This is a genomic window from Arthrobacter sp. Sr24 (genome assembly GCF_054511175.1).
The window spans coordinates 115,343-167,739 of the sequence record NZ_JBTNDB010000007.1; the positions used below are offsets into that span (position 1 = coordinate 115,343).

The window sequence follows — 52,397 nt, forward strand, 5'->3', positions numbered from 1 at the left end:
CAGCGACTGCAATGGTCGACGGCGCTGAGCCGAGACGGTCGCGCAGGTCCAGTGCCAGCCCACGCAGGTCATCAGCGCTGCTGACTTCACCGGCGTCGTGGGCAATAACGCGCACACCGTTGGCGTCCACTGCGGTGCCCACCAGCGTGGCCGCTGCGGCGCTGAGCTGCTCCTTGCGGAGCTGCTCCAATTGCTTCTCCGCGTTCTTGAGCTTGGCCAAAGTTGCAGCTACTCGCTCCGGCAACAGGTTCGAGGGAACCTTGAGCATGTCAGAAAGTGAGTTGACCAGCGCACGTTCGCCAGCCAAGTGGCGGAAAGCGTCCATGCCGACAAAAGCTTCGACACGGCGGTTTCCCGAACCAACGGACTGCTCGCCCAACAGCGTGAGCGAGCCGATGCGGGAGGTGCTGTCCACATGGGTGCCACCACACAGCTCGCGCGACCAGGCGCCGTCGATCTCTACAACACGCACCTCGGAACCGTAGTTCTCGCCGAACAGTGCCATGGCGCCCAGCGACTTGGCCGCGTCAAGGTCCATGACCTTGGTATCGACTCGGAAATTATTGCGGATAGCAATGTTAGCCACTTCTTCAATTTCTGAGCGGGTGGCCGTGCTCAGACCCTCGCCCCAGGCAAAGTCGAAGCGCAGGTAGCCGGCCTTGTTGTAGGAGCCGCGCTGGAGGGCTTCCGGGCCGAGGATCTGATGCAGTGCAGCGTGCACAATGTGCGTACCGGTGTGCGCTTGTTCAGCGGCGTGACGGCGTTCACGGTCGACGGCGGCACGCACCAATGCGTCCGCGGGCAGTTCGCCTTCGCGCACGATTGCCTGGTGGACGCTCAGTCCCTTGATGGGCTTTTGTACATCCAGGACCTCGACCACGAAGCCGTCGCCGGTGATCAGGCCGGTGTCGGCGCTCTGGCCACCTGCTTCAGCGTAAAACGGGGTGGCATCCAGAACGAGGGAGATCTCATCGCCAGTGGAGGCGTGCTGCACCTGGACTCCGTTGGCCAAGATGGAGCGTACCCGGCCTTCGCCTTCAAGCTCGGTGTAGCCGGTGAAGATCGTTTCGCCCTGTGCGAGCAACTCATGGAAGACAGACAGATCGGCATGCCCGCTCTTTTTGGACTTGGCATCCTTCTGGGCGCGTTGGCGCTGCTCGAGCATGAGTGTACGGAACCCGGCCTCATCAACAGCTAGACCGGCTTCGCCAGCCATTTCCAGTGTCAGATCGATCGGGAACCCGTAGGTGTCATGCAGCGCGAACGCTTCAGTGGCCGAAAGGAAAGTGTTGGCGGCCTTGGAGTCCTTGACGGCCTCTTCCAAACGGGCGGTGCCGCTGGCAATGGTACGCAGGAAGGACTTCTCTTCGGCATAAGCAATACGTGAGATGCGGGCGAAGTCAGTCTCAACTTCCGGGTAGGCGCCCTTCATGGCGTCACGCGACACCGGCAGCAACTCCGGCAACACGGCGGTTTCCACACCGAGCAGGCGCATGGAACGCACGGCACGGCGGATCAGGCGGCGCAGCACATAGCCGCGGCCTTCGTTGGAGGGGGTGACGCCGTCGGAAATCAACATCAGTGAGGAGCGGATGTGGTCGGCAACAACGCGCATGCGGACATCGTCAATGTGATGCGGATCGGCAGGGTCCTCGGTGGAGGTGTAGGCCTTACCCGACAGTTCGGCGGCCTTATCCAGGACGGGGCGCAATTGGTCGGTTTCGTACATGTTCTCCACACCCTGGAGAATCATGGCCAATCGCTCAAGGCCCAAACCGGTGTCGATGTTCTTGTTGGGCAGCTCCCCTACAACATCGAAGTCAACCTTGGAGGTGACGTTATCAATCTGGTACTGCATGAACACGAGGTTCCAGATTTCAATGTAACGAGTTTCATCGGCGATGGGGCCGCCGTCAATGCCGTATTCGGGGCCGCGGTCGTAGAAGATTTCCGAGCAGGGGCCGGCCGGGCCGGGCTGGCCGGTGGACCAGTAGTTATCTTCCTTGCCAATGCGCTGGATGCGGTCGGCGGGGACGCCCACCACATCCCGCCAGATGCCGTAGGCTTCGTCGTCTTCGGTGTACACCGTGACCCACAGCCGGTCCGCTGGGAGGTCGAATCCGCCGTCGGCAAGGGAACTGGTGAGTAGTTCCCAGGCGTAGGGAATGGCGGTTTCCTTGAAGTAATCGCCAAAGGAGAAATTGCCGCACATCTGGAAGAAGGTGCCGTGCCTGACGGTCTTGCCCACTTCTTCAATGTCACCGGTACGGATGCACTTTTGCACGCTGGTGGCGCGCTTATACGGCGGCACCTCGCGGGCGGTCAGGTAGGGAATGAAGGGAACCATGCCGGCCACGGTGAAGAGCAGCGACGGGTCGGAGGACACCAGTGAGGCCGAGGGCACGGGGGTGTGTGACTTGCTGGCGAAAAAATCTACCCAGCGGCGTGCAATGTCGTGCGATTTCATTAGCCTGGTGGCTCCTTCATAGTTCTATCGGGCAAAAACTTTACGTCGCTGGCGTCTTGCGCGCAGCGTGGTGTGGCAGCGGTAGCCGTGGCAGCGTGTGGCCAGGCACTTACCTAGCCGGGGTGGAACAGGCTCAGATCAGCGTCGGGTGGCGGAGGGGTCCTGGTCCACACCTAAAGCGATCCGCAGGTCACTTTCTCGTTGATTCATGTTCTCACGGAGAGCGTCGGCGAAGTCGTGAACGGCGTCGCTCATTTGGCCCACGGCACGGTTAAGTCCGTCAGGTCCTATGGCGCCTTTAGCCGCGGTAATTTTGCGGGCTGCTATGACGCCAACGGTTATGCCGACGCCGAGCCAAAAGATTTTCTTCATGGTGTTGTCCTTGAGGAGGTTCGGTTAGCGGCTGCGCCGTGCGCGTGTGGGTTTCCCGCGGCCAGCGAATGCTTGGCGGACACCATAGGAGAACGCGGCAACCTTGATCAGCGGGGAGCCAATGGTGGCAGCCACGAGGGCGGAGAGCGCCGAGATGTTGGCAGTGGCATCGGAGACGTTATTGGAAATGCCGTCCACCTTGCCCAGCTGGGTGTTGGTGGTGGCAACTGTGGCGGTGACTTCATCAATGAGCGGCGTGGTGCCGTCACCAATCTGTTTGATGGTCCCGCGAATCTCGTCGAAAACCTTTCCCAGTTTGAGAATGGGCACTGCCAACAGTGCCACTAGGACGGCAAAGACTCCTGCCGCTATCAGTCCTGCAATGTCGCCACCGCTCATATGCGTGCCGCCTCAATTCGTTAACTAGTCTGTGACTCGTCTGGCTGATGCGCTCTGGCCGGGGCCGGAAACAACATCTTTCCCCAAAGTACCTTAGTCCAAAAGTACCGGCGGGTGGGTACAAAACAGCCCGCGGCGGATGCCACGGGCTGTTTTGTGTTTCAAGCTGCGAATGAATCGAGCTCTACGTCCATGCTAAGAAAATTTAGCGTGAGTAGAATTCAACAACCAGCTGCTCTTCACAGGTTACGGGAACCTCAGAGCGCTTGGGGCGGCGAACCAGGCGAGCCTGAAGGCTCTCCAGCTTGACGTCCAAGTAAGCCGGAACGGCGGGAAGCACGTCGCGGTGTGCGCCGGCTGCAGCGAGCTGCAACGGAGCCATGGTTTCGCTGCGCGGGTGCACGTGGATCAGCTGACCCTCGGCAACGCGGAACGACGGGCGGTCCACGCGGGCGCCGTCAACCATGATGTGGCGGTGAACAACCAGCTGGCGTGCCTGGGCGGTGGTGCGGGCGAAGCCTGCACGCAGAACCAAGGCGTCCAAGCGGGTTTCCAAGAGCTCAACCAGGTTTTCACCGGTCATGCCCTTGGTGCGCTTGGCTTCTTCGAAGGCACGCGTCAGCTGTGCTTCGCGGATGCCGTACTGGGCGCGCAGACGCTGCTTTTCGCGCAAGCGTACGGCGTAGTCGCTGTCCTGCTTCTTGCGGGCACGGCCATGCTCACCGGGGCCGTACGGGCGGCGCTCCAGGTACTTGGCGGCCTTGGGAGTCAGGGCAATGCCGAGGGACCGCGAAAGGCGGGCCTGACGGCGGGCACGTGTGTTGTTAGCCACTTGTGTCCTTCCAATATGTGCAATACGTAGTTGTCTGGCCTCCATTATGGAGAGTTGGGGCTATTGCAACCCATCGCTACAGCACCTGGGCATAGACAACAGATCCTTGAAAACACGGTAAATGAGCGGCCAAAAGCCGGTAGAACCGTACGTGGATGTTGTGCATGGAGCCAGAGCTTGCCAGTGCGGAGTCAACTCTACCACTTGCAGACTGTCAGGGCGTCTGGCGCTCGAAGAGTCACTGGGTTGGGTGGCTCCAGTGAAGCGGCTCAGCCCTTCTTGGGCGGCGTGCCGTTTGACGTGCTACTTGATGTGCCGCGAATGATCTCCCGCAACCTCGTGAGCCGAGGTCCCAGTTCACGTTCATGTCCATTGGCTGTGGGCGTGTAGTAGTTGGTGCCCACGAGGTCATCCGGCGGATATTGCTGCACGGCAATGGAGTGCGGGGTATCGTGAGCGTAAATGTAGCCTTTGCCATGCCCCAACCCGGCCGACCCCGCATAATGGGCATCGCGCAACGGTGCAGGAACGGTGGTTCCCTTGCCGGCCCGAACATCGGCCACTGCCGCATTAATGCCGTTGTAGGCGGCATTGGATTTTGGTGCGGTCGCCACATGAACCACAGCTTGGGCCAGAATAAGCCGGGCCTCCGGCATTCCAATCAAGGCCACGGCTTGGGCTGCTGCCACTGCTGTTTGCAGTGCCGTGGGATCTGCCATGCCAACGTCTTCTGAGGCAGAAATCATAATACGGCGGCTGATAAAGCGAGGGTCCTCCCCCGCCTCCAACATCCGGGCCAGATAATGCAGCGCGGCGTCCACGTCCGAGCCACGTACGGATTTAATGAAGGCACTGATGATGTCATAGTGCTGATCGCCGGCCCGGTCGTAGCGGACAGCGGCAGCGTCAATGGCTCGCTCGGCAACGGCCAGATCAACTACCACCGGCCCCTCCACAGCTTCCGGCGACACGCCGGTCAAGGACCCATCGGTCTGTGAAGCGCCGGTCTTTGACGGATCACTCTGTGACAGTTCGGAGAGCGCCACACCAGCGGCCGCCTCCAATGTGGTCAGGGCGCGGCGAGCATCGCCGCTGGCTAGCCTGACCAGGTGGTCCATAGCGTCATCAGTGACCGTGACCAGCCCGTCCAAGCCGCGCGGATCAGTGATGGCCCGCTCCAACAACCCTTGAATATCGGCATTGGTCAACGGTTGCAGGGTCAGCAAAATAGATCGTGACAGTAACGGCGCCACCACGGAGAATGACGGGTTTTCGGTGGTGGCGGCAATCAGCACCACCCAGCGATTCTCCACGCCTGGCAACAACGCATCCTGCTGGGCTTTGTTGAAGCGGTGAATCTCATCCAGGAACAGCACAGTGGTTCGCCCGTGCAGGTCTCTGTCGGTCAGCGCTTGATCCATGACCCGGCGCACGTCCTTGACCCCGGCCGTGATGGCGGAAAGCTCGACGAACTTTCGCCCTGGGCCGCGCGCAATCACATGGGCCAGTGTGGTTTTTCCCGTTCCTGGAGGTCCCCAGAGCATGACCGAGGCAGGCCCTGCCGCTCCTCCGCTACTGCCGCCAGCGGCGAGCATTTGCAAGGGTGAGCCTTGACCCAGCAGATGCTGTTGGCCCACTACTTCATCCAGACTGCGCGGGCGCATGCGCACGGCCAAGGGGCTGCGCGGACGCGACCCCGGCTCGGCACTGCCACCGCCGAAGGACCCGCCGCCCAAGGCGAGGGTGCCGTCGTCGTCCGCGTCGTCGTCCCCATGCAGGGCGCTAAAGAGGTCACTCACCCCTCTAGGCTATCGCCCGGTAGTCTGGCAGCGTGAACTCAGCCCAGCGCACCGCCCTCGTTCCGCCCGCACGCCTGCTCGGTTGGGCGGAACGCTTCGCCGCCTCCCACCGGGGTGTGGCCGCCACAACCGACACCGACGACGGCGTCATGCTGACTATGTGCGACGGTGCCACCGCACTCCTCACCGCGCCGTGGCCCGACGACGGGCGTCCTGGCCGAGGTGCCGGGTTGGTAGACCGGCTTGTGAGCTTGGCTGCCCAAGAGCGTCGCCTTGGGCTGGTATTGGTGCGCCGGGGCGGCTTTGCTGTGGGTGTAGCTGTCGGTTCGAAGTTGCTGGCGCACAAGGTGGGGAACTCCGGCTCCCGTTCTCGCGGCGGCGATTCTGGTGCGGCCATTGTGCAGCGCGCTGCTGCCGAGGCTGCAAAGGTCTTTTCGGGTCAAAGCTTTGAATACGTGGCCACAGGAGGCGACAAGCCACTGGTGGAATCGGTCCTAGCAGTACCCGCACTCCGTTCCGTAGCCCAGCGGCCACGTCTGGACCCGCTGGCCGTAACCGATCCGAATATGGCAGTACTTACCAAGTCGGCACAGGATTTTTGCTCCGTCCGGATCACCATCACCGATCCTGCGGGCAGCTGAACGGCCGGCGAGGAGGCTGCGAGATCTTTTGAGCAGTATCCTGGGGCGATTACGCCTAACAGGCTCCCAAGGCGCGTCGCAAAGGTGCTTGGCGGTAGTGATAGCGGGCCTGTTCGGTGAAGCCAGCAAGGCTGTACAGCTTCTGGGCTCCTGCGTTGGCAACAGTCACCATGAGCCAATAGTTGTGCACCCCCCTGTCAGCTCCAGCCCTGGTCAGGGCGTTGAGGACGTGGGTGGCGATGCCGCGTCGCCGCGCTTCAGGATGGACTGCCATGGAGTAAATCCCACCCCAACCGCCTAGTTCTGATGAGTGTACTGGGCTTGATTGGTCTGCCGAGCTTGCTGATTCTCCTACGTTCAGCATGGCCAGACGTCCGGTACCTACGGCAACACCTTGATCGTCATGAGCCGTGGCATACAGCGCCGGCGACGCCTGGAGAATACGCTTCGCCATCTCCATTTCCACTGGCCCGCCGCGGCCATCAATGCTCCACCACAATTCAAGCCAGTCCTGACTTGGTTCACTACTGATAGTCAACGTAACGCCAGCGAGCTGTGATGATGCCGCCTCGGTAACCGTGGTGGCGTCCGCTTCGGCAATTCCTGCCGTGGCAGTCATGATGATCGTCTCGGACTGCTTGCTATAGGAGCGCTGATCGAGCACCTCTTCCAGAGCCGCATGTTCCGGACGACGGGTTAGCTGGAAGATCACCGGTTGGCGCCGATCCGCGTACCAGTGCTCAGCGGCTCGCAGGTTCGCCGTGAGATCCCTCGGCGCTGAGACCGGCCACACTGAATTGGCTCGTTGCGTGACGCCGCCTGCAGAGCGTAAAAGCCAACCATCCACGAGTTCAGCCTCCGTGGCAGGCCATGCGGCATTCATCAGCTGCTCTAGATGCCCGAGAGTTCCCGCTAGCGTAGTTCTCATCGGATCAGCTTAACGGCAGATTAGTGCGAACAAAGCAGAAGCAGCAGATGCGAGACGGCGTGCAATCCAGCCTTCAGCTAACCCCTGACTTGAGTCAGCTCTTCCACACTCTACTGTCGGTCTACTGTCGGTCCGCATAAACGAGCCGAAGCCACGTTATGTTCCAGCAGATAAGCCACAACAGAAAGCTCGGGACATTTCAGCTTCGCAGCTCTAATCGCTGGGACCCTTGCCAATCCAGGGGACAAACTCATCACCGTCCCAGGCTGCAATGAACTTTCCCAACATCGCCCGGGTCTGTTCCGCCTCGGTATTCCACAGACTGGATAAATGGGTCCAGCCCGTGGATCGCTCCAGATCTGGGACAAGCCATCGGCATCCTCGCTGCGGGGCGTTCAAGGATCAGGGGTTTCGTCTCTGACAGCTTTCAGCGATTCTAGTTTTGATTTCTTCTAACAATCTCGCTGAAGATGCCCGCCGTCGAACACTAAAAATGCCCGCCTTCCCACGAGGGGAAGACGGGCACATTAGAAACGCAAACTACTACTTGGCTTCGGGGTCAGCCTTCTTGGCCTCCGGCTTGAAGTCAACGCCGGCTTCCTTGCGCTGTTGAGCCGTGATCGGAGCCGGAGCTTCGGTCATGGGATCGTAACCGCCACCTGACTTCGGGAAGGCGATGACGTCGCGGATGGAGTCAACACCGGCCAACAGTGAGACGGCGCGGTCCCAGCCAATGGCAATACCGCCATGCGGCGGGGCGCCGAACTTGAAGCCGTCCAGCAAGAAGCCGAACTTCTCGTCAGCCTCGGCCTCGGAGATGCCCATGACGCCGAAGACGCGCTCTTGGATGTCGCGGCGGTGGATACGGATGGATCCGCCACCAATTTCGTTACCGTTGCAGACGATGTCGTAGGCGTACGCCAGTGCCTCGCCCGGATCGGTGTCGAAGGTGTCCATGAACTCCGGCTTGGGTGAGGTGAATGCGTGGTGCACGGCCGTCCATGCGCTGTGACCCAGGGCCACATCGCCGGAACCAACGGCAACGCTGGTGGGCTCGAACATGGGAGCGTCAACAACCCACACAAAAGCCCAGTCCTTCGGGTTGATCAGGCCGGTGCGGTGACCGATCTCAACACGAGCGGCACCGAGCAGTGCGCGGGAGGGGGAAACCTCACCGGCGGCGAAGAAGATGCAGTCGCCGGTCTTCGCGCCAACAGCGTCAGCCAGGCCAGCGCGCTCGGTCTCGGTGAGGTTCTTGGCTACCGGTCCGGTGAGCTCGCCCTCTTCCTTGATCAGAACGTAGGCAAGGCCCTTGGCACCGCGCTGCTTGGCCCATTCCTGCCAAGCATCGAGCTGGCGGCGAGGCTGTGAAGCACCACCGGGCATCACAACTGCGCCCACGTAAGGAGCCTTGAAGACGCCAAATTCGGTGTCATTGAAGAACTCGGTGAGGTCAGTCAGCTCCAGGCCGAAGCGCAGGTCCGGCTTGTCCGAGCCGAAGCGAGCCATGGCATCGCGGTAGGTCATGCGCTGGATCGGCATCGGAATTTCGACGTCGATCAGCTTCCACAACTCGCCGACAATCTTCTCACCCAAGGCGATGATGTCATCCTGGTCAACGAAGCTGGCCTCGATGTCCAGCTGTGTGAACTCCGGCTGGCGATCCGCACGGAAATCTTCGTCACGGTAGCAACGGGCAATCTGGTAGTACTTCTCGAAGCCACCCACCTGCAGGAGCTGCTTGAACAGCTGCGGTGACTGCGGCAGCGCATACCAGGAACCGGGAGCCAGACGTGCCGGCACTACGAAGTCGCGAGCACCCTCAGGGGTGGAACGCGTCAGCGTGGGGGTTTCAATTTCGATGTAACCCTGATCGTGCAGCAGGTTGCGAGCAACCCGGTTGGCTTCGGAACGTAGGCGCATGTTGCGCTGCATGACCGGGCGGCGCAGATCCAGGTAGCGGTGCTTCAGACGCGCTTCCTCACCAACCTCGGTGTGATCATCAACCTGGAACGGCAGCGGGGCTGCTTCATTAAGCACCACGACGGCATCAGCCATGACTTCGATCTCACCTGTGGCGAGGGTCGGGTTTTCGTTACCTTCCGGGCGGCGTGAAACCGTTCCGGTGATCTGCAGAACGAATTCGTTACGCAGCGCGTGGAAGACTTCTTCCTCACGCACCACAATCTGTGCCACGCCAGATGCGTCACGCAGGTCCAAGAAAGCCACTCCGCCGTGATCACGGCGACGGGCTACCCAGCCCGAAAGAGTGACGGTTTGGCCAATATGTTCAGCCCGCAAGGAGCCTAGGTCATGTGTGCGCAGCACAGCATTCCTTTCAATGGTGGTGTTCGGCCCGCGTTCTCGGGCCCTAAAGAGACGTTGGTACGAGTTTACCGGTGATTGCTCACCCCCGTGGTCGAGCCCTGAGGATGGAGCACTGCTCGAGCCTTTCGAGACCCCGCTACTCCATCGACCCGGCATCGACCCGTGAGGAAAGGTCGCTTACCGCAATCGACCCGTGAGGAAAGGTCGCTTACACGTGGCAAAGCGACCATTCCTCACGGATCAACGCGGGAGGCGAAGCGGATCAACGCGGGAGCCGGAGCAAAGTCCCCAAAAAGGATCAACGCGGGAGCCGAAGCGAAGTCCCCAAAAAAGGATCAACGCGGGAGCCGAAGCAGATTCGCCGAAGGTAGCAGTTAGGCGACCACGATCTGCGGGGTCAAGTCAACGGCTGGGGGCATCCAGCTGGCGGGGTCCGCTGCGACCTGCTCCCCGGAGCGGATGTCCTTGACCTGGTGGGCCCCGCTCTCGTCAGTGAACCAGACGTACGGGATGCCGCGCTTGTCGGCGTACTTGATCTGCTTGCCGAACTTGTCCGCCTTGGCGGCCACTTCGCTGGAGATGCCGCGGGCGCGCAGGGCAGTTGCCACGTCCTGGGCCTCGCTCCAGCTTTCCTCATCAACCAAGGTGACCAACACGACTGTGGGAACGGAACGCGTCGCCTTGGCAAATTCCTGGCTCAGGATGCGCGCCACGAGACGGGTGACGCCAATTGACAGCCCAACGCCGGGGAATTTACGATTGCCCTTGGACGCCAGCGCGTCATAGCGGCCACCTGAGCAAATGGAACCCAGCTGCTCGTGACCCACCAGCACAGTCTCGTACACAGTTCCGGTGTAGTAGTCCAAACCTCGGGCAATGGAGAGATCCGCCACAACGGAGCCGGGGGCACTCTTCACAGCCGCAGAAATGACCTGTTCGAGCTCGTTCAGTCCCTCTTCCATGAGCTCATCCGTTACGCCCAGGGCGCGGACCTGCTCAACAAATGAGGTGTCCTCGGTCCGGATAGAGGCCAGAGCCAGCGCCTTCGCTGCCTGCTCCGGCGTAGCCCCAAGCTCATTCTGCAAAAGTTCAGCCACACGCTCGGCACCGATCTTTTCCAGCTTGTCGATGCTACGCAGTACACCAGCGGTGTCAGTGAGCCCGATGCCGCGGTAGAAACCTTCGGCGAGCTTGCGGTTGTTGATGCGCAGTTTGAAGGCGGGGATCGGCAAGGCGGAGAGCGCCTCGGCGATGACGAGCGCAAGTTCCACGTCATAGCGGAAGGGCAGTACGCCGTCGGCCACGACGTCAATATCAGCCTGGGTGAACTCGCGGGCGCGGCCCTCCTGGGGACGCTCGCCACGCCAGACCTTCTGAATTTGGTAGCGGCGGAACGGGAAGGACAAGTAGCCAGCATTTTCCACAACGTAGCGGGCAAAGGGCACCGTCAAATCGAAGTGCAGAGCCAGCGCGTTGGGATCCTCCTTGGCGGCAACGGCGGTGTTTCCGTCATCGTCCTGGAGACGGGAAAGACCGTACACTTCTTTATCGATCTCTCCCTTGCGCAGGAGATGACCAACAGTTTCCACAGCCCGCGTCTCGATGGAACTGAATCCATGCAGCTCGAAGGTGCGGCGCAGGGTGTCCAGCACATGCTGCTCCACCAACCGTTCCTCGGGGAGCCACTCGGGAAAACCGGACAAGGAGGCGTTGCGTGCCATGGGTGTTGCTCTCCTAACATGCACCGGATCCAAAAAGTCAGTCACAGGATCCGGCGGGGCGGGTAAACGTAACGGTGCACCGAAGCTCAAGTCATGCTCCCCGCAGAGCGGGCATTCCATGAGTAAACTGGCACCGGCTGCCATTTTATAATCTTTGGCAGCCCACCCCTAACCTACCCGGCGGCGACAGCGCTAGGTGAACAAACCGCTCATTTGAAGCTCATTTGAAGGAAGAGGCACCGTTGGTTAACAGCAACAAGTCCGCCCGTGAAGCCAAAGCACGCGTGGCTCGTATGGAAGCTAACCAGGCTTTGCATCTGGAACAGCTCCAGCGGCGCAAGCGCGATAACCTCATTGCTGTCATTGCTATTGGCGCGGCCTTGGTGCTCGCCACAGTGCTGGCGTTGACGGTGTTCACCCCTGCAACAGACACTGATACCAGCGCGCCGGCACCCTCTGCAACAGCTGCGGTTGAAACCAACAGCCCCACGGTTCCCAAGGCAGAGACTGCCAAAGGTAAAACTCTCACCGGAACCCTGACGCTCAACGGCAAACCGCTGGGCGTTGAGCTTGACGGCACCAAGGCACCGCAGGCTGCTGCCGTGTTCAAGTCACTGGCCGACACCGGTTTCATGGAGGGCAAAAGCTGCCACCGGTTGACCAATTCCCCGAACTTCGGAGTGCTCCAGTGCGGCTCCCTCAAGGGCGACGGCGCAGGCGATCCCAGTTACCAGTGGGGTCCGGTTGAGAACACCCCGGCCGATGGCAAATATCCAGCGGGAACCATCGCTGTGGCCCGCGCCAACACCACCTACAGCAACGGCACCCAGTTCTTCATCACCTATGAAGACACCAATCTCCCGCAGGACGGTGGTGGCTACACCATCGTTGGTAAGGTCACCACCGGCCTCGAGGCCGTCACGGCAATTGCCAAGGACGGGATCGTCGATGGCGCAACCGACGGTGCGCCCAGCAGCAAGGTGACGATAGACTCGTTCAAGCTCAACTAGTTTTCATCAGGCCTTCCCTGATGTGGCACATCCGTGCTCTTCAGGGAAACGCTCCACTACGATCCTGGCCAGGTAGCTTTGCACCACCGGCCCGTTTCCATCAAGCGAAAGACTTTTAGCGGTGACACACAGTCAAGAATCCGACGAAACACTTGCCTCAACAACAGAGACTCCCGTAACGGAGAGCACCACTGTTGAGAACACAACCGAAAGCACGACGGCGGCCACTCCCGTCCCGGCTCCGGCATCCGTTCCAGCTCCCTCACCTTCCCCGGCAGCATTTGCCGCACGCCCCAAGGCTCCGGCGCCCGCAGCGGTTCCGACTCCGGTCGCGGCTCCTGCAGTGCCTGCCGTCAACTTGGCCGAAGCGGCCAAGTTTGGTCGCGCAGAAGAAGACGGTCACGTCTTCTTGATCCTCGATGGTGAAGAGTTCCCGGTGGGCCAGTACCCTGGTGCCACCAAGGACGAGGCGCTGAGCTACTTTGTGCGCAAGTTTGATGACATCCTGGCCCAAATTATTCTCTTGGAGCAGCGTGTTGAGGCCAAGGCACCGACCACTGATATGAACAAGACGGTCGCCCACTTGCGCGAGCAACTGGGTGAGCGTAACTCCGTTGGTGACGTCAATGCAGCATTGGCACGCTTGGTCACCCTTGAGGAGAACATCAAGGCACTGGCCGCTTCGGAGAGGGCCGCGCACGACTCGGCTCGCGCCGTCGAACTTGCCTCTCGTGAAGCAATTGTGGCTGAGGCGGAAACTATTTCTGCCGAAGACCCCAGCACGATTCAGTGGAAGATCAGCAGCGCCCGCATGAACGAACTCTTTGAGTCGTGGAAGACCGCTCAGAAGTCAGGCATGCGTCTGGGCCGGGCCACCGAAGAAGGCTTGTGGAAGCGCTTCCGCAGCGCCCGGACGGTCTTTGACCGCCATCGCCGTGCATACTTCTCGCAGCTGGATAATAACAACGCGGCCGCCAAGAACACCAAGGAGGCGCTGATTACCGCCGCCGAGGAACTTGCCACCTCAACCGACTGGGGCTTTGCGGCAGGCGAATACCGCCGTCTCATGGACCAGTGGAAGAGCTCACCGCGCGCCAGCCGCAAGGACGATGACGCTCTCTGGGCACGCTTCCGTGGGGCACAGGATAAGTTCTTCGCTGCCCGTCAGGAGGCCAATAGTGCCCTGGATGAGGAGTTCGGCGCCAACTTGGTAGTCAAGGAAGCCCTGATCACCGAGGCGCAGGCATTGCTGCCCATCAAGGACCTCAACGCAGCCAAGAAGGCCCTGCAGTCCATCCGCGACCGCTGGGAAGAAGCCGGCAAGGTTCCGCGCAATGACATGCAGCGTGTTGAAGCTGGGCTGCGCAAGGTCGAGGACGCCGTCCGTTCGGCTGAAGACGACAACTGGCGCCGCAGCGATCCCGAAGCCAAGGCACGCACCAGCAGCGCTCTAAGCCAGCTCGAAGCAACCATTGCTGGGCTCAAGGATGATCTAGCTGCAGCCGAGAAGGCCGGGGATGCCCGCAAGGTCGCCAAGGCTACTGAGGCGCTGGCAGCTCGTGAGCTCTGGCTAGAGCAGATCCAAAAAGCTGCAGAGGACTTCTCCTAAGTCTGAGGCGCTGAATTTTCTGTACCGCTGAATGACGAAGTAGCTGGAGTACTGTTTCACTGTTTCGCAGCACTTTGAGTGTTTTATTGGGCCCCCGGGCTGGGTTGTCCACAGCCCAGCGCGGGGGTCTTTCTCTTATCCGGGTGGCGGTGCACCCTTGAGAGATGACAAGTCACGAAAGCCCGCCAGCAGCCGCATCGCAAGAATCACTCCTGGCGCCAGGGAGCCTGTTCATCTTTTCCGAACTCTCGGCCATGGCCATGGACGGGGTGCTGTGCCATGTTTTCGGACAAGTGTTTCGACCCTCAGCGTTGGCAGAGACTGCCGCCATGCGGGCCGCTGCACTGGCGCACTACATCCCCGCGTTTCTGAGCCACCGAGCGGTGCTAGCTCAGCTATCAGCAGCGTGGGTGTATGGCTGCGCTCCCCTGCCAGCTGAGGTTGCCCTATTGGTGGATAACGATGGCAACAGTGCAGCCGTGCCACGCCACAGCGGCTGCACGGTCAGCCAAGTTCACCTCGAGCCGCAGGACATCCAACTCGTGGGGACCACGGCTGTGACTACCGTCTTGCGCACTGCGCTGGACGTAGCCCGGAGCGCTCCCCTAGCCTTGGCTAGGCCTGCACTTGAGGCTATGGCCCGCGATGCGTCCTTGGCGTGCCCACTCGAGAGCATCCAGCAGGCTCTACTGGATGCCCCTCACATCCCCGGCAAGTTGCGGGCGCAGGAGCTCGTGCAGGCACTGCTGGACTCCAGTTAGCCACCGGTCCCGGGTCTCAACTAGGGCCTGGCAGGAGGTAAGGACACCCGAGGTGAGGCAGCGCCTAGAGAATAGTGCCTAGACATGCAGCTGTTTACGACCCGCGCCTAGGACGTGACGATCCTAGGCTCGGCAGATCACGCCCGGCGGTGCGATCCGGTGGAACGGTAGACGTCATATACGCCGTCAATCCGCCGCACCGCGTTCAAGACATGGTCTAGGTACTTGGGATCACCCATTTCGAAGGCGAATTTGGATATTGCCACCCGATTAGTGCTGGTGTTGACGCTGGCGGCCAGAATGTTGACATGGTTTTCGGCAAGAATCCGGGTAACATCCGATAGCAGGCTCTTGCGATCCAGTGCCTCCACCTGAATTTCCACCAGGAACACACCTGATTGGGTGGGCGCCCAATCAACGTCAACCAACTTATCTGGCTCATGCTGGAGATTCATGAGGTTCGGGCAGTCGCTACGGTGAACCGAGATACCAGAGCCCTTCGTCACGTATCCGGAGATGGGATCTGGTGGCACGGGGGTGCAGCACCTGGCCAGTTTCACGAGGACATCGTCCACGCCGTGGACGATGACCCCCGAGCTGGAAACCCGCGACCGTGCGTTGGAAACGTGGGTTTCCAACGGCGGGGCGACCTCTTCAATATCCGCCAGCCCCATCACGTCGCGGAGGCGTTCCACCACCGACTGGGCTGAGGTGTGCCCATCACCGACTGCTGCGTAAAGGCCCGTGATGTCTTGATAGTGAAAGTGCTCGGTGACGGTCATGAGGGAATCATGAGTCATCATCTTCTGCAGGGGTAGGTTCTGTTTGCGCAGGGCCTTGGTGAGCAGTTCCTTGCCCTTTTCAATGGACTCGTCGCGGCGTTCCTTGCTGAACCACTGGCGAATCTTATTCCGTGCACGGGGGCTCTTGACGAAGTTCTGCCAGTCCTGGCTGGGACCGGCACCTTCGGCCTTGTTGGTAAATATCTCCACGGTGTCACTGTTGGCAAGTTCGCTGTTGAGCGGCACGAGCTTTCCGTTGACGCGGGCGCCGATGGTCCGGTGCCCCACTTCGGTGTGGACGGAGTAGGCAAAGTCCACAGGAGTTGCGCCGGCCGGCAGCGCCACTACTTGGCCCTTAGGCGTGAAGACGTAGACTTCCTTGGCATTCATTTCAAAGCGCATGGAATCCAGGAATTCACCCGGGTCTGCGGTCTCCCGTTGCCAATCCATGAGGGAACGCAACCAAGACATGTCGTCCTGATTTGTAGGAGCTGGCCCCTTGTTTCCGCTCTTGTACATCCAGTGCGCTGCCACACCGTATTCGGCCCGCTGATGCATCTCTCTGGTGCGGATCTGAATCTCTACCAATTTGCCACCGGGACCGAGCACAGTGGTGTGCAGGGACTGGTACATGTTGAACTTGGGCAAGGCAATGTAGTCCTTGAAGCGCCCCACCAGCGGTGTCCACAGCGAATGCACCTCGCCCAGCATGGCGTAGCAGTCACCTACCGTGTCCACCATGACCCGGACTCCGATGAGATCATTGATGTCATCGAATTCCTTGCTGCGGACCACCATCTTTTGGTAGATGGAGTAATAGTGCTTGGGGCGGCCACTGACCTCGCCCTTGATTTTGGAGACACGCAACACATCAAGAAGTTCACGGCGAAGCACGCTCAGCTGCTTTTCACGCTCTGGTGAGCGGTCTTGCACGAGGCGAACAATCTCCTCATAGACCTTGGGATAGAGCGCGGCGAAGGATAGCTCCTCCAATTCCCACTTCATGGCGTTCATGCCAAGACGATGGGCCAAGGGAGCAAAAATATCTAGCGTTTCCCGAGCTTTTTTACTCGAAGACTGGGCCGAAACGAATCGCCACGTTCGAGCGTTGTGGAGCCTATCCGCCAGCTTAATGACCAGTACACGGATGTCCTTGGACATGGCAACGACCATTTTTCGTAGCGTCTCAGCCTGAGCAGCTTCGCCATAATCCACTTTGTCGAGCTTGGTGACGCCGTCCACCAGCAGTGTAATTTCCTTGCCGAAGTCATGCTCCAGCTGGGCCAGGGTGTACGGGGTGTCTTCCACCGTGTCATGCAGCAGGGCAGCCGCTAAGGTGCTTCCTCCCAAACCCATTTCTGCCAAGATGGTTGCCACGGCAACTGGGTGGGTGATGTAAGGATCGCCGCTCTTGCGCTTTTGGCCTTCGTGGTATTTTTCTGCCACGACGAAGGCACGCTGGAGTAAGTCCAGGTCTTCTTTGGGGTTCTTGGCTCGCACAATCCGCAGCAACGGTTCAAGGATGGGCGAGTAGCTTTCCGTAGACCAGCCAGCCAACCGCGCTAGGCGGGACCGGGTTCGCTCGCGGCGTCCTGGAAAGGTGGGACGAATATCTGCTGCCCGATGGCCAGAGGCTTCCTTGCTTGATCCGCCAGTTGTCGTTCCAGAACTGACGGATTCGACAGTGGATGTTCCCGTACTAGGGGTACCGGCACTAATTGATCCGGTACTGGTTAATCCGGAAGTGACCATTCCGTCCTTGCCGGGCACAGCTTTCTTCCCCGGATCAGATGCCAACTCATGCGAGGGCGATTCATCGTTCAACGCATTTCCTCCCTCACACATGTACGTTCTGTGCGCCCCTACTGCGGGGCATTACCCCAGTCTAAGGTGCACAGTTGATCCTTGTTGACCAAAACAGGGCCGGGGGGGGGGGGGGGGAGGGTGGCACCCGCCCCCTTGGGTGACCTGGGGGGGGGAGGGGGAGGGGGTAGGCGGGGGAAAAAAGAGGGGGGCGGGGGCGACTCCTTCTCCCCCCCCCCCCGGCCCTGTTGGGTGCCTGAGGCGGTGAAGTGACGGGATTTAGGCCGTCGCGGTCACCTCAGCAGCATCACGTTGCGCCTCATGGGCACGACGTTGGTGCACCTTTTTAGCCTGCTTGACGAGATCAGGTTCGCGCTCACGCAGCCAGGCGTACATGGGGGCCGCCACGAAAATCGTGGAGAAGGTGCTCACTATGATGCCAATGAACAGCGCCAGTGAGAGGTCACGGAGAGTTCCTGCGCCCAGGAGCAAGGCGCCAATGAACAGAATCGAGCCCACCGGCAGCACGGCCACCATCGTAGTGTTGATGGAGCGCACCAGGGTCTGGTTCACAGCAAGGTTGACCTCTTCGCCGAAGGTCCGCCGCTCCGATTTAGTGATATCCGCCGTGTTTTCTCGGATCTTGTCAAAGACCACCACCGTGTCATACAGCGAATAACTCAGGATGGTCAGGAAGCCGATAATGGCTGATGGTGTCACCTCAAAACCTGACGCTCCGTAAATACCAGCGGTGACGACCATGACCACCAGCAGACCCACCGTGGCTGCAATAGACATGCGCCAAGTCCTAAAGTACAAGGCCATCAGGACAGTGGCGAGGAGCACGAACACAATGAAGCCAATGATGGCCTGTCGGGAAACGTCCTGTCCCCAGCTGGGGCCCACAAAGGTGGAGGTGATCTGGTCTTCGGTGACACCATAGCCAGACTTTAGGGCGTCCTTAACTGCTAGCGTTTGGTCATCACTGAGCCGGTCGGTCTGCACCTGCATAGTGTCACCGGCAATATTGGTGACCACCGCCGCAGTGCCAGGCGCAGCCTCGGCAACTGCTGTTTCACCGATGGCAACGTCAGTTTGGGCTACTGAGGAGATAGTGAACTGGGAACCACCTCGGAAATCAATCCCGAAGTTGAACCCACCACCCAGCAGCGGGATCAGGATGGACAGGAATACCAGAACGCCCGTAATGACGAACCAGATTTTGCGTTTTCCAACGAACTCGTAGGACCGTTCTCCGGTGTACAGTTCATTGCCGAAAGTGGCGAAACTCTTCATTAGTTGATCTCCTTCGAGTCACTGGACTCGGGCTGTGCATCCCCGGCGCCCCTGCTGCCAGCCATTTGCTCTTCCTTGGCAGCCAACCGCCGTTCGGCAATGGTTTGGCGGCGTTCGGCTTCGCCGGCGGCACGGACATTCTTGCCCTTGGCAACGGCTATGGTTTCTTCGGGGGTGCGGAAACGTCCTGCGCCACGGTACAAGGGGATCGCGCCCAACTGCTTCGGATCAAGGCCTGAGAAGCTGTGGCCTTCACCGAAGAACTTAGTGCGTGCCAGCAACTGCAAGGTGGGGTGTGTAAACATGAACACCACGATGAGGTCAGCCACGGCTGTCAGACCGAGAGTGAAGGCAAAGCCCTTGACGCTGCCCACGGAGACAAAGTACAGCACCAAGGACGCCAAGACGTTGACGGCCTTGGAGGCCAGAATGGTGCGCTTGGCGCGTTCCCAGCCATTCTCCACAGCGGCGACTAGACCGCGGCCATCACGTAGCTCATCCCTGACTCGCTCAAAGTAAACAATGAAGGAGTCAGCGGTCTGACCAATGGCCACGATAATTCCTGCTACACCTGCCAGCGAAAGACGGTAGTTTTCCGCCCAGCCCAGCAAAATGATGGCCAGGTAGGTGAGGACGCCTGCAATGACCAGGGAGGAGATTGTCACCAGACCCAAGGCCCGGTACTGGAACAGAGAGTAGATAACAACCAAGCCAAGACCAATCAACCCGGCCAGCAGACCCATTTCAAGTTGCTGCAAACCAAGGGTTGCAGAAATCTGAACTTCACTCTGAATTTCAAAGCTGATGGGAAGTGACCCGAACTTCAGCTGATCGGCTAAAGCCTTGGCGGTGGTTTCGGTGTACTGCCCTGTAATAGACGACTGCCCATCCGTGATGACGGCTAGGGAGGCAGGAGCTGCGATAACGCTGTCATCGAGGATGATGGCGAAGCGGGCCTGCGGATCGTTGGGATTAACCAGGTACTTGGCGTGCAGACGCTGAGTCACAGCTTTGAAAGCTTCAGCACCCTCAGGCTTCTCCAACGTCAACTGAACAGACCACTCGTTGGTGGTGGCACCCTGAGCTCCGGCCTGCAGACCATAAGAGGCGGTCTTGATCCACTTGCCGGGGATTTCCACCGGACCAAGAATGTACTTGATACCGGTCTCAGGTTCACAGCTGACAAGTGGCTTGTCAGGATCCGAGGTGGTGGGACGGTCAGTCAGAGGCAGAATGCAGCTAGTGGCCTCAAACTGTTTCATGACTGCCGCATCTACCCAGTTGGGATCGCTGGAGTCCACCGGCGCTGCTGCGGGGACCGGCAACTGGTCCTCGGGTGTCCGATCGGCCTCCGCTACAGCACCGGAAGGAACTTGGGTGGCCGCAATGACTGGGCGGAAGTTCATGTTGGCAGAAGCCTTGATGAGGTTGCGCTCTTCGTCAGTTGGCTTGCCGGGCATACTCACAACAACGTTGCGGCCACCCTCTGTGGAAATCTGGGCTTCGGAAACACCCGAACCGTCCACACGCTGACGAATAATGGACACCGCCTGATCCAATTGCTCAGGGGCGATGCTGCCGCTTCCTTCAACCTTGGGCGCCAGAATCATCTGGGTGCCGCCTTCTAGGTCAAGACCAAGCTTGGGTGCCCACGTGGCTGCCCCGCCAAGGACACCAGCACCTACCGCCAGTGTGCATGCAATGATGAGCGCCGCCAGCCACAGAAGAGTTCTGCGGGCCGTGGACGCCGGACCTGTTCGTGCCATCAAGGGATCCTTCTATTGGTCACGGGATTGTGAACATGGCAAGGCTGCTGCACCGGAATGAACCCTTGGTACAGCAGCCGCCAACCCGGATAAGGCTAGTTGTCTTTGTTGTTTTCGTTCTTCAAGCGCTCAAGTGATTCCTCGACGGACTCCGTTGCACCTGCTTGCTTGTCAAGATTCAGCGTCAATGACGAAGCATCGTCGGGCACGATGGCCTCGACCTCTTGCGCGTCTGCTGGATCAATGATCTTTGCAACGGTCTGACTGTGAACTGTGGCAGTGGTCCCCGGGGAGATTTCCATGAGGATCTTGTTCTCATCCGTGTCAATCGAGAGAACGGTACCAAAGAGACCAAAATTGGTCATGATCTCGACACCGGGAGCCAGCTTGGAACGCTTTTCCTCGGCAGCGGCTTTCGCCTTCTTCTGCTTGCGCATCATCATGAAGATGAGCAGACCAAACATAGCGAAAAGAAGAATGCTCATCGGGTCCATGAGAACCCCCGGAGGGCGAAGTTGGTGGCCAAAACACTACTGAGGGTCACAGCTGGGATTCCATTCGTTAAGCAGACATTTCAATTCAACGCACGTCGTGGACGTGCCGGAGGTCATACCAGTCTAGAGGCTAAAGCTGTATGTGAGATGAGCATTCGCCCAGAACCGACCGTATTTAGACAAATTGTCAGGAAATATAGCTGAATACCACACCGCCGCCCTGGTTGGAGGAAAACTTTTCCCTCTCAGAGCGCAATCCATGTCCCACACGTCTGAATCTCGATACCTTGTGAATAGGGATACTTCTGGATCAATCCTGGCCTGATGCACTCGCGTTAGTTACCACTGCTGTCCTCATCAAAGGGAAGCATGGCGGCGGCAACCGCGTTGCCGGGCATCTTTAGCCCGAGGTGGTCCCAGGCTGCCGGCATAGCAATCCGGCCCCGCGGAGTACGGCCCAGCAGCCCTTCGCGAACCAAGAATGGCTCAGCCACGGTTTCCACAGTTTCAGGCTCCTCGCCCACGGCAATAGCCAAGGTGGAAAGGCCCACAGGCCCTCCGTTGAACTTGTTGACCAACGCCTCCAACACCGAGCGGTCCAGCCGATCCAATCCACGGGCGTCCACCTCATACATATCCAACGCTGCCGATGCCGTACGTGCATCAATGGACTCGATCCCGTGAACCAGTGCCCAGTCACGGACTCTGCGTAGCAACCTGTTGGCGATACGCGGAGTGCCCCTGGATCTGCCCGCAATTTCAGCGAATCCGGCACTCGTCAGGCGCAGATCCAGCATGCCGGCCGAGCGACGCAACACCAGTTCAAGTTCAGCCACCGAATAGAACTCCAAGTGCCCCGTGAATCCAAAACGATCTCGCAGCGGGCCGGGCAACAGTCCGGCACGCGTGGTCGCTCCCACCAAAGTGAAGGACGGCAGTTCAAGCGGGATGGCCGTAGCCCCCGCTCCCTTGCCGACAATGATGTCCACGCGGAAGTCCTCCATGGCCATGTACAGCATTTCTTCTGCCGGACGCGACATGCGGTGAATTTCATCGAGAAACAGCACTTCGCCCTCGGTCAGCGATGACAAGATGGCGGCGAGGTCCCCTGCATGTTGAATAGCCGGGCCCGAGCTAATCCGCAAGGGCGCGTTCATTTCTGCGGCAACAATCATGGCAAGAGTAGTTTTGCCGAGGCCTGGTGGCCCCGACATCAACACGTGATCGGCGCTACGGCCTCTGATCTTGGATGCAGCCAGTACCAGGGCCAACTGCTTGCGGACACGTTCTTGGCCCACAAAGTCATCAAGGTTTTTGGGCCGCAAGGCCGCCTCTAGTTCACGCTCTTCAGGCTCGGCTACGGAGGCGGCCAATTCGCTGGCAGCAGCACTGGCGGCGCCACCGCGACCAGCGCCAGAGTTTCCGCCAGCTTCACCAATACTGATCTGCCCCGGCAGGAGCGGGATTGAATCATCTATAGCAGCCATGTTCTAGCGCACACCGCTCTTGGCCCTGGTGTGATCCTGACCTAGCCAGCGCAACGTTGCTCGCAACACAGCGGGAACATTGCCGCCTTCAGCCAGTTCAGGTTCGGCAGCCACGGCGGAGTCAATGGCCTTGAGCGCGTCGCGTTCATTCCAGCCCAAGCTGGTCATGGCGGCCACCACCTGCTCTTTCCATTCCATAGCGGGAGCTGCGGCCGGGGCAACAGTGGTTGCCTGCCCTGTCGGTTTGAGCTTTCCCTTGAGCTCGAGGACTATGCGCCCGGCAACCTTGGGGCCTACGCCAGGAACCTTGGTGAAGACCTTGCCATCGCCAGCGTCAACTCCCACCCTGATACTTTCCGGCTCCAGTACAGACAAGATCGCCAAGGCCAGCCGAGGGCCGATGCCACTGACCGTGAGGAGGGTGTCAAAGACCTCCCGCTCGTCGGCATCAGCAAAGCCGTACAACGTCATAGAGTCTTCGCGGACAATCATGGCGGTGGTGAGGGTGGCCTCCTCCCCTAGCCGCAATTCACCCAAGGTTTTTGGTGTGGCATGCACCAGCATGCCAACCCCATTGACGTCGATGACGGCCTGAGCCAAGGAAAGCGAAGCCACTGGCCCACGGACAAAACTGATCATTGCTTGCGTCTCCTGATAAAAACCGGACCAACTGGCCACTGCTTACTAGCCATCATATAGAACATACGTACTAAACATCTAGCGCCACTTGGCGTCGGGTTTCTCTTTGTTCTTCTTGACCGCGGACTTACGTTCGGCATCGCGCCAAAGCTGCTGGGCCGGCGTCGTACTTGAGGAACTTCCGGCAAAGGAATTGCCGCTCCGCCATGCGTGGGCGATGGCCAACGCCAAGGCGTCCGCGGCGTCAGCGGGCCGGGGAGGTTCGGAAAGGCGCAGGAGCCGGGTCACCATAGCGGTGACGTGTTCCTTGTCGGCGCGGCCATTACCGGTGACTGCGGCCTTGACTTCCGAGGGGGTATGCATGGCCACGGGTATACCCCGACGGGCCGCAGAGACCATGACAACCCCAGAGACTTGGGCCACACCCATCACAGTGCTGAGGTTGGTTTGGGCAAAAACGCGTTCAATGGCCAAAACTTCGGGCTTAAACGCATCCAGCCACTGGTCAAGCGCTTCCGCGATGACCAGCAGCCGGGCGTCAAGGCTCAATTCATGCGAGCTTCCCACCACGCCAACACCCACGAGGGTGGCCTGGCGGTTGGCGGCGACGTCAACGACGCCGAGCCCGCACCGGGTCAAACCCGGATCCACTCCTAGAACACGCAGTTCCTAGTCCTCTTCAAGCGCGGCGAGAACCTCTGCGCTCATATCGGCGTTGGAGTAAATGTTCTGGACGTCATCAAGATCTTCCAAAGCGTCGTAGAGCTTCATGAACTTGCGGGCGTTATCGACATCCAGTTCCACCTGCATGGAGGGCACAAAGCCGGCTTCGTCGGATTCGTACTCAATACCGGCCTCGGTCAGAGCGGCACGGATAGCCGGTAGGTCCTGAGGGTCGGAGATGACCTCAAAGCTTTCGCCCTGGTCCTTGACCTCTTCGGCACCGGCGTCCAGCACGGCCATGAGGAGATCGTCCTCGCTCAGATCATTCTTGGGCAGGCCAACAATGCCCTTGCGTGTAAACATGTACGCTACGGAACCGGGATCGCCCATGTTGCCGCCGTTGCGACCCACAGCCAAACGCACTTCGGAGGCGGCGCGGTTCTTGTTGTCGGTCAGGCACTCGATCAAAATGGCTGACCCGGCCGGGCCGTAACCCTCATACATGATGGTCTGGTAATCCACGGCGTCACCGAGCAGTCCAGCACCACGCTTGATAGCGCGGTCAATGTTGTCAGCAGGCACCGAAGTCTTCTTGGCCTTAGTGACGGCAAGTTCCAGGGCCGGGTTACCGGCTAGATCGGCTCCACCACCACGGGCAGCAACTTCAATGGTCTTGATTAGCTTGGCAAAAGACTTGGCCCGACGGCTGTCAAGAATTGCCTTCTTGTGCTTGGTAGTTGCCCATTTGGAGTGGCCTGACATAGTTACGCTTCTCCTCTAATCATTCGAATAAACAGTTCGTGGATGCGGCGCTCCCCCGTCACTTCCGGATGGAAGGAGGTGGCCAGCAAATGCCGTGAACGAACGGCGACAGCACGAACTTCTGAATCAATCCTATCGTTTTGCCCAGCATCTGGCAGTTTCACGCTGGCCAACACCTGCACGTCCTCACCTACACGCTCCACCCACGGCGCCCTGATGAACACCGCATGCAGCGGTAGTTCGGGCGTGCCCACTGGCGCCAGGCCGGTGAAATCGAGCTCCGTTTCAAAGGAATCCACTTGGCGGCCAAAGGCGTTGCGGCGCACCGTGATGTCCAATCCACCTAGGGTCTGCTGGGGGTTTCCTGCTAGGTCCTTGGCGGGGTCGGCGATGTCGTTGGCCAGCATGATCATTCCGGCGCAACTACCGTAAACAGGCAACCCGGCGGCAATCCGTTCCCGCAACGGCTCACGCATGTCAAAAATTCGGGTGAGCTTGTCAATGGTGGTTGATTCACCGCCGGGAATGATCAGACCGTCGACGGCGGCCAACTCGCCCGGCCGGCGAACCGCCACGGCACGCCCGCCACATTCTTCAATGGCCCGGGCGTGTTCGCGGACATCACCTTGCAACGCCAAAATTCCTACGGTGGGATGCGCGGCCGGGTTCATGGTGGGTTCAAAAGTCACATTTTCATCATATATGCGCCTGTGTGGGCTCTATCTCACACGCATTACTTCTTTCCCGCGCCGAGCAGGGTGGGCGGGGATACCTCCGCAAGCAAGTAGCATTGTCGGCAGGACTGACGTGCTAAAGATGAGGTAAGTAAGTATGTGCGGAATCGCCGGATACTACGGTTATGGGGAAGATCAAACCCTATTGCAGCAGATGAATGCGTGCATGGTGCACCGCGGGCCAGATGGGGAGGGTGTTTACACCCACGGCAATGTTGGGTTGGCGCATCGACGCCTCTCCATCATTGATGTGGCCCATGGCCAGGAGCCCATGTACAGCGCCGATGGCGAAACTGTACTGGTCTACAACGGTGAGGTGTACAACTACCTCGAGCTGCGGGCCGAACTTGAGGCGCTGGGGCGCACCTTCTCCACCCAATCTGATACCGAAGTGGTACTGCAGTCCTACGAAGAGTGGGGCGATGATGCCTTTGATAAGTTCAACGGCATGTTCGGTTTCGCCATCCACGACCGCCGGAACAACCGACTGGTCTTGGCCCGCGATCACTTCGGCATCAAGCCGCTCTACTACGCAACAGCTGGCACGGCGCAGGCGCCCACCCTGGTGTTTGGTTCTGAGATCAAGCCCCTGCTGGCCAGTGGCAAGATCACAGCCGGGGTAGATGAGCGGATCCTGTACCGCTACCTGCAGTTCCGGATCCACGACGACGAATCCAGCACGTTCTTTGACGGCGTCAGCAAGCTCATGCCCGGCGAGAAGCTGGTGCTGAACACTGTGGACACGGCAGCGGGACCGGCCGGAACAGCCACCATCTCCTCTTACACGCGTTTAAAGGAAGAGCTGGCAGAACTTGCCAAGATTGAAACCCCGTACTCGAAGGCCGTCATTGACGAATACCGGGAACGTTTCACCGAGGGTGTTCGTCTGCGTCTGCAGTCGGAAGTCCCCGTTGGTACCGCGTTGTCAGGCGGACTGGACTCGTCCGCCGTCGTAGTTACCATCAACAAGCTGATGCAGGAGAATGCCGCAGCCACGGACTCCCTTGGAGCCAAGCAGCAGACCTTCTCAGCTATTTTCCCCAACTCCATCAACGACGAGGAAAAGTACGCCGACGCCGTACTGGCCCGTTGTGAAGGCAATGTCATCAGCCACAAGATTCTGCCTAAGCCTGGCGAATTTTTGGAGGACTTGGAAGACTTTGTCCGCACCATGGAAGAGCCCATCATCTCCTCGGGTCCCTACGCCCAGTACCAGGTGATGCGCGAGGCTTCCAAGCATGTCACCGTGCTGCTCGATGGCCAGGGCGCCGACGAGATGATGGCCGGTTACATCCCGTACTACTTCGCTTACCTGCGTCAGCTGAAGAAGAACGGCCAGAACGTCAAGCTGGCTAAGGAATTGGTGTCCAGCTCGGACATCTTGTTCCGGCTAGCTCGCTTCCGGATTCAGGGCATGCTCAGCTTCAAGAAGGAAGTTGGCGTCTCGGCCCTGCTGAACAAAAAGTTCACGGCCAAGTACAAGTCTGAGACGTTTGCCAATATCCCGGATAACTTGAAGCTGCGTCTGATCGATGACCTCTTCCACAAGTCCCTGCCGGCTGTGCTGCGCTACGAGGACAAGAACACCATGCGCTTCTCCTTGGAGGGCCGCGTGCCGTTCCTGGATAAGGAAGTAGTGAAGTTCCTGTTCAGCCTCGATGATGAATCCATCATCAAGGGCGGTTGGAACAAGCGCATCCTGCGGGACGCCACCCGCGAACTGCTGCCGGAAATGATCAGCAACCGCCGGAACAAGATCGGTTTCACCACCCCGGAAGCGGAGTGGTTTGGGCACATGAAGGAAAAGATCTACGAGATCTTCCTCTCCACCTCCTTCGGCAGCCGCCCGTATTGGAACCAGGACGCTGTCATTTACGCGTTCGAGGAACTCCTCAGTGGCAAGAGCGGCGGTTCCACCATGGTGTTCTGGCGCCTGATCAACACCGAACTGTGGCTGCGCGAATTCTTCGACGAGCCCGCAGTCTTGGCTGGCATCGTTGGCAAGAGCGATTACATCCCCAATGCTGACAAGCAACTGGACATCACGGTTCCTGATGGCGCCGGAACGTTCCGCCGCTACCCGCTGCGCACCGAAGTGTTCTACAAAGAAACCGACTTTGACCCCACGGTCATGACCTACGTCAAGCGTTTCTTTGACGGGCTGCCTGCCGCTGGCGGGGACCATGGCACCGCCACCGCGGACACTCCTTGGTACCTGTTCCTTTCGGAAAAGATCGTCGCCATGACCCAGGGCCGGTCCATTCCGGTGTGGGACATCAAGGTCTCCAATGCGGCACGAATCTTCTCCAAGTTCGTCACCCGTAACCCTGGTGGCATTGGTTTGGCCAGCCCCTGGTCCATGCAGTTGGCCATCGATGAGGTGGGCTTGCCGAGGATCATGTACGCTTCCGCCCGCTCCGTCATTGGCAAGCTGCAGGGCAAGTCGGGCGTGTTCTATGAGGTGGTGGGCCACAATATCAACGCGATCGACGGCGCTGCCGGGTACCAGGTGGGCACCTCCACCCACTCGGTGAAGTACGCCCCGATTGACCCCGACGGCGTAGCATCTCGCCTCAGCGCACTGGTCCGGGCATCGGTACCGGCCGAGTACGCAGCCTCGTTTGCCGGAACTGCCATTATGGACGCTAACGATCTAGGTGTGGTGGCCCTGGGTCACGACACAGCGTTGACCATGACGGTTCTGGAAAACATCTTCCGTGACAATCCGCAGGGCCAGACCACGGAGACCACTCCCATGTCCCTCGTCTTTGCACAGAAGTAAGCTACCGCTTCCTTTAGCGGCACCTTCCCAAGGACGACGGCGAAACTCTCGTTTCGCCGTCGTCCTTGGGTTAATCCATGAAAGAGTCAAAGCATGACCGAGGAAAACTCACCCAACCCGTTCTTGACGGCCAGCACCCTGGAATGTCAGCTGCCGGACTTCGCCGCCATCACTGTGGAGCATTACCTGCCCGCTTTTGAGGCCGGTTTTGCACAACAGTTGGCCCAAATAGCTGCCATCACCGCTGATCCGGCGCCGGCTACATTTGAGAATACTGTGCTGGCCATGGAGCGAAGTGCAGCGGTACTGACGCGGGTGGCGAAAGTGTTTTTCAATATTGCCGGCTCTCATGGAACCGCGGAGATTCAGGCGTTGGAAGCCGTCATTGCTCCGCGGCTCGCAGAGCATGAGGACACGGTGCTGCTGAACACTGAGTTGTATGAGCGGATGCTCGCTGTGCCATCTGATGGCCTCGATGCTGAATCGTTGCGTTTGCTCGATGAATACCGGAAGTCGTTCACGCGGGCCGGTGTGGCTCTTCAGGGGCGCTCACAGGAGCGTTTGCGCGAACTCAATGGCCAACTCTCTTCCCTCAGCACCGAGTTTTCACAACTCGTCATGCAGGCGGGGAACCAAGCCGCCTTGCATGTTGTAGATGTGGAGTTGTTGGACGGACTCAGCGCCGATGATGTGGCCACGGCGGCGGCGGCTGCACGAGCTGCCGGGCACGCCGAAGGCTATCTGCTGACCCTGATTTTGCCCACCGCGCAGCCTGCCCTGGAGGTGCTCACCAACCGGGAAACCCGGCGAAAGCTGCATCTGGCCTCGGTAAGCCGGGGCCTGGGTGCCGGGGAATCAACTGTGCTGGGCTTGGCTGCCACCATGGCATCACTGCGGGCCGAAAAGGCTGCGCTGCTTGGTTTTGCATCAGAAGCTGAGCGCTCTATCGAGCCGCAGACGGCGCCGTCGTTGGCAGCCGTTCATGCCATGCTCGCGCCCATCACCGCAGCGGCTGTTCACAATGCTCGCTTGGAGGCTGAGAAGCTGGCTGCCACAGCCGAACACCCCATCGTGGCCTGGGACTGGGCTTTTTATTCCGAGCAGGTCCGTCGTGATGAGTATGGTGTAGATCTGGCCGCGCTGCGCCCCTGGTTTGAGCTTGACTCAGTGCTGGAAAAGGGCGTCTTTTATGCCGCTACCCAGCTGTACGGAATCACTTTTAGGGCACGCCCCGATCTGCTCGGCTACCACCCTGAGGTCCGTATTTGGGAAGTGAGCAATGCTGACGGTTCAGTGCTGGGTCTCTTCCTGGGAGATTTCTACACCCGCGAAACCAAACGTGGCGGAGCCTGGATGAACTCCTTCGTTGAGCAATCCTTCCTCGAGGACACCCACGCCGTAGTGGTCAACAACCTCAACATCCCCAAGCCCCCGGCCGGTGAACCCACACTGTTGACGTTCGATGAAGTGGTGACGTGCTTCCACGAGTTCGGCCACGCCCTGCACGGCTTGTTCTCAGCAGTGCATTACCCGAAATTTTCCGGGACCAATGTTCCGCGTGACTTTGTGGAATATCCTTCCCAGGTGAATGAGATGTGGATCCTATGGCCGGAGGTGCTGGCGAACTACGCCAAGCACTACCGCACTGGTGAACCCCTGCCGGAGGGGACTGCGGAGAAACTCGAAGCCGCAGCGCTGTGGGGCCAGGGATTTGCCACCACCGAATATTTGGGAGCCACCTTGTTGGATTTGGCATGGCATGAGCTCGCCCCCGGTGCACCTGTTGAAGATCCGATGGCATTCGAGGCTTCAGCACTGGCCGCTGCCGGTGTGAATCTCACCGCCGTACCGCCGCGCTACCGCACCGGATACTTCAACCACATCTTTGCTGGCGGGTACGCGGCCGGGTATTACTCCTACATCTGGTCGGAGGTGCTTGATGCCGATACTGTTGCTTGGTTCAAGGCAAATGGCGGGCTTTCTCGTGCCAACGGTGAGCACTTCCGCACCACCTTGTTGAGCCGCGGATTCTCAATTGACCCGTTACAGGCCTTCGTCAAATTTATGGGCCGCGAGGCCAATACCGCTCCCCTATTAGCCCGACGGGGGTTGGTCTAAGCGCATGGTGACACTTGCAGATTGCCAAAGGACGCAGCATGCATGGTTCCGCGCACTAGCTGAGGCCACGGGCGGGCGGGCATTTTCCACTCACCGCATGGACTGGGTCTGGCTCCCGGAAACTAAGGAAATGTTGTGCCTGTTTCCCCAAGAAATTACCGACGCCGGCCTGCAGCCTGCTTTGGCCGAAGCCGAACGTCGCGGCGCTGCCACTGTCGGGGTGTGGATGAATGCCGCTGTCAGAGAAGGAATACTACCGGCGTACCGTTTTGAGCGCGGCTGGCAGCCTTGGTGGATGACCCGCGCCCTGGACGTTGAAAGCGTGGCGGCCGCAAGCGAGACTTCTGATGACCGGGTGGAGTTGACTTGTCTCGCGGACGATCAGGTGTGGCTGGCCACTGCCCGCACCGAAGACAACTGGGCGGGACGCTCTTACGCCTTTCTCCCGCCGAACCAACAGGGTGGAAAAAATCTGGCGGGCATCTTTGACATGGTGGTGGATCCAGAACATCGCCGCACCGGTCTCGGTACCGCTCTGCTGAATTCATTGGCCGAAGCTGCGTTCAACGCAGGCGCTGAGCACTTACTGCTCAACGCCACTCCTGACGGTCAACGGCTGTACCGCAACCGGGGCTTCGAACTCATCGGCAAGGGCCAAACGTGGTGGTTCCACCCGCCGCAGTAGCCCGCCACTCCAAACGCTAGCGCAGCAATGGTGGCTTTTTCAGGCACGCTAGCGCAGCAATGGTTGGAACATCAAGGACGCTATCTCACCCAAGGTTGGCAGGAAGTGACTTTGGCGTCGTCTTCTCCATCGCTGGTGCACTCAGGCTGGGGCACTCAGAATGAGCCGTTGGCTGCTTTGCCCAGCTGCCACGTTTCTTCCTGGGTCGCGGCGGCGTAGGGGCCACGAGGGCCCTGCGTCGGGACACCAATGACATTGGACAACGCGTGCAAGGCCCCAATTGGGTGCGGCATTCCAGCCAGTGACTGTGCAATGCGCTGCAACCTGGACAGCTCTGCACCCTGCTGCTTACCCGCACTGGCCTGCTGCCACACCCGCACGTAATCACCCGGCAGCAACGCGGCCAGTCCTGTATGCCAAGCGTCAGCTGTGGGCAGTTCGGCCAACAGTTGAACGTCTGAGCTCAAACCCAGAGAAAAGTCCGTGCCAACGGCCTCTCGTAGCTGCTGCACACGTGCGGCTACGTTCTCCCGCCGCATGGTTTCTTTAACTGCCACCACGTTGGAATGAACCGCCAGGTAGGCCAAGGTGTCAGGACTGAGGTCATATTGGGTTTGCGCCGGTTTGTTGTAAAAACATATCGGTAGGGATGTCGCTTCAGAAAGCGTCAAGAATAATGTGCGCACCTCCGCATCCGAGAGCGGAAGATACGAAAATGGCGCCAGCACCAGTCCGGCGACACCTGCCCGTTCAGCGTCTTTTGCCAAGGCCACTATTTCCAGCGTCGACGGCGCACTGACGGCTGCGTATACCGGCAGAGCCGTCTTCAGGACATCAACCGTGTTAGCAACCCTGCTAGCTACCTCCACAGCAGTCAGCACTACGGACTCCCGCTCAGCCCGGTTGAACGTCACACCAGCACCGGAGGTAGCCAGGACTGTAACACCAGATAAGCCTGCCAAGGCGCAGTTGCCCACTAGGTGAGCCAAGGCGCCCAAGTCAGGTTCGTCGTCGTGCTTCAAGGGCGTGATGGGGTAGCCAAGAAGACCGGTAAAAAGCTGTTGCATGAAGGCTCATCCTTGGAGGGGAAGTGGGATAGCGTCGAAGAAAATCACACCATTGATGCGATAGCGTCGAAAAAGCAGAAGAAGCAGAAGAAGACGAAGCCGCAGCAGCAGAAGATGTCTGCCGGTTAAAGCGGCGGCACCGGGGTACTTTCGTACCTCCGGTGCCGCCTTACCTGCTCTACGGAGGTTACCAGCCGCGCTCGGCCAGGCGATGCGGCTCGGGGATGTCGGCCACATTGATACCCACCATGGCCTCGCCCAGTCCACGAGAGACATTGGCAATCACGGAGGGGTCATCGAAGAACGTTGTGGCCTTGACCACGGCAGCTGCGCGCTGGGCCGGGTTGCCGGACTTGAAGATACCGGAGCCAACAAACACGCCGTCGGCACCGAGCTGCATCATCATGGCGGCATCAGCCGGGGTTGCAATGCCACCGGCGGTGAACAGCACCACGGGAAGCTTGCCAGCCTGGGCAACTTCCTTCACGAGCTCGTACGGGGCCTGCAGTTCCTTGGCGGCAACATACAACTCATCCGCCGGCAGGGCTGCCAGCTGGGCGATCTGGGTACGGATCTTGCGCATGTGGCCGGTGGCGTTGGAGACATCGCCGGTGCCGGCTTCACCCTTGGACCGGATCATGGCAGCACCCTCGTTGATGCGGCGAAGCGCCTCACCGAGGTTCGTGGCGCCACAGACGAAAGGAACCTTAAAGTTCCACTTGTCGATGTGGTGCTCGTAATCGGCCGGGGTCAAAACCTCGGACTCATCCACGAAGTCCACGCCAAGGGACTCCAAGACCTGCGCCTCAACGAAGTGTCCAATACGGGCCTTGGCCATAACGGGGATGGACACCGCGGCAATGATGGCGTCAATCATGTCCGGATCGCTGGCGCGTGAAACGCCACCCTGGGCTCGAATATCGGCCGGGACCCGCTCCAGCGCCATGACGGCTACGGCGCCGGCATCTTCGGCAATCTTGGCCTGCTCAACGTTGACCACGTCCATGATGACGCCGCCCTTGAGCATGTCGGCCATGCCGCGCTTGACCCGGCTGCTGCCGGTGACAGGTGTTACCTCAGGTGTAGACACAAAAAACCCCTCTGGGAAGGAACGGAAAGTTATTCACGAACCCGTGAACGTGACATGTTTCACGGGTGGAATTAGTCTAAACCGGGCCCCAGAGGGGATAAAAATAAGTGTTACTGTCCTTGCGACGCAACCGCCGCCATGGCCTGACGGCGTACAGTTCCCATCCGTTGAAATACCGTTACCAGGCTGGCGATGGCTAGCAGGACAAGCACGACGGCGAGCACGGCTTCGGGGATTCCCAGGCCTACCAGCCCGGTCGCCACGAGAACCACCACGAGCCGGTCCGAACGCTCGGCGATGCCGACATTTGCGGTCATCCCCAATCCCTCGGCACGTGCCTTGGCGTAGGAGACGATGGATCCCAGCACCAAGCAGGTCAGGGCCATGGCGGCGATGAAGTGGTTGTTGCCACCGGTATAGAACCATATGACGATTCCGGCGAAGACCGCCCCGTCCCCCACCCTGTCAAGGGTGGAGTCCAAAAAGGCGCCCCAGGGGCCCGAACGGCCAAGCATGCGCGCCATCAGACCATCAACAATGTCCGAGAACACAAAGACGGTAATCACTACGGTGCCCCAGAACAGTTCACCCAGCGGGTAGCCGATCAGTGCGCCCGCGGCCACACCTAGGGTCCCGATGATGGTCACGGCATCGGGTGAGACCTTCAGCCGCACCAGCAGTGCTGCGATGGGAGTGAAGATGGCGGCGAAAAGTGCCCGGGCATACTTGTTCAGCATTACTGTCCTAGGTCCGTGTTATTCCAGGCGTCTGCCACTTGCTGGCGAACATCACCAAGGGTTTGGGTGATGGCCTTGGTGCCGGCAATGATGGGCAGGAAGTTTACGTCCCCGCCCCATCGCGGAATGATGTGTTGGTGTAGGTGCGCGGAAATACCGGCGCCGCCTGTGACACCTTGATTCATGCCCAAGTTGAACCCTGATGGCTTGGAAACAGCGCGCAACACCCGCATCGCTTTCTGCGATAGCGCAGCGAATTCTGCTGTTTCGTCGAGGGTCAGGTCCGTGTAGTCGGGCACGTGCCGGTAGGGACACACCAAGATGTGCCCCGGGTTGTAGGGGAACAAATTCAAGATCACATAGGCCAGCTCGCCGCGGTGCACAATGAGCGATTGTTCATCGCTACGTTCGGGCGCCTCGCAGAACGGGCAATCATGCTTCCCGCTAACTTGTTCCTGCCCACCCTTGACATAGGCGAGCCGGTGGGGCGTCCAGAGTCGTTGGAAGGCGTCCGGAACCCCTGGGAGTTCAAAATCATCAACGACAACGGGCTCCGACGCCCCACCGTGGTCGCTCACGCCGTACGGTTCCGAACTGCTTCGACAATGCGGCGAACAGCTTCTTCAACGGCTACACCGTTGTCCTGGCTGCCATCCCGGAAGCGGAAGGACACTGCGTTGGCATCGGCGTCGTCACCGCCAGCAATCAGGACGAACGGGATCTTGTCCTTGGATGCCGTGCGGATCTTCTTCGGGAAGCGGTCGCTGGAGATGTCCACCTCGGCACGGATACCGGCCTTCTTCAGCTGCGCGACGACGTCGAACATGTAATCGTTGAACGCCTCAGCCACGGGGATGGCCACGACCTGGACCGGGGACAGCCAGGCCGGGAACGCGCCTGCGTAGTGCTCAGTCAGCACACCCATGAAGCGTTCCACAGAACCGAAAAGCGCACGGTGGATCATGACGGGGCGCTGACGCGTGCCATCGGCAGCCTGGAATTCAAGCTCAAAACGCTCGGGCAGGTTGAAATCCAGCTGGATGGTGGACATCTGCCAGGTGCGGCCCAAGGCATCCTTAGCCTGCACGGAAATCTTGGGACCGTAGAATGCCGCTCCGCCGGGATCGGCAACCAGCTCCAGACCGGATTCCGTGGCAACTTCTTCCAGGGTGCGGGTGGCTTCATCCCAAATGGCGTCATCGCCCACAAACTTTTCCGGATCCTTGGTGGAGAGTTCCAGGTAGAAGTCCTCCAAGCCGTAGTCCTTGAGTAGGGACAGTACAAAGTTCAGAGTCTCGGTGAGCTCATCCTTCATCTGATCTTTGGTGCAGTAGATGTGAGCGTCATCCTGTGTCATGCCGCGCACGCGTGTCAGTCCGTGGATCACACCGGACTTCTCGTAGCGGTAGACCGAACCGAATTCGAACAGACGCAACGGCAGTTCGCGGTAGGAGCGTCCGCGGGAGCGGAAGACCAGGTTGTGCATGGGGCAGTTCATGGGCTTGAGGTAGTAGTCCTGGCCGGGCTTGCGCACCGTGCCATCCTCGTTCAGCTCAGCATCAACATGCATGGGAGGGAACATGCCATCGCGGTACCAGTCAAGGTGGCCGGAGACCTCGTAGAGGTGGCCCTTGGTGATGTGCGGGGTGTAAACAAACTCGTACCCAGCCTCGACGTGGCGCTGACGTGAGTAGTCTTCCATCTCCTTGCGGATGATGCCGCCCTTGGGGTGGAAGATGGGCAGGCCCGATCCCAGCTCGTCAGGGAAGGAGAACAGATCCAATTCTACACCGAGCTTGCGGTGGTCGCGACGCTCAGCTTCAGCAATGCGCTCTTGGTAGGCCTTCAGGGCATCCTTAGTGGGCCATGCCGTTCCGTAGATGCGCTGCAGTTGCTGGTTCTTCTGGTTGCCCAGCCAGTAGGCGGCGGAGGTACGGGTCAGGGCGAAGGCGTTGGAGATCAGCTTCGTGTTGGGCAGGTGCGGGCCGCGGCACAGATCGCACCAAACCTCTTCACCGCTCTTGCGATCAATGTTGGAGTACAGGGTGATGTCCCCCGCACCAACCTCGACGTTGACGCCTTCGGCGGCGTCAGCAGCGTCGTCGTTCTTCTTGCCCAGCAGCTCCAGCTTGTACGGCTCGTTGGCCATAGCCTCGCGGGCTTGCTCCTCGGTGACAACGCGGCGAGCGAACTTCTGGTTTTGATTGACGATCTTGAGCATCATCTTCTCAAGGGTCTTGAGATCTTCGGGGGTGAAGGGCTCGGCCACATCAAAGTCGAAGTAGAAGCCGTCGGTGATGTACGGGCCAATGCCGAGCTTGGCGTCGGGGCGCAGCTGCTGCACGGCCTGGGCCATGACGTGGGCGGTGGAGTGGCGAAGCACATCCAGTCCGTCGGGGGAATCAATCGTGACCGATTCCACAGCAGCGCCGTCTTCCAAAACCGCGGCAAGGTCCTTCAAAACCGCGTCGACTCGCATGACAACAACGTCTCGGCGTTCAAAGAACAGCTCCGCTCCGGTGGTGCCTGTGGCCACCGTAGTCGTCTCGCCGTCGACATTAATGGTGATCTGTGAATCCACTGGCACTGGTAACTCCTTGTTTGTCATGTATGGCTCCTTATCCAAGCAACATACGGGGGTTGCTGTGAGCCTCTTCGATGGTATCGGTTCGCCGGGGCCCCAACCAACCCGGGCACCGCCACGGCGGGGAACCCAAGCGTCCTGCCTAGGTTCCCGATCAGCCCGAGGCCAGCATGGCCAAACCCAGAACCACCATGACCGCTGCTGTCCCAGCATCCAACAATTGCCACGCCTGCGGTTTGGCAAATATGGGGCGCAACACTGCTGCGCCGTACCCCAGCGCCGTGAACCAGAGCAGACTGGCAGCAAAGGCCCCTAGCCCAAACCCCCAGCGCATCTGTCCGTGGACGCTGGCCAGGGAACCCAGAAGCAGCACGGTGTCTAGATACACGTGGGGATTCAGCCACGTCACAGCCAACACCGCGAGCAGGACAGCCTTTGTGGTGAGGGCGATTCCGCGGCTGGGATGCAGTCCGCCGCTAACCCGCAGACAACGCCTTCCCGCCAAGGCGGCGTAGACAAAAAGGTATCCGGCCCCGCCAACCCGGGCTGCGACTTCCATTGCCGGCACAGCCCGCAGCACTTGGCCAACCCCAGCAACGCCCACGGCTATGAGGACCACATCACTGAGTAGGCACACCCAGACCACCAGTCCAACATGGTCACCGCGGAGCCCCTGCCGCAACACAAACGCACTCTGCGCACCGATCGCTATGATCAGTGCCAGCCCTGTGCCCAACCCCGCAAGTGCTGCTGCCAGGAACTCAGTGCTCTGCATCTGACGGCTTTTCTGTGACGACTGAGGTCCGTCAGTTACGGCTAATAGGAGTCTCCGCCAGCACCGGAGAAGGGTTGAGAACTTGATTCTTACCTCAGTATGCATCTCCCGGCGGTGCTTGGCATCAGTGCTGACGCCAATTTATTTCATGATTTTCGTCCGGGTGGCTAGCCGGCCCCCAGGGGCACGCGCGGCAGCGGCAGCGAGGCGGTGTCCTGCAGGTCCCACGCCTCCAACGCCTGGATTGTGATGCCGCGGGGGCCGGTGCGCCGGGTCACCCCACGGATCAACAGCATTCGGGTGCCAAAGAGTAATGGCCCGGACTTCTCCTGCGCCTCGGTAAAGAAGGTGCTGTCCACGCATCCGGTGCCGTCATCAATGCTGATGAAAACCACCCGTTTTCCACTTTTCATGGGCGGAGTTTGAGTAGCCACCCGCACCCCCGCCACCAATACTTCGCTGTTGTTGCGCAGCCCCAGAAGCTCCTGCGCCCGGCGCACACCCAGGCGGTCCAGCAGGGGCCCATAGCTTTCCATGAGGTGGCCGCTTACATCAAGGGACAGCAGGTCCAGCTCCGTCCCCACGGTTTCGGCCAACCCGGGCTCGGGGTACTCGGCTGCGAGCGCACCCAGTTCTACATCATCCATGGGTAGCGAGAGTTGCCCGGCGATGGGTTCTTTGCGTTTACTCCCATGGTGCGCCGGCAGACTATTGACGTGGGCTACCAGGTCTGCACGATTGGCGGTGTTACCCGTACGCTTCTTGGCTTGGCGGTGTAGTGAGTCTAGGGCGCCCAGCTGTGCCAAACGTTTCAGGATTGGCCGGCTGAGTCTGGCCCGGTCCCGCAGTTCTGCGAGGGAGTTGTAGGGCTGGCCGGCCACGATTCGTTTCAGTTCTGTGGCGGAAAGTCCATATACCCCGGCCAGACTCAGCCGCACTCCGGTCTCCCCCGTGCCGGTGCGTTCGGCGTGGTATTCGCCGGCGCTGGCGTTGATGTCCAGCGGCAGGATGGGGATGCCCATGCGTCGAGCTTCGGCGACGAGTAGGCGGCGCGGGTACATGCCCGGATCGTGCTCCCAGAGTCCGGCCATGAACTCTGCCGGATGGTGAGCCTTGAGCCAGGCCGATTGATAGGTGGGTACGGCAAAGGCGGCACCATGGGCTTTGCAGAAGCCGAAGCTGCCAAAGGCGGCCAAGGTCCCCCAGACTTCCTGGATGACGGCGGTGCTGTATCCCTGAGCGGCGGCTTTGTCTCTGAAGTACTGCTCCACAACAGGTTCGACGGCGGGATTCCCCAGCCCGCGACGGAACTCGTCGGCACGGGAGAGAGTGCAACCGGTCATGATGTGCAAGGTTCGCAGCACTTGTTCATGGAACACCGTCACCCCGTGCGTTTCTTCAAGGGCGGGTATGAGGTCCACGTGGGCGTAGTATGGCGTGGCGAACCCGGCTCGGCTTTCCAGAAAGGGCTTAACCATGTTGGATTGCATGGGCCCGGGGCGGAAGAGGGAAATGTCGATGACAAGATCACTGAACTCGGTGGGAGCCATCTTGCCTATTAGCTCCCGCTGCCCCGGCGATTCGATCTGGAAGCACCCCAGCGTGTGAGTGCTACGGATCAGCTCAAAGGTGGGTTCGTCGTCGAGCGGTACGGCGTCAAGATCAATGGCACCGCCCTCTCCTATGAACGGCGCATCACCAGCGTGACCGCCGCTGGCGGCTACAGATTCCCGTGAGGGGTGTAGCTTGATGATCTCCCGCACAGCGTGGGCCATGGCGCTCTGCATACGCACGCCTAAGACATCGAGCTTGAGCATACCCATGGCGTCCATGTCGTGCTTATCGAACTGGCTCATGGGCAGGCCCATTCCGCTGGGTTGCACGGGGGTGCGGTCCAGCAGGCTGGAATCACCCAGGATCACGCCGCACGGATGCATGGAGATGTGCCGGGGCAAGCTATCCAGACGTTGAGTGATGTCTACCAGAAGGTCCAGCTGGGGTGCGGGGCCTTCCTGACTCTCAGTGACAAAACGGGACTGGCGTATATGGGCGGCCAGCTCACGCAGTTCCGGCTTTTCCTCTAGGGCCTCCCGGAAGGAGCCAGCCGAGAACCGCCACAGCTGTTTGGCAATCTGGTCAATCTCACCCTTCTCCACACCTAATGCCAAGCCCGCATCCCGCACGGCGCCCCGCGCCCGGTAACTGTTTTGCATACTCATCAGGGTCACCCGTTTGGGCCCGAAGCGCTCAAAGATGGCCCTGTAGACGTTGTGCCGCTGCGCACTTTCCACGTCCAAGTCAATATCGGGCAGGGTTGCCCTGTCACTGGAGAGGAACCTCTCAAAGAGGAGGTCATTGGCCAGGGGGTCCACCGCGCTGATCCCCAGCAAGTAATTAACTAACGACGATGCACCGGAACCTCGTGCGGCTCGGCGCACCCCCATGGTGCGGATCATCTCCGATACCTCAGCCACGGTGAGAAAATACGATTCAAAGCCCAGCTCAGAGATAGTGTCCAGCTCTACCGACAATCTATCCTTGGCCTTTTCCAGATTGCTGGCCGAAAGCCCGGAAAAGCGTTCGAGCAGAGCCGACTCCGTGCGCTGCTGCAATTCCTTGCCGGCAGGTTGACTAAGACCAAGCACATCGCTTTCCGGTGTGCGTGGCTGTTTCCAGCCCAGATCTTTTTGCGGATCGAGCCGGCACTTATCCGCCAGTTGCGCCGTGTTAGTCCACAACTGATTCAGCCCAGAGTTACCGTAGCCACCGTAGTCCGCAATGTCCCGGACCACTTTCTCCATCTGAGCGGAGCTTTTCAACCACGCCTGCCCCGTGGGCTGCAGGTCCTCCAGTTGACCCAAGGGGGCAATGTTTCTGGCAGCATCGAGCACGTCGGCCACCGGCGCGTCCTCCGGCCCGCCATAGCGAACGGCGTTACTCAAGACCGCAGGAACATCAAACTCTTGCGCCAACTTCACCATGCGCACCGCATGGGTAGTGCTCAAAGGCGCCCCAGGGGTGTTGAGGTGGCTGGCTATTTCCGCCACGAGGGAGCCCACGGGCATGGCTTCGCGCCACTGCTTGAATTTGCTGCGGGGCAGTAGATATTTTCGGCTCTCCATGGCTCGGCCCACAGGCGAATGCGGGCCGAGCAAAACGGTCAGCACTGGGTGTCCGGTCGCCGGGTCAAGAACGCCCTGAGCCAGCTGCTCTAAGGACAGCCCTACAGGCATCTTGGGCTGGTGGTGGGCAAGCGAGATCAGCCGGCACAGAGCCCCATAACCAGCTCCCGGATGCCCTGCGGCCCCGCCGTGGGCCAACACCACAACCCGCCCGGCAACTGCCGGGCCGCGCTCCCCTTCTTCAACAACAGCTAGGTCAACCCCGATGATCGGATCAATACCGGCAGCCATACACGCCTTGACATGCTTAACCGCCCCATACAGCCCATCCCTATCGGTAATGGCGAGGGCATCGGCGCCGTCAGCGGCAGCCACCTGGGCCAGATCATCGGGCCAGGACACCCCATAATGAGCACTGAAAGCCGTGGCGACATGAAGGTGAATGAAATTACGCACTATCTTCACCCTCCGCAGTGTTTATCTCTACTGCGTCGGCCTCTACTGCGTCAGTCTCTAAGGGCTCGGGTTCAGGCTCCGGCTCCACCCGTGTATGAACTTTGATGACACGCCAGCGCAGGCTGGGCCGGTACAACACCACATCTAGTGTCAAGATACCGGGTTCGCCTTCACGAACCACCTGCAATCGCCAGATTTGAGTGTCCACATAGCCCACCCCTTCACCCGGGCGCAGACTCGTATGGTCCTGCCACCAAGGGCGGCGCTGATACCAGCTCTGGGGTTTGGCAACAATCTCGTGGCAGCGCCCGCGCCACCACATCCGCACTGGATCCCCGTCAGGGGAGCATTCCATGGTGACGGCCTCAGTAAAGGTGCCCATGTGCGTACTCCAATCTCCACCCGGCAAGGACAACCATGAGATACGTTCTGGGTAGACACAATTTTATTAGTACATATCTTCGAATGAATTTAAGTGTACGCTCAATTTCACGCGACACCCATCCGCCACCTTGGGAAGAAGTACCAGCGCGGACACCAAACGAGTGCACAAAACGTTATCTAGCTAGATGGCTGACAACACATCTTGCGTCTAGCATGGGCTTATGGCTACCGACTGAGCCCATGCCGGCAGGCGCCACAACAACTTAAAGGAGCGTTCCATGACTGACATGGTCACCCTCATAGCCAAAACCACACCACTTGAACGGGATCTCAAAATTACGTCCCGCACAGTTCAGGAAACCGACATCACCCGCCTCGGTGAGCTCTATTTCAGCGCTTATGACGCAGGATCCGCTGCAGAGTCACTGGAAGCCGCCTTGGCTGACATGAAGGCATCGTACGCCGGTAAATACGGCCAATTCCTTCCCGAAGCCTCACATGTAGCCCTGGACGACGACGGAAAAATTGTCGCCGCCGTACTGGTCGTTGAGCATGCCCTGGGAAATGACACCCCGGATGCTCCCTTCATCATCGAGCTGATCACCGACCGCGAGCACCGCCGTCGTGGCTTAGCTGAGGATTTGGTCTTGGCCACACTGGACACTCTGTTCAACAATGGTCACAAGGACGTTGCCCTGCGCGTTGAAGCCAACAACTCTGCAGCCCTAGCCCTGTACCTCTCGCTAGACTTCCGCCGCTGGTCCCCCGAAGATGACGACTAAGTAGGCTTCTGCGGGGCCTCCCTGGAACTTCCACGCAGCAGCACACGGACTTCATGACCTTAGATGACAGGGATTTTACGCGATCACGGGAGTTTCATCTCACAGAGCGCGATCATAGGCTGATCCGTGGATAGCGCCGGTACCGTCACCCTTTAGCGGCGGGAAGCAGCGGGGATCGGCGACAACGGTAAAGCACTACAACGCAATGGCCTCGATAAGTTCGGGGCCATTGTTGCGTACATTGCCAACCGCAGCGCTGACCGGATCAAGCACCCAATCAGCGGCCAGCGGCCACGCTTCTGCGAGCGCACCCTCCAGCACCACGCCGGGAGCATTGTTGGCTGGATCCAGCCATTTCGCCAACGCCTCCGTGCTTAGCGGCACTGGTAGACGATCATGCAGGGTGGCCAGCTCTCCTTCGGGCGGGGATGCCATGGTGAGGATGGTGGTGCTCAACAGCCACTGATCGAGCGCACCCTCAGCTTTGGATGGGTCCTTCCACCACTCATACAGGCCGGCAAAAACAATCAGGGAGCCATCCGCAGAGTGAACAAAGTACGGCTGTTTACTCTTGCCGTCCGGGGACTTCTTCCATTCGTAATAGCCCTGCACAGGAACCCCACAGCGCCGTGCCTTGATAGCCGCACGGAACGTGGGCTTTTCCTGGACGGTCTCACTGCGGGCGTTGAAGGCACGCACCCCCACGGCAGGATCCTTGGCCCAGCCAGGGACCAGCCCCCACTTAGCCACATGCACCTGCCGGTGCACAGCGCCCTCAATGAGGCGCTCCAGCACAATGGGCACATCAGTGGTGGGGGCAACGTTGAAAGAGGCTCGTAATTCCAGCGAGGCCTCGGCTTCTGCTTCCAACTCCGCGACTAGGTCTCCCACAGCCCGGGCCATGACATAACGTCCACACATGTCATCCATGGTGGCACAGCTTTCCCCTACCGGGCATAGCTGTCCTAGGAATATCCCCTGCGCCCGGTAGCGTTGTCACAGATACCAACCGTAAATTTTTTCCTCAAGGAGCATCCACCGTGGATTTCACCCCCGACGCCGGCACCATCACCATGTTCTCCACCACCTGGTGTGGCTACTGCAAACGCCTGAAGAAGCAGCTGGATGCCGAAGGTGTCGGCTACACGGAGATCAACATTGAAGATGTACCCGGGACGGCCGAGCTCGTGGAAAGCCTGAACAACGGTAACCAGACTGTGCCCACGGTCCTGTTCCCGGACGGCTCCGCAGCCACCAACCCCTCACTGAAAGATGTCATGGCCAAGCTGGGCGTCTAGCCACGTTCGGCAAGGCAGGTTGTCTGGACGCCACCATCCTGCCGTCGCTTTCTAGCTGCCCGGGCCAACCTGCCGAGTCCTCAGCGGCGACTACCTTGCAGAGACTCGTTAGGCACTATATCCGTGTAGTCTTTCAGCAACCCCAATGGATGTTCCCGAGACGGAACACAGCGCTTAAGGAGCTCTCATGGTTAACAAAACTGTTCACAAGGTCAAGGGCGCAGTGGTGCTAAGCAAGAACGCACCCGTCACCATAGAAACCATTCTGGTCCCGGATCCGGGCCCGGGCGAGGCACTGGTTGACATCTTGACAAGTGGCGTTTGCCACACAGACCTGCACTACAAGCAGGGTGCCATCAATGATGACTTCCCGTTCCTGCTGGGCCACGAGGCCACCGGCGTTGTCAGTGCCGTCGGCGAGGGCGTCACCAACGTCGTTCCAGGGGACCGGGTCATCTTGAACTGGCGTGCCGTGTGCGGCAACTGCCGCGCCTGCGCCAAGGGCCAAGCCCAGTACTGCTTCAACACCGCCAACGCCACACAGAAGATGACACTCGAAGATGGCACTGTCCTCTCCCCTGCACTGGGCATTGGCGCGTTCATTGAAAAGACCCTCGTCGCCGCAGGCCAGTGCACCAAGGTCGACGCCGATGTGGACCCCTCCGCTGTGGGCCTGCTCGGCTGCGGCGTCATGGCCGGCATTGGTGCTGCCATCAACACCGGTGGCGTCAAGCGCGGTGACACCGTCGCTGTGATCGGCTGTGGCGGCGTTGGCGCCGCAGCAATTGCCGGTGCAGCCCTGGCCGGGGCCACCACCGTCATCGCCGTGGACCGCGATCCCAAGAAGCTTGCAGCAGCACTAGCCCTGGGCGCAACTCACACCGTGGATGCCTCCACCGAAGATGCGGTTCTCGCTATTCAGAGCCACACCGGCGGATTCGGGGCAGATGTGGTGATTGACGCCGTCGGACGTCCCGAGACCTACAAGCAGGCTTTCTACGCCCGCGATCTGGCCGGCACCGTGGTTCTGGTAGGCGTACCCACACCTGAGATGACGCTGGAACTTCCGCTGCTGGACGTGTTTGGTCGCGGCGGCTCGCTGAAGTCATCCTGGTACGGCGATTGCCTACCCTCGCGCGATTTCCCCATGCTCGTGGAGCTTTACAAGCAGGGCAAGCTGGATCTTGATGCGTTTGTCAGCGAACGGATCACCATCAACGACATTGAAGATGCGTTCGCCAAGATGGGTGAAGGCTCAGTCCTGCGATCGGTGGTGGAATTCGCATGAGCGCGCGGATTGAAAATCTCGTGACCTCCGGAACGTTCTCGCTAGATGGCGGAACGTGGGATGTGGATAACAACGTCTGGATCGTTGGTGACGACAGTGCTGTTTTTGTGATTGATCCCGCGCACGACGCCGCTGCTATCGCCGCCGCTGTGGGTACCCGCACGGTCAAAGCCGTACTGCTGACGCACGGACACGACGATCACATCCGCTACGCCCGCGAGTTCGCCACCTTGGTGGGCGCGCCGGTGCTGATGAACGCCGCCGATCAGATGCTCTGGGAAGACATCTACCCGGGAACTACACCGGATGGCACCATTGTTGACGGTGAGCGTTTCGAGATTGCCGGAACCTCCCTGACAGCACTGCACACCCCAGGGCACTCCCCCGGATCAACATGCTTCTACGCTGCGGATCTAGGCACCGTTTTCTCCGGAGACACCTTGTTCAACGGTGGCCCTGGCGCCACAGGCCGCTCCTACAGCGACTTCCCCACGATCGTTGCCTCCATCACGCAACGGCTGCTGACGCTGCCGGGCGAAACAGTGGTCAACACCGGACACGGAGATTCAACCACCATTGCCGCCGAAGCGCCGGGAGTCTTGGCTGCCGAGGTATAAGAACCACGCCCTAACGTGACTTCCGCCCCCGTCCCCCATATCCACTGTCCGTAGAACGGGCGCGGATCTGGGGGCGGGGGCGGTTTCGTTTATGAAGTCCGGATCAACTTAGCGGTGAACAAGTTCGGCGTGCTGCGCGTACGCTGCCAGGACTGCCGCTTCTACGTCGTCCACCGTCAGCCCCGGGCGCAGGTCATCGGCGGCCCCGGCCGTTGCCGGATCCCAATCTAGACTCAGCGCCGCATAGGTATCGGTCAAGACTGCACGAATAGGCGCTGAGTTCTCGACAACGATGACCGAGCTGAACAGCCAGGCACCAGCCACAACTCGCTGAGCGGTGCCGACGAGCTTGATACTGTGGGCCGTTCCGCGCCCGTAAACGCTAAATTCTCCTGGGCAATATTCGCCCGGGATCTCTCCCACACCAGCGTCGACGCCCAGTGATGTCAGGGCCTGGGTGAACAGCTCAGCAAAAAAGGCAAAGCGGGCCTTGGCGCCCAGGATGGCATCATCCTCACGTTGAATGTGATCCACCACCAAGGTGCCTTGATGATAGGCGGCAGCCCGGCCACCGGCTTTGCGCACTACCGGCAGGAAGCCATTTTTGCGCGCCGCTTCTTCGGCAGCCGGAAAACCCGGCAGTTTGGCGTCACGTTGCCCAAAGGCCACAGTAGGTTCGGGCCGGTAAAAGCGCAGCATGGCTTCTCTGGCCTCGGTTTTGACCTCATTCAAAAGTTCCAAGGCATAGTTGAGGTCTACGTCAGCACCGCGGTTGGCCAGCTGACGGTGCACTTCCAAAACTGGTGCCAGCAAAGTACTCACTGTGCGTGTGGGACGGGCCGGACCGTCAGGATCTGTTCGGAACGCCCAAAGGGCCCAGTAATATCGTGAAGCACTGACGATGTCAGCCCTACACCATCGGAACCGATCGTGACGTGAGTGGCCAAACCCAGCCATTCGCCCACCGGCTCACGGTAGAGATGGATGGAAAGGTCCACATTGGGGTACATCCAGCCGCCCGGTTCCGGATTCATCCGAGCAGCCACACCGTTAGCACTGTCGGCCAGACCCAGCAGACGAACCAGCGCCGAGGAGTGCTCTCCGCCGTCGAGCATGGTGTAGGGACTGTGCAACCAGGCACGGCCATGTCCGGGGCGGTGGTCGGGCAGCGAGCGGCCTTCGAGCGTCTTGATGAAACCGCCGGGCCAGGTGCTCATCCCGTCCCAGGGAAGTGCATCTTCCACGCTGCCGAGGGGTTCGTCCTCATAAGCTTCAACTGCGGTGGTGTCATTTTTTTGCAGGCGCCAGGCCGTGGCGCGTACTGCCGCCCGGCCCTGTGCCAGTAACTCCACCTGCAGGAGTTCAATGGTCTTACCTGGGCGCAGCAGTGTGGTTTCAAGGGTGAATTCGCCAGCTGGAATGAGCCCGAGGATGTCAAAGTTAATCCGCACCAGGCGCATGTCTGCGCGATGCTGGAACTGCTCCAATGCGTGGACCATTATGCCGGCCACGGGTGCCATGTGCTGCTCATGGGGATTCCAAGCACCTTGGGTATGAGCCGTTGACTCATAACGATTCCCGCCGAGATGGCGATAGTACGAGGTGGCTTCGACGGCAGTAAGTGTTGTGGTGTCCTCCATGGCAACGACTCTACCGCCAGCCACCGCGCGTGCTGCAATTCACCGCGGGAGGGTTCCGTAAGCCGCCCAACAACCGTAAGCGATACCGGCGTTAGTCGGTGTTAGCCGGCGTTAGCTGAGAGCGTTAGGCCTCGGCCGCTTTGGGATCGCTGATTTCCATGCCCATGACGGGGCAGTCTTCCATGGCGCTCTTATCCAGTTTGCGGGTACGTGAGACGCGGTAAAGGTGAACTCCAAGAATCACAGCCCCAACGGCCAGTACCAGCCCCACGATGGCCAGCGGCGAACCCGCAGCCGCAGCAATGGCTGCGTCAAATGCGGCCAAGCCAATCGTGGCGTAAATGCAAGCCCAGGCAATGGAACCAACCACTGTTGCGGGGATATAGCGGCGCAACGGCATGCGGCCTAGACCGGCTGACATGTTGATGGCTGTCTGGATACCAATGGTCAAAAAGCTGACGCTGACGGCGGGTGCGCCCCAACGGGCAATGATTTTTTCTGCTCGCTGGGCAGAGGGAGAGTCTAAGTGTTTTTGCAATTTGGTCTTGCGACCGCCGGCTGCAAGACCGCGACCGGCCCAGTAGGTGCCATTGGAACGCAACATCACAATGACGAACAGGATCAGGAAAGCCCACACAAAAGGAAGAGAAACAATGCCATCCATCATGAGTGTGACGTACCCCCGGGAAGAAGATAATATAGCCACAGAATTCTGCGGTATTAGCCTTACCTTATCTCATTGTGATTCAGCCCGCTAAGCCGCACGTCGCCAAGTGACAAGACTCATCTATGCGATCGTCACAGAGGGCGATCATGAAGCGCAGGCATGGAGCTGTTCCCAGGCCGGAGCGGCGCACGCCATGAGCCCCGTCTTCGGCGTGGGAGTGAACTATGCCGCGCAGGACGCCGTTGCCGCAGCCAGACTGCTGGCCCCTCCCCTGCTGGCAGGATCAGCTACGGATGCCGCCGCTTCACAGCTCCAGCGCCGGCGTCACCGTCCAGTGCGGCTAATGCAGCCACTGCAGCAGCGTGTCCACAGTCCGCTCGCCATGGAACACTCGGACACACCACTGCGTCCATGGCAGGCACGTCTGGCCACTCTGGCAGCTAAGGCCGTCCAACCCATCACGGCCCGCGTGGTGGGCCGCGGCTTCTTGCCCGAGAAACTCCATGATGGCCGTCTGTAAAACCACACCTAGAAATATTATGTGAGTTAGCGCACATTAACTCAAGCCCGTACTAGCATCGTCATATGACCACAGAAGTTCATGACTCCCAGACGTCCGGCTCCACCACCACAGCTCTGCTTGAGGAAACTATTGGTGAGAACTTTCAGAAAGTTGCGCTGAGATTCCCAGACCGGGATGCTCTGATCGACAGGCCCTCCGGCCGCCGCTGGAGCTACGCAACGCTAAACCACGACGTCGATGCCCTAGCCCGCGGCCTGCTCGCCGCCGGCCTGACCAAGGGAGATCGCGTAGGCATTTGGGCGCCCAATGTGCCCGAGTGGGTGCTGCTGCAGTACGCAACCGCCAAGATTGGTGCCATCCTGGTCAACGTTAACCCGTCCTATCGGGTTCATGAGTTGAGATATGCCGTTCAGCAATCGGGCATGGCCATGATTGTGGCTCTGCCCGAATCCAAGGGAACCGATTATCAGGCCATGGTGGACCAGATCCTGCCAGAGAGCCCTGCGCTAACGACTGCCATCTACATCGGCACGCCATCGTGGGATGCGCTCGTGGCAGGCGGAGAAGCACAGCCAGCAGACGCCGTCGAACGTGCCATGGCAACGCTGGAACCTAGCGATCCCATCAATATTCAGTACACCTCCGGCACCACCGGCTACCCCAAAGGCGCCACGCTGAGCCACCGGAACATCCTGAATAACGGCTTCTTCGTCACCGAAACCATCGGCTTCACAGAGCATGACAGGCTATGCGTTCCGGTACCTTTCTACCACTGCTTCGGCATGGTCATGGGCAATCTAGGCGCCACCACCCACGGTGCAGCGATCATCATTCCGGCAGCGGCCTTCGATCCTGCGGCCACATTACTCGCCGTGCAGGAGGAGCGCTGCACCGCCCTGTACGGGGTGCCCACCATGTTCATTGCCCAACAGAACCTAGCCAATTTCTCCAGCTACGATCTCTCCACCCTGCGCACCGGCATTATGGCCGGCTCGCCCTGCCCGGTGGAAGTCATGAAGCGCTGCATCAATGAGATGCACATGGAGGGCGTCTCCATCGCTTACGGCATGACGGAGACCTCGCCGGTGTCGATGCAGACTCTCATGGACGACGACGTGGCCCACCGGACCGAGACCGTTGGCCGGGTGCACCCTCACCTTGAGATCAAAATCGTGGACCCCTCCACGGGTGAGACCGTCCCGCGCGGAACCCCGGGTGAGTTCTGCACGCGCGGCTATTCGGTGATGCTGGGCTATTGGAAAGATCCAGAGAAGAGTGCCGCAGCGATTGATCCAGAGCAGTGGATGCACACCGGCGATCTGGCTGTCATGTATCCCGATGGTTACGTCAACATTGTGGGGCGCATCAAGGATATGGTGATCCGTGGCGGAGAAAACCTGTACCCGCGCGAGATCGAAGAGTTCTTGTACAAACACCCCGATATTGCCGATGTTCAGGTGATCGGCGTACCCGATGAGCGTTACGGTGAAGAACTGTGCGCTTGGCTCCTCATGAAGCCCGGAGCCACACCTCTGGATGCCGCAGCCATCGCCGCCTACTGCGACGGCCACCTATCCCGCCACAAGGTCCCGCGCTATGTGCTGGCCGTGAACGAATTCCCCATGACCGTCACCGGCAAAGTACGCAAAATGGACATGCGGCAACAGACCATCGAGATCTTGGGGTTGTAGCCGCCGCTCGCCTGCGAGGGGTCCGCGGCCCGGCACTCTACTTTTTGTGGACGATCACGTTGACGCTGCGGAATCCTGCCAGCGGGGCGGTTTCGCGAGTATTCTCGGCTCCCGGCGCGGGCACAATGGCCGTGGTCCGCGCCAAGAGTTCAGTGGTGGCGGCGCGCAGTTCCATGGTGGATAAATCGCGGCCAGGGCAGACATGTTTGCCTACGCCGTACACCAGGTTCTTGGACGCATTCTCTTCTGGCCGATACTCATCCGGGTCACCGAAAACCTCAGGATCCCGGTTGGCCAAGACCCAATCCAGGTACACGCGCTGCCCCTGTGCCAGATGGTGTTCGCCCACAGTGACATCACTGGTGGTTTTGCGCCGGTTGGAGAGGAAAGGGTTATCGATGCGCAGCATCTCATCGATGGCTGCATCAATAAACGCGTGGTCATCGAGCCGGTTGCGTAACTCATCCTGCAGATCTGGATGTTCTGCCAGATGGTTCACCACAGTGCCCACGCACCGGGAAATAGTCCCCAGATCCCCCGCGGTCCAGTTGCGCAGGATGCTGACAATCTCGGTAGCCAACAACGGAACGTTACCCACAAAATCATGGGCGAGCTCATCTGTGGGATCAAGTGCGGTACCGCGTCCACCAATCCGTCCCATGCGACGCGTGTTGACCAGGTCGGTGATGATCGTATCGAAACGCCGGGCAATTTCAGTGGTCTGGGCTAGGTCGCCCGAACGGGTGGCATCGTGATTGTCAGACATCCACTGCAGCAGCGGTTCTTCCAAAGCGGCCGGCCAGCCCAACCATCGGCTTTGCGCGCGGACGGCGAACCTGCGGCCAAATCCGCCCACCACCTCCACGCTCTCGCCGTCCGCAATGTCCTCGATGAGCTCTACAGCCACCGCGCGGCACATGGGTTCCAGTTCTGCCGAACGCTGGGGGCTCATGTACTTATCCACCACGGCACGGTAACGGGTGTGCTCCTCACCGTCCATGCCGTAGGGTACATTCAAGTGCGCGGACACCTGCGAAGAGAATGTCTGCGCGTCCAATGCTGCGGCCACCACGTCCTTGTGGCGCCGTAGCCACACCGGAGCAAGTGGCGGGGTGGGTGAATTTTCAGTCATGGCCTCTCCTAAGAATTCATGCCAACAAACGGCGCCGGAGCTCAGTCCATGCGGCAGCGAAGCCTGGGTGCAGCGGACGTTGAGCTACGTCGTCGGGCATGACCCATTCCAAGGCAAGGCTCTCAGGGTCACTAATGACGGCCTCGAACGGATCCGTCGCGTTGACTGCCACGGTGGTGTAGCGCCAGTAGCCAACGTCGTAGACCGAGGTGAAGAGCAGTTCCACATTCTCCCGTGGCACCCCTGCCTCTTCCCAGGATTCGCGCAGTGCACCATCTACGGCACTTTCACCTTCGTGAAGCGCTCCCCCGGGAAGGCCCCACGTGCCGCCGTGGTGAGACCAGATTGCTCGGTGTTGCAGCAAGACTCCACGTTCGGCGTCGAACACTAAAAGACCCGCGGAGCCAAACGTGCCCCAGAATTTCCCAGCCTCGCCCTCAACCCAGGCGTCGCCGGAATCGCGCGGACCGATGATTTTCCCCGGACGCACAATAGCCGCGGCATCACGAACGAATTCGGCTGCCGCGGCACTTTGATGCGCGTGGGTATTTTCCTGTTCCATAGACTTCACGGTATCAATTCCACACCATTGTTACTTGTGCGACTACGTTCGTTTCGTCTTTTGGTTGATTCTCTTTACTGCTCTAGGTTTTCAAGGAATCTGTTGCCCGGCTTCGGAGCCTGCTCGGGATAGACAGCCCGGTGAGCGGCAAGGTCACGGATGTTTTTCTGCACCGCCACGACCGCGAACAGACTCATTGCGAATCCGATGCCATAGAAGCCCTTCTCCGATAACAGCAGGTTGGCGTTCCAGAGGCCAATGGCAAGCAATAGGAGCGAGGCCAGCAGCGCAAACCAAGAGATACCCATGTAAATGGACGTCACGGGAATTTCTTCAGCCCTATCCCGGACGGCTTTCTGCAGGGATACCGCGGCGAAGAGCCCAAACAGAAAAACGGTGAGATAGAAGCCCTTCTCATTAAGCTCCATCTTGGCGTTCCAGAGGCCTACGAAGTAGACCCCCATTCCCAGCCCCAACGCGATCCACGATGCGCCAATGAACGCTCCTGTGGGTTTTCCCAGCTGATTTGATTCGCTCATGTCCCGCGTGCTCCTATGTCGATGACTAGCTGATGCTGTCAGTGTTGATACATCATCATAAGTTGAGTATCGCGCTTTCACACTAATTAGTCCATCATATGGCTAAACCGCTGAGATTCCCTCTATGGCGGGGCCGCAGCACATAGATCACCGTGCTCGTAACGCGATCTGCCACGGCCGGGAACCCTCCCACTAGAGTGACGCCACGGCCTTCAGAATGATGACAACTGCAGTGAGAGTTCAACTGATTGGCCCGCACGGATGCTGACACCAAATTCAACCCCATTGTCGACTCACCGCGGGCAATCGAGTAGGAGGGGCGGGTTTCCCGCCCCTCCTCTCACACCACCGTACGTGCGGGCCTCGCATACGGCGGTTCGCTAGGTCGTTGAAAGCGATCCCATGCATCGCGAAAGAGAATGAGGCCAATATCTACCCAGTATTGGTTGGGTAGTGCCCGTTGAAGCACAGGGGAACCAGCAATACGCCAGTATGCTCTACTGCTCATGCCCCATTGATAGGCCAGATCCGGCCGTATCCCGAGACGTCGCAGATTCACTACCCG

Annotated in this window: 45 protein-coding genes (1 of these 45 cut by a window edge); 13 read left to right on the forward strand and 32 right to left on the reverse strand. The window is 59.7% G+C overall.

Translation table 11 applies throughout. From position 1 onward, the window contains the following. The 5 genes from alaS to ACX80D_RS07130 form a co-directional block, all read right to left on the reverse strand. On the reverse strand, window positions 1–2,467 hold the 5' portion of the coding sequence (gene alaS / locus ACX80D_RS07110; RefSeq protein WP_459321944.1) for an alanine--tRNA ligase. 215 nt of this gene lie to the left of the window's left edge; the window shows 2,467 of its 2,682 coding nt (coding positions 1–2,467); the start codon lies at window positions 2,465–2,467; its stop codon lies beyond the left edge, outside the window. A 138-nt stretch (window positions 2,468–2,605) separates the two neighbouring features. After that, on the reverse strand, window positions 2,606–2,839 hold the full coding sequence (locus ACX80D_RS07115; RefSeq protein WP_459321945.1) for a hypothetical protein: 234 nt from the start codon (window positions 2,837–2,839) through the stop codon (window positions 2,606–2,608). 24 nt (window positions 2,840–2,863) lie between these two features. Then, window positions 2,864–3,238 (reverse strand): DUF948 domain-containing protein, encoded by a 375-nt coding sequence (locus ACX80D_RS07120; RefSeq protein WP_459321946.1) that lies wholly within the window; start codon window positions 3,236–3,238, stop codon window positions 2,864–2,866. A 205-nt stretch (window positions 3,239–3,443) separates the two neighbouring features. Next, the gene (gene rpsD, locus ACX80D_RS07125; RefSeq protein ID WP_459321947.1) at window positions 3,444–4,070 is read right to left on the reverse strand and encodes a 30S ribosomal protein S4; all 627 of its coding nucleotides are present in this window, start codon (window positions 4,068–4,070) and stop codon (window positions 3,444–3,446) included. A 269-nt stretch (window positions 4,071–4,339) separates the two neighbouring features. Next, the gene (locus ACX80D_RS07130; protein WP_459321948.1) at window positions 4,340–5,869 is read right to left on the reverse strand and encodes a replication-associated recombination protein A; all 1,530 of its coding nucleotides are present in this window, start codon (window positions 5,867–5,869) and stop codon (window positions 4,340–4,342) included. A 32-nt stretch (window positions 5,870–5,901) separates the two neighbouring features. Here ACX80D_RS07130 and ACX80D_RS07135 point away from each other — a divergent pair, with 32 nt between their 5' ends. Next, window positions 5,902–6,510, forward strand: a complete 609-nt coding sequence (locus tag ACX80D_RS07135) for an acVLRF1 family peptidyl-tRNA hydrolase (RefSeq protein ID WP_459321949.1) — start codon at window positions 5,902–5,904, stop codon at window positions 6,508–6,510. Between the two features lie 55 nt (window positions 6,511–6,565). Here the strand turns inward: ACX80D_RS07135 and ACX80D_RS07140 are convergent, their stop codons facing one another. The 3 genes from ACX80D_RS07140 to hisS all read right to left on the reverse strand — a co-directional run bounded on the left by ACX80D_RS07140 (window position 6,566) and on the right by hisS (window position 11,487). Next, complete coding sequence (locus ACX80D_RS07140) at window positions 6,566–7,438, reverse strand: GNAT family N-acetyltransferase (RefSeq protein ID WP_459321950.1); 873 nt, start codon at window positions 7,436–7,438, stop codon at window positions 6,566–6,568. Between the two features lie 543 nt (window positions 7,439–7,981). Beyond that, window positions 7,982–9,766: an aspartate--tRNA ligase gene (aspS, locus tag ACX80D_RS07145; RefSeq protein WP_459321951.1), complete on the reverse strand. Its 1,785-nt coding sequence runs from the start codon at window positions 9,764–9,766 to the stop codon at window positions 7,982–7,984. Between the two features lie 374 nt (window positions 9,767–10,140). Next, window positions 10,141–11,487, reverse strand: a complete 1,347-nt coding sequence (hisS, locus tag ACX80D_RS07150) for a histidine--tRNA ligase (protein WP_459321952.1) — start codon at window positions 11,485–11,487, stop codon at window positions 10,141–10,143. Between the two features lie 242 nt (window positions 11,488–11,729). On the opposite strand from hisS, the gene ACX80D_RS07155 reads away from it, so the two are divergent. The 3 genes from ACX80D_RS07155 (at window position 11,730) to ACX80D_RS07165 (ending at window position 14,867) form a co-directional block, all read left to right on the forward strand. Beyond that, complete coding sequence (locus ACX80D_RS07155; RefSeq protein ID WP_459321953.1) at window positions 11,730–12,497, forward strand: peptidylprolyl isomerase; 768 nt, start codon at window positions 11,730–11,732, stop codon at window positions 12,495–12,497. 121 nt (window positions 12,498–12,618) lie between these two features. Beyond that, the gene (locus ACX80D_RS07160) at window positions 12,619–14,106 is read left to right on the forward strand and encodes a DUF349 domain-containing protein (RefSeq protein ID WP_459321954.1); all 1,488 of its coding nucleotides are present in this window, start codon (window positions 12,619–12,621) and stop codon (window positions 14,104–14,106) included. Window positions 14,107–14,270: 164 nt separating this feature from the next. Continuing rightward, on the forward strand, window positions 14,271–14,867 hold the full coding sequence (locus ACX80D_RS07165; protein ID WP_459321955.1) for a hypothetical protein: 597 nt from the start codon (window positions 14,271–14,273) through the stop codon (window positions 14,865–14,867). Window positions 14,868–15,004: 137 nt separating this feature from the next. On the opposite strand, the gene ACX80D_RS07170 is transcribed toward ACX80D_RS07165, so the two are convergent. The 9 genes from ACX80D_RS07170 to pdxT form a co-directional block, all read right to left on the reverse strand. Continuing rightward, window positions 15,005–17,401, reverse strand: a complete 2,397-nt coding sequence (locus ACX80D_RS07170) for a RelA/SpoT family protein (RefSeq protein ID WP_459321992.1) — start codon at window positions 17,399–17,401, stop codon at window positions 15,005–15,007. Window positions 17,402–17,731: 330 nt separating this feature from the next. Further along, complete coding sequence (gene secF, locus ACX80D_RS07175; protein WP_459321956.1) at window positions 17,732–18,748, reverse strand: protein translocase subunit SecF; 1,017 nt, start codon at window positions 18,746–18,748, stop codon at window positions 17,732–17,734. Next, a complete protein-coding gene (secD, locus tag ACX80D_RS07180; RefSeq protein ID WP_459321957.1) occupies window positions 18,748–20,514 on the reverse strand; it encodes a protein translocase subunit SecD in 1,767 nt (588 codons plus the stop codon). The genes secF and secD overlap by 1 nt, the downstream gene beginning before the upstream one ends. 95 nt (window positions 20,515–20,609) lie before the next feature. Continuing rightward, window positions 20,610–20,999, reverse strand: a complete 390-nt coding sequence (gene yajC, locus ACX80D_RS07185) for a preprotein translocase subunit YajC (RefSeq protein ID WP_459321958.1) — start codon at window positions 20,997–20,999, stop codon at window positions 20,610–20,612. 344 nt (window positions 21,000–21,343) lie between these two features. Further along, on the reverse strand, window positions 21,344–22,495 hold the full coding sequence (ruvB, locus tag ACX80D_RS07190; protein WP_459321959.1) for a Holliday junction branch migration DNA helicase RuvB: 1,152 nt from the start codon (window positions 22,493–22,495) through the stop codon (window positions 21,344–21,346). A 3-nt stretch (window positions 22,496–22,498) separates the two neighbouring features. Further along, window positions 22,499–23,134 carry a Holliday junction branch migration protein RuvA gene (gene ruvA / locus ACX80D_RS07195; RefSeq protein ID WP_459321960.1) on the reverse strand — a complete coding sequence of 212 codons (636 nt, stop codon included), beginning with the start codon at window positions 23,132–23,134 and terminating at the stop codon, window positions 22,499–22,501. 78 nt (window positions 23,135–23,212) lie between these two features. Then, window positions 23,213–23,800 carry a crossover junction endodeoxyribonuclease RuvC gene (ruvC, locus tag ACX80D_RS07200; RefSeq protein WP_459321993.1) on the reverse strand — a complete coding sequence of 196 codons (588 nt, stop codon included), beginning with the start codon at window positions 23,798–23,800 and terminating at the stop codon, window positions 23,213–23,215. Between the two features lie 3 nt (window positions 23,801–23,803). Next, window positions 23,804–24,559: a YebC/PmpR family DNA-binding transcriptional regulator gene (locus ACX80D_RS07205; protein WP_459321961.1), complete on the reverse strand. Its 756-nt coding sequence runs from the start codon at window positions 24,557–24,559 to the stop codon at window positions 23,804–23,806. Between the two features lie 2 nt (window positions 24,560–24,561). Beyond that, window positions 24,562–25,230, reverse strand: a complete 669-nt coding sequence (gene pdxT, locus ACX80D_RS07210; RefSeq protein ID WP_459321994.1) for a pyridoxal 5'-phosphate synthase glutaminase subunit PdxT — start codon at window positions 25,228–25,230, stop codon at window positions 24,562–24,564. A 160-nt stretch (window positions 25,231–25,390) separates the two neighbouring features. Between pdxT and asnB the strand changes: the two genes are divergently transcribed. The 3 genes from asnB to ACX80D_RS07225 all read left to right on the forward strand — a co-directional run bounded on the left by asnB (window position 25,391) and on the right by ACX80D_RS07225 (window position 30,878). Continuing rightward, window positions 25,391–28,075 (forward strand): asparagine synthase (glutamine-hydrolyzing), encoded by a 2,685-nt coding sequence (gene asnB, locus ACX80D_RS07215; RefSeq protein ID WP_459321962.1) that lies wholly within the window; start codon window positions 25,391–25,393, stop codon window positions 28,073–28,075. A 93-nt stretch (window positions 28,076–28,168) separates the two neighbouring features. Next, window positions 28,169–30,193: a M3 family metallopeptidase gene (locus tag ACX80D_RS07220; RefSeq protein ID WP_459321963.1), complete on the forward strand. Its 2,025-nt coding sequence runs from the start codon at window positions 28,169–28,171 to the stop codon at window positions 30,191–30,193. Window positions 30,194–30,197: 4 nt separating this feature from the next. After that, window positions 30,198–30,878, forward strand: coding sequence for a GNAT family N-acetyltransferase (locus ACX80D_RS07225; protein WP_459321964.1), 681 nt, complete (start codon window positions 30,198–30,200; stop codon window positions 30,876–30,878). Window positions 30,879–31,033: 155 nt separating this feature from the next. On the opposite strand, the gene ACX80D_RS07230 is transcribed toward ACX80D_RS07225, so the two are convergent. The 8 genes from ACX80D_RS07230 to ACX80D_RS07265 all read right to left on the reverse strand — a co-directional run bounded on the left by ACX80D_RS07230 (window position 31,034) and on the right by ACX80D_RS07265 (window position 41,091). Beyond that, a complete protein-coding gene (locus ACX80D_RS07230) occupies window positions 31,034–31,945 on the reverse strand; it encodes a dihydrodipicolinate synthase family protein (protein ID WP_459321965.1) in 912 nt (303 codons plus the stop codon). Window positions 31,946–32,132: 187 nt separating this feature from the next. Then, a complete protein-coding gene (pdxS, locus tag ACX80D_RS07235; RefSeq protein ID WP_459321966.1) occupies window positions 32,133–33,035 on the reverse strand; it encodes a pyridoxal 5'-phosphate synthase lyase subunit PdxS in 903 nt (300 codons plus the stop codon). A gap of 110 nt (window positions 33,036–33,145) precedes the next feature. Further along, the gene (pgsA, locus tag ACX80D_RS07240) at window positions 33,146–33,772 is read right to left on the reverse strand and encodes a phosphatidylinositol phosphate synthase (RefSeq protein WP_459321967.1); all 627 of its coding nucleotides are present in this window, start codon (window positions 33,770–33,772) and stop codon (window positions 33,146–33,148) included. After that, complete coding sequence (locus tag ACX80D_RS07245) at window positions 33,772–34,350, reverse strand: HIT family protein (protein WP_459321968.1); 579 nt, start codon at window positions 34,348–34,350, stop codon at window positions 33,772–33,774. Before ACX80D_RS07245 ends, pgsA begins: the two co-directional genes overlap by 1 nt. After that, window positions 34,347–36,380 carry a threonine--tRNA ligase gene (thrS, locus tag ACX80D_RS07250; protein WP_459321969.1) on the reverse strand — a complete coding sequence of 678 codons (2,034 nt, stop codon included), beginning with the start codon at window positions 36,378–36,380 and terminating at the stop codon, window positions 34,347–34,349. Before thrS ends, ACX80D_RS07245 begins: the two co-directional genes overlap by 4 nt. 130 nt (window positions 36,381–36,510) lie before the next feature. Beyond that, window positions 36,511–37,131 (reverse strand): LysE/ArgO family amino acid transporter, encoded by a 621-nt coding sequence (locus tag ACX80D_RS07255; protein ID WP_459321970.1) that lies wholly within the window; start codon window positions 37,129–37,131, stop codon window positions 36,511–36,513. Window positions 37,132–37,298: 167 nt separating this feature from the next. Continuing rightward, entirely contained in the window at window positions 37,299–40,709 is a 3,411-nt protein-coding gene (locus ACX80D_RS07260) for a DNA polymerase III subunit alpha (protein WP_459321971.1), read from the reverse strand. Further along, window positions 40,702–41,091, reverse strand: a complete 390-nt coding sequence (locus tag ACX80D_RS07265; protein ID WP_459321972.1) for a hypothetical protein — start codon at window positions 41,089–41,091, stop codon at window positions 40,702–40,704. Before ACX80D_RS07265 ends, ACX80D_RS07260 begins: the two co-directional genes overlap by 8 nt. 280 nt (window positions 41,092–41,371) lie before the next feature. Between ACX80D_RS07265 and ACX80D_RS07270 the strand changes: the two genes are divergently transcribed. Then, the gene (locus ACX80D_RS07270) at window positions 41,372–41,875 is read left to right on the forward strand and encodes a GNAT family N-acetyltransferase (protein WP_459321973.1); all 504 of its coding nucleotides are present in this window, start codon (window positions 41,372–41,374) and stop codon (window positions 41,873–41,875) included. A 195-nt stretch (window positions 41,876–42,070) separates the two neighbouring features. Here ACX80D_RS07270 and ACX80D_RS07275 read toward each other — a convergent pair whose 3' ends face one another. Next, the gene (locus ACX80D_RS07275; protein WP_459321995.1) at window positions 42,071–42,796 is read right to left on the reverse strand and encodes an SOS response-associated peptidase; all 726 of its coding nucleotides are present in this window, start codon (window positions 42,794–42,796) and stop codon (window positions 42,071–42,073) included. Window positions 42,797–42,915: 119 nt separating this feature from the next. Between ACX80D_RS07275 and ACX80D_RS07280 the strand changes: the two genes are divergently transcribed. The 3 genes from ACX80D_RS07280 to ACX80D_RS07290 all read left to right on the forward strand — a co-directional run bounded on the left by ACX80D_RS07280 (window position 42,916) and on the right by ACX80D_RS07290 (window position 45,078). Next, window positions 42,916–43,173 carry a mycoredoxin gene (locus ACX80D_RS07280; RefSeq protein ID WP_459321974.1) on the forward strand — a complete coding sequence of 86 codons (258 nt, stop codon included), beginning with the start codon at window positions 42,916–42,918 and terminating at the stop codon, window positions 43,171–43,173. Between the two features lie 187 nt (window positions 43,174–43,360). Then, window positions 43,361–44,461, forward strand: coding sequence for an S-(hydroxymethyl)mycothiol dehydrogenase (locus ACX80D_RS07285; RefSeq protein WP_459321975.1), 1,101 nt, complete (start codon window positions 43,361–43,363; stop codon window positions 44,459–44,461). After that, window positions 44,458–45,078 carry an MBL fold metallo-hydrolase gene (locus ACX80D_RS07290; protein ID WP_459321976.1) on the forward strand — a complete coding sequence of 207 codons (621 nt, stop codon included), beginning with the start codon at window positions 44,458–44,460 and terminating at the stop codon, window positions 45,076–45,078. The genes ACX80D_RS07285 and ACX80D_RS07290 overlap by 4 nt, the downstream gene beginning before the upstream one ends. 108 nt (window positions 45,079–45,186) lie before the next feature. On the opposite strand, the gene ACX80D_RS07295 is transcribed toward ACX80D_RS07290, so the two are convergent. The 3 genes from ACX80D_RS07295 to ACX80D_RS07305 form a co-directional block, all read right to left on the reverse strand. Then, window positions 45,187–45,900: a lipoate--protein ligase family protein gene (locus ACX80D_RS07295; protein WP_459321977.1), complete on the reverse strand. Its 714-nt coding sequence runs from the start codon at window positions 45,898–45,900 to the stop codon at window positions 45,187–45,189. Continuing rightward, window positions 45,897–46,718 (reverse strand): thioesterase family protein, encoded by an 822-nt coding sequence (locus ACX80D_RS07300; RefSeq protein ID WP_459321978.1) that lies wholly within the window; start codon window positions 46,716–46,718, stop codon window positions 45,897–45,899. Before ACX80D_RS07300 ends, ACX80D_RS07295 begins: the two co-directional genes overlap by 4 nt. Window positions 46,719–46,842: 124 nt before the next feature. Beyond that, complete coding sequence (locus tag ACX80D_RS07305; protein WP_459321979.1) at window positions 46,843–47,424, reverse strand: DedA family protein; 582 nt, start codon at window positions 47,422–47,424, stop codon at window positions 46,843–46,845. A 67-nt stretch (window positions 47,425–47,491) separates the two neighbouring features. Here ACX80D_RS07305 and ACX80D_RS07310 point away from each other — a divergent pair, with 67 nt between their 5' ends. Beyond that, window positions 47,492–47,905, forward strand: coding sequence for an FAD-dependent monooxygenase (locus ACX80D_RS07310; RefSeq protein ID WP_459321980.1), 414 nt, complete (start codon window positions 47,492–47,494; stop codon window positions 47,903–47,905). A 65-nt stretch (window positions 47,906–47,970) separates the two neighbouring features. Then, the gene (locus tag ACX80D_RS07315; protein ID WP_459321981.1) at window positions 47,971–49,599 is read left to right on the forward strand and encodes an AMP-binding protein; all 1,629 of its coding nucleotides are present in this window, start codon (window positions 47,971–47,973) and stop codon (window positions 49,597–49,599) included. Window positions 49,600–49,636: 37 nt separating this feature from the next. On the opposite strand, the gene ACX80D_RS07320 is transcribed toward ACX80D_RS07315, so the two are convergent. The 3 genes from ACX80D_RS07320 to yiaA all read right to left on the reverse strand — a co-directional run bounded on the left by ACX80D_RS07320 (window position 49,637) and on the right by yiaA (window position 51,832). Further along, window positions 49,637–50,731 (reverse strand): cytochrome P450, encoded by a 1,095-nt coding sequence (locus ACX80D_RS07320; protein ID WP_459321982.1) that lies wholly within the window; start codon window positions 50,729–50,731, stop codon window positions 49,637–49,639. Window positions 50,732–50,747: 16 nt separating this feature from the next. Further along, the gene (locus ACX80D_RS07325; protein WP_459321983.1) at window positions 50,748–51,293 is read right to left on the reverse strand and encodes an NUDIX domain-containing protein; all 546 of its coding nucleotides are present in this window, start codon (window positions 51,291–51,293) and stop codon (window positions 50,748–50,750) included. A 74-nt stretch (window positions 51,294–51,367) separates the two neighbouring features. Then, window positions 51,368–51,832: an inner membrane protein YiaA gene (gene yiaA, locus ACX80D_RS07330; RefSeq protein WP_459321984.1), complete on the reverse strand. Its 465-nt coding sequence runs from the start codon at window positions 51,830–51,832 to the stop codon at window positions 51,368–51,370. Between the last annotated feature and the right edge of the window lie 565 nt (window positions 51,833–52,397).

Coding starts and splice junctions, on each gene's coding strand:
- ACX80D_RS07270 (WP_459321973.1), top strand. CDS start 41,372: ATGACTGACATGGTCACCCTCATAGCCAAAACCACACCACTTGAACGG.
- secD (WP_459321957.1), bottom strand. CDS start 20,514: ATGGCACGAACAGGTCCGGCGTCCACGGCCCGCAGAACTCTTCTGTGG.
- ACX80D_RS07300 (WP_459321978.1), bottom strand. CDS start 46,718: ATGGAGGACACCACAACACTTACTGCCGTCGAAGCCACCTCGTACTAT.
- secF (WP_459321956.1), bottom strand. CDS start 18,748: ATGAAGAGTTTCGCCACTTTCGGCAATGAACTGTACACCGGAGAACGG.
- ACX80D_RS07115 (WP_459321945.1), bottom strand. CDS start 2,839: ATGAAGAAAATCTTTTGGCTCGGCGTCGGCATAACCGTTGGCGTCATA.
- ruvA (WP_459321960.1), bottom strand. CDS start 23,134: ATGATCAGTTTTGTCCGTGGGCCAGTGGCTTCGCTTTCCTTGGCTCAG.
- ACX80D_RS07290 (WP_459321976.1), top strand. CDS start 44,458: ATGAGCGCGCGGATTGAAAATCTCGTGACCTCCGGAACGTTCTCGCTA.
- ACX80D_RS07265 (WP_459321972.1), bottom strand. CDS start 41,091: ATGGGCACCTTTACTGAGGCCGTCACCATGGAATGCTCCCCTGACGGG.
- hisS (WP_459321952.1), bottom strand. CDS start 11,487: ATGGCACGCAACGCCTCCTTGTCCGGTTTTCCCGAGTGGCTCCCCGAG.
- ACX80D_RS07285 (WP_459321975.1), top strand. CDS start 43,361: ATGGTTAACAAAACTGTTCACAAGGTCAAGGGCGCAGTGGTGCTAAGC.
- ACX80D_RS07315 (WP_459321981.1), top strand. CDS start 47,971: ATGACCACAGAAGTTCATGACTCCCAGACGTCCGGCTCCACCACCACA.
- ACX80D_RS07165 (WP_459321955.1), top strand. CDS start 14,271: ATGACAAGTCACGAAAGCCCGCCAGCAGCCGCATCGCAAGAATCACTC.
- ACX80D_RS07170 (WP_459321992.1), bottom strand. CDS start 17,401: ATGGTCACTTCCGGATTAACCAGTACCGGATCAATTAGTGCCGGTACC.
- ACX80D_RS07275 (WP_459321995.1), bottom strand. CDS start 42,796: ATGTGTGGACGTTATGTCATGGCCCGGGCTGTGGGAGACCTAGTCGCG.
- yajC (WP_459321958.1), bottom strand. CDS start 20,999: ATGAGCATTCTTCTTTTCGCTATGTTTGGTCTGCTCATCTTCATGATG.
- ACX80D_RS07320 (WP_459321982.1), bottom strand. CDS start 50,731: ATGACTGAAAATTCACCCACCCCGCCACTTGCTCCGGTGTGGCTACGG.
- pgsA (WP_459321967.1), bottom strand. CDS start 33,772: ATGCTGAACAAGTATGCCCGGGCACTTTTCGCCGCCATCTTCACTCCC.
- yiaA (WP_459321984.1), bottom strand. CDS start 51,832: ATGAGCGAATCAAATCAGCTGGGAAAACCCACAGGAGCGTTCATTGGC.
- ACX80D_RS07140 (WP_459321950.1), bottom strand. CDS start 7,438: ATGAGAACTACGCTAGCGGGAACTCTCGGGCATCTAGAGCAGCTGATG.
- pdxT (WP_459321994.1), bottom strand. CDS start 25,230: ATGAACCCGGCCGCGCATCCCACCGTAGGAATTTTGGCGTTGCAAGGT.
- asnB (WP_459321962.1), top strand. CDS start 25,391: ATGTGCGGAATCGCCGGATACTACGGTTATGGGGAAGATCAAACCCTA.
- ACX80D_RS07325 (WP_459321983.1), bottom strand. CDS start 51,293: ATGGAACAGGAAAATACCCACGCGCATCAAAGTGCCGCGGCAGCCGAA.
- ACX80D_RS07120 (WP_459321946.1), bottom strand. CDS start 3,238: ATGAGCGGTGGCGACATTGCAGGACTGATAGCGGCAGGAGTCTTTGCC.
- thrS (WP_459321969.1), bottom strand. CDS start 36,380: ATGACAAACAAGGAGTTACCAGTGCCAGTGGATTCACAGATCACCATT.
- ACX80D_RS07225 (WP_459321964.1), top strand. CDS start 30,198: ATGGTGACACTTGCAGATTGCCAAAGGACGCAGCATGCATGGTTCCGC.
- ACX80D_RS07255 (WP_459321970.1), bottom strand. CDS start 37,131: ATGCAGAGCACTGAGTTCCTGGCAGCAGCACTTGCGGGGTTGGGCACA.
- ruvB (WP_459321959.1), bottom strand. CDS start 22,495: ATGGCTGCTATAGATGATTCAATCCCGCTCCTGCCGGGGCAGATCAGT.
- ACX80D_RS07230 (WP_459321965.1), bottom strand. CDS start 31,945: ATGCAACAGCTTTTTACCGGTCTTCTTGGCTACCCCATCACGCCCTTG.
- ACX80D_RS07205 (WP_459321961.1), bottom strand. CDS start 24,559: ATGTCAGGCCACTCCAAATGGGCAACTACCAAGCACAAGAAGGCAATT.
- ACX80D_RS07220 (WP_459321963.1), top strand. CDS start 28,169: ATGACCGAGGAAAACTCACCCAACCCGTTCTTGACGGCCAGCACCCTG.